General features: G+C 62.2%; 58 protein-coding genes (1 of these 58 cut by a window edge). 26 read left to right on the top strand and 32 right to left on the bottom strand.

The features are described from left to right. The 9 genes from miaB to RWJ89_RS31240 form a co-directional block, all read right to left on the bottom strand. A protein-coding gene (miaB, locus tag RWJ89_RS31280; RefSeq protein ID WP_168283938.1) for a tRNA (N6-isopentenyl adenosine(37)-C2)-methylthiotransferase MiaB crosses the window boundary here: on the bottom strand, positions 1-86 show its beginning. It extends 1336 nt beyond the left edge of the window; the window shows 86 of its 1422 coding nt (coding positions 1-86); the start codon lies at positions 84-86; the stop codon falls past the left edge of the window. Positions 87-406: 320 nt separating this feature from the next. Then, positions 407-1204 (bottom strand): lysophospholipid acyltransferase family protein, encoded by a 798-nt coding sequence (locus RWJ89_RS31275; RefSeq protein WP_168283937.1) that lies wholly within the window; start codon positions 1202-1204, stop codon positions 407-409. Positions 1205-1231: 27 nt separating this feature from the next. Then, entirely contained in the window at positions 1232-1660 is a 429-nt protein-coding gene (locus RWJ89_RS31270) for a Fur family transcriptional regulator (protein WP_003544875.1), read from the bottom strand. Between the two features lie 83 nt (positions 1661-1743). After that, complete coding sequence (locus tag RWJ89_RS31265) at positions 1744-2244, bottom strand: GNAT family N-acetyltransferase (protein ID WP_206116856.1); 501 nt, start codon at positions 2242-2244, stop codon at positions 1744-1746. After that, entirely contained in the window at positions 2241-2903 is a 663-nt protein-coding gene (gene tsaB, locus RWJ89_RS31260; protein WP_221988262.1) for a tRNA (adenosine(37)-N6)-threonylcarbamoyltransferase complex dimerization subunit type 1 TsaB, read from the bottom strand. Before tsaB ends, RWJ89_RS31265 begins: the two co-directional genes overlap by 4 nt. An 88-nt stretch (positions 2904-2991) precedes the next feature. Further along, on the bottom strand, positions 2992-3558 hold the full coding sequence (locus tag RWJ89_RS31255; protein ID WP_012755783.1) for a NifU family protein: 567 nt from the start codon (positions 3556-3558) through the stop codon (positions 2992-2994). 217 nt (positions 3559-3775) lie between these two features. Next, positions 3776-4267, bottom strand: a complete 492-nt coding sequence (locus tag RWJ89_RS31250) for a universal stress protein (RefSeq protein WP_003544884.1) — start codon at positions 4265-4267, stop codon at positions 3776-3778. A 108-nt stretch (positions 4268-4375) separates the two neighbouring features. Continuing rightward, positions 4376-5440 (bottom strand): tryptophan--tRNA ligase, encoded by a 1065-nt coding sequence (gene trpS / locus RWJ89_RS31245; protein WP_222060449.1) that lies wholly within the window; start codon positions 5438-5440, stop codon positions 4376-4378. Positions 5441-5569: 129 nt separating this feature from the next. After that, positions 5570-5968 (bottom strand): VOC family protein, encoded by a 399-nt coding sequence (locus RWJ89_RS31240; protein WP_221944552.1) that lies wholly within the window; start codon positions 5966-5968, stop codon positions 5570-5572. Between the two features lie 186 nt (positions 5969-6154). Here RWJ89_RS31240 and RWJ89_RS31235 point away from each other — a divergent pair, with 186 nt between their 5' ends. Beyond that, positions 6155-6583, top strand: coding sequence for a YcbK family protein (locus RWJ89_RS31235; RefSeq protein WP_222060448.1), 429 nt, complete (start codon positions 6155-6157; stop codon positions 6581-6583). Between the two features lie 81 nt (positions 6584-6664). Here the strand turns inward: RWJ89_RS31235 and RWJ89_RS31230 are convergent, their stop codons facing one another. Then, positions 6665-7258 (bottom strand): TetR/AcrR family transcriptional regulator, encoded by a 594-nt coding sequence (locus tag RWJ89_RS31230; protein ID WP_246621778.1) that lies wholly within the window; start codon positions 7256-7258, stop codon positions 6665-6667. Between the two features lie 107 nt (positions 7259-7365). Between RWJ89_RS31230 and RWJ89_RS31225 the strand changes: the two genes are divergently transcribed. Both RWJ89_RS31225 and RWJ89_RS31220 read left to right on the top strand, forming a co-directional pair. Beyond that, positions 7366-8448, top strand: a complete 1083-nt coding sequence (locus RWJ89_RS31225; RefSeq protein WP_222060446.1) for an SDR family oxidoreductase — start codon at positions 7366-7368, stop codon at positions 8446-8448. Between the two features lie 155 nt (positions 8449-8603). Next, positions 8604-9008 (top strand): nuclear transport factor 2 family protein, encoded by a 405-nt coding sequence (locus RWJ89_RS31220; protein WP_131662971.1) that lies wholly within the window; start codon positions 8604-8606, stop codon positions 9006-9008. Positions 9009-9034: 26 nt separating this feature from the next. Here the strand turns inward: RWJ89_RS31220 and murJ are convergent, their stop codons facing one another. The 4 genes from murJ to mutS all read right to left on the bottom strand — a co-directional run bounded on the left by murJ (position 9035) and on the right by mutS (position 16695). After that, a complete protein-coding gene (murJ, locus tag RWJ89_RS31215; RefSeq protein ID WP_131662972.1) occupies positions 9035-10615 on the bottom strand; it encodes a murein biosynthesis integral membrane protein MurJ in 1581 nt (526 codons plus the stop codon). Between the two features lie 24 nt (positions 10616-10639). Beyond that, positions 10640-13546, bottom strand: coding sequence for a [protein-PII] uridylyltransferase (locus RWJ89_RS31210; protein WP_168283933.1), 2907 nt, complete (start codon positions 13544-13546; stop codon positions 10640-10642). 134 nt (positions 13547-13680) lie between these two features. Next, positions 13681-13956, bottom strand: coding sequence for a hypothetical protein (locus tag RWJ89_RS31205; protein WP_131662974.1), 276 nt, complete (start codon positions 13954-13956; stop codon positions 13681-13683). 12 nt (positions 13957-13968) lie between these two features. Beyond that, positions 13969-16695, bottom strand: a complete 2727-nt coding sequence (gene mutS, locus RWJ89_RS31200; RefSeq protein ID WP_168283932.1) for a DNA mismatch repair protein MutS — start codon at positions 16693-16695, stop codon at positions 13969-13971. Between the two features lie 114 nt (positions 16696-16809). Here mutS and RWJ89_RS31195 point away from each other — a divergent pair, with 114 nt between their 5' ends. Both RWJ89_RS31195 and RWJ89_RS31190 read left to right on the top strand, forming a co-directional pair. Further along, the gene (locus tag RWJ89_RS31195; protein ID WP_168283931.1) at positions 16810-19092 is read left to right on the top strand and encodes an NADP-dependent malic enzyme; all 2283 of its coding nucleotides are present in this window, start codon (positions 16810-16812) and stop codon (positions 19090-19092) included. A 224-nt stretch (positions 19093-19316) separates the two neighbouring features. After that, on the top strand, positions 19317-19856 hold the full coding sequence (locus RWJ89_RS31190; RefSeq protein ID WP_026264832.1) for a L,D-transpeptidase family protein: 540 nt from the start codon (positions 19317-19319) through the stop codon (positions 19854-19856). Positions 19857-19893: 37 nt separating this feature from the next. Here RWJ89_RS31190 and RWJ89_RS31185 read toward each other — a convergent pair whose 3' ends face one another. From RWJ89_RS31185 to RWJ89_RS31160, 6 genes are all read right to left on the bottom strand, one after another. Further along, entirely contained in the window at positions 19894-20772 is an 879-nt protein-coding gene (locus RWJ89_RS31185; RefSeq protein WP_131662977.1) for a GNAT family N-acetyltransferase, read from the bottom strand. A gap of 108 nt (positions 20773-20880) precedes the next feature. Continuing rightward, a complete protein-coding gene (locus RWJ89_RS31180; RefSeq protein ID WP_168283930.1) occupies positions 20881-23163 on the bottom strand; it encodes a hybrid sensor histidine kinase/response regulator in 2283 nt (760 codons plus the stop codon). 55 nt (positions 23164-23218) lie between these two features. Continuing rightward, the gene (gene lspA / locus RWJ89_RS31175) at positions 23219-23722 is read right to left on the bottom strand and encodes a signal peptidase II (RefSeq protein WP_003556066.1); all 504 of its coding nucleotides are present in this window, start codon (positions 23720-23722) and stop codon (positions 23219-23221) included. Further along, on the bottom strand, positions 23719-24579 hold the full coding sequence (locus RWJ89_RS31170) for a TrmH family RNA methyltransferase (protein ID WP_164046407.1): 861 nt from the start codon (positions 24577-24579) through the stop codon (positions 23719-23721). Before RWJ89_RS31170 ends, lspA begins: the two co-directional genes overlap by 4 nt. Then, entirely contained in the window at positions 24576-25673 is a 1098-nt protein-coding gene (locus RWJ89_RS31165) for a class I SAM-dependent methyltransferase (protein WP_316031944.1), read from the bottom strand. The genes RWJ89_RS31170 and RWJ89_RS31165 overlap by 4 nt, the downstream gene beginning before the upstream one ends. A 186-nt stretch (positions 25674-25859) precedes the next feature. Beyond that, complete coding sequence (locus tag RWJ89_RS31160) at positions 25860-26450, bottom strand: NUDIX hydrolase (RefSeq protein WP_316031943.1); 591 nt, start codon at positions 26448-26450, stop codon at positions 25860-25862. Between the two features lie 123 nt (positions 26451-26573). Between RWJ89_RS31160 and RWJ89_RS31155 the strand changes: the two genes are divergently transcribed. Then, positions 26574-27029, top strand: a complete 456-nt coding sequence (locus tag RWJ89_RS31155; protein WP_017958726.1) for an SRPBCC family protein — start codon at positions 26574-26576, stop codon at positions 27027-27029. 37 nt (positions 27030-27066) lie between these two features. Further along, positions 27067-27501, top strand: coding sequence for a GNAT family N-acetyltransferase (locus RWJ89_RS31150; RefSeq protein WP_168283927.1), 435 nt, complete (start codon positions 27067-27069; stop codon positions 27499-27501). A 38-nt stretch (positions 27502-27539) separates the two neighbouring features. On the opposite strand, the gene RWJ89_RS31145 is transcribed toward RWJ89_RS31150, so the two are convergent. The 3 genes from RWJ89_RS31145 to sppA form a co-directional block, all read right to left on the bottom strand. Then, a complete protein-coding gene (locus tag RWJ89_RS31145; protein WP_017958728.1) occupies positions 27540-27872 on the bottom strand; it encodes a LapA family protein in 333 nt (110 codons plus the stop codon). Positions 27873-28032: 160 nt separating this feature from the next. Next, positions 28033-28332, bottom strand: coding sequence for an integration host factor subunit beta (locus RWJ89_RS31140; RefSeq protein ID WP_003544934.1), 300 nt, complete (start codon positions 28330-28332; stop codon positions 28033-28035). A 29-nt stretch (positions 28333-28361) separates the two neighbouring features. Beyond that, positions 28362-29312 carry a signal peptide peptidase SppA gene (gene sppA, locus RWJ89_RS31135; protein ID WP_026158480.1) on the bottom strand — a complete coding sequence of 317 codons (951 nt, stop codon included), beginning with the start codon at positions 29310-29312 and terminating at the stop codon, positions 28362-28364. Positions 29313-29537: 225 nt separating this feature from the next. Here sppA and lptC point away from each other — a divergent pair, with 225 nt between their 5' ends. From lptC to ptsN, 7 genes are all read left to right on the top strand, one after another. After that, positions 29538-30203 (top strand): LPS export ABC transporter periplasmic protein LptC, encoded by a 666-nt coding sequence (lptC, locus tag RWJ89_RS31130; RefSeq protein WP_316031942.1) that lies wholly within the window; start codon positions 29538-29540, stop codon positions 30201-30203. A 15-nt stretch (positions 30204-30218) separates the two neighbouring features. Then, on the top strand, positions 30219-30857 hold the full coding sequence (locus tag RWJ89_RS31125; protein ID WP_017958731.1) for an LptA/OstA family protein: 639 nt from the start codon (positions 30219-30221) through the stop codon (positions 30855-30857). Between the two features lie 40 nt (positions 30858-30897). Next, a complete protein-coding gene (lptB, locus tag RWJ89_RS31120) occupies positions 30898-31674 on the top strand; it encodes an LPS export ABC transporter ATP-binding protein (protein WP_003556077.1) in 777 nt (258 codons plus the stop codon). Between the two features lie 173 nt (positions 31675-31847). Continuing rightward, on the top strand, positions 31848-33407 hold the full coding sequence (rpoN, locus tag RWJ89_RS31115; RefSeq protein ID WP_316031941.1) for an RNA polymerase factor sigma-54: 1560 nt from the start codon (positions 31848-31850) through the stop codon (positions 33405-33407). A gap of 127 nt (positions 33408-33534) precedes the next feature. Next, complete coding sequence (locus tag RWJ89_RS31110) at positions 33535-34458, top strand: DMT family transporter (protein ID WP_316031940.1); 924 nt, start codon at positions 33535-33537, stop codon at positions 34456-34458. A gap of 292 nt (positions 34459-34750) precedes the next feature. Continuing rightward, positions 34751-35326, top strand: coding sequence for a ribosome hibernation-promoting factor, HPF/YfiA family (hpf, locus tag RWJ89_RS31105; protein WP_020048217.1), 576 nt, complete (start codon positions 34751-34753; stop codon positions 35324-35326). Positions 35327-35396: 70 nt separating this feature from the next. Beyond that, positions 35397-35861 (top strand): PTS IIA-like nitrogen regulatory protein PtsN, encoded by a 465-nt coding sequence (gene ptsN, locus RWJ89_RS31100; protein ID WP_221944537.1) that lies wholly within the window; start codon positions 35397-35399, stop codon positions 35859-35861. Positions 35862-36088: 227 nt separating this feature from the next. Here the strand turns inward: ptsN and RWJ89_RS31095 are convergent, their stop codons facing one another. Both RWJ89_RS31095 and RWJ89_RS31090 read right to left on the bottom strand, forming a co-directional pair. Continuing rightward, a complete protein-coding gene (locus RWJ89_RS31095) occupies positions 36089-36988 on the bottom strand; it encodes a ribokinase (RefSeq protein ID WP_221944536.1) in 900 nt (299 codons plus the stop codon). A 104-nt stretch (positions 36989-37092) separates the two neighbouring features. Beyond that, positions 37093-38319, bottom strand: coding sequence for a DNA recombination protein RmuC (locus RWJ89_RS31090; protein WP_316029107.1), 1227 nt, complete (start codon positions 38317-38319; stop codon positions 37093-37095). A gap of 206 nt (positions 38320-38525) precedes the next feature. On the opposite strand from RWJ89_RS31090, the gene RWJ89_RS31085 reads away from it, so the two are divergent. From RWJ89_RS31085 to truA, 6 genes are all read left to right on the top strand, one after another. Further along, positions 38526-40022, top strand: coding sequence for a globin-coupled sensor protein (locus tag RWJ89_RS31085; RefSeq protein WP_221944531.1), 1497 nt, complete (start codon positions 38526-38528; stop codon positions 40020-40022). Between the two features lie 97 nt (positions 40023-40119). Next, positions 40120-40635 carry a peptide deformylase gene (def, locus tag RWJ89_RS31080; RefSeq protein WP_221944529.1) on the top strand — a complete coding sequence of 172 codons (516 nt, stop codon included), beginning with the start codon at positions 40120-40122 and terminating at the stop codon, positions 40633-40635. A gap of 65 nt (positions 40636-40700) precedes the next feature. Then, entirely contained in the window at positions 40701-40961 is a 261-nt protein-coding gene (locus RWJ89_RS31075; protein WP_020048222.1) for a FitA-like ribbon-helix-helix domain-containing protein, read from the top strand. Continuing rightward, the gene (locus tag RWJ89_RS31070) at positions 40958-41377 is read left to right on the top strand and encodes a type II toxin-antitoxin system VapC family toxin (RefSeq protein ID WP_221944527.1); all 420 of its coding nucleotides are present in this window, start codon (positions 40958-40960) and stop codon (positions 41375-41377) included. The genes RWJ89_RS31075 and RWJ89_RS31070 overlap by 4 nt, the downstream gene beginning before the upstream one ends. A gap of 20 nt (positions 41378-41397) precedes the next feature. Further along, entirely contained in the window at positions 41398-42333 is a 936-nt protein-coding gene (fmt, locus tag RWJ89_RS31065) for a methionyl-tRNA formyltransferase (protein ID WP_131662993.1), read from the top strand. Continuing rightward, positions 42333-43151, top strand: coding sequence for a tRNA pseudouridine(38-40) synthase TruA (truA, locus tag RWJ89_RS31060; RefSeq protein WP_020048225.1), 819 nt, complete (start codon positions 42333-42335; stop codon positions 43149-43151). Before fmt ends, truA begins: the two co-directional genes overlap by 1 nt. Positions 43152-43157: 6 nt before the next feature. Here truA and RWJ89_RS31055 read toward each other — a convergent pair whose 3' ends face one another. From RWJ89_RS31055 to dapD, 3 genes are all read right to left on the bottom strand, one after another. Further along, complete coding sequence (locus RWJ89_RS31055) at positions 43158-43754, bottom strand: hypothetical protein (protein WP_020048226.1); 597 nt, start codon at positions 43752-43754, stop codon at positions 43158-43160. Continuing rightward, on the bottom strand, positions 43741-44934 hold the full coding sequence (gene dapE, locus RWJ89_RS31050) for a succinyl-diaminopimelate desuccinylase (RefSeq protein ID WP_131662994.1): 1194 nt from the start codon (positions 44932-44934) through the stop codon (positions 43741-43743). Before dapE ends, RWJ89_RS31055 begins: the two co-directional genes overlap by 14 nt. A 100-nt stretch (positions 44935-45034) precedes the next feature. Next, complete coding sequence (gene dapD / locus RWJ89_RS31045; protein WP_316031939.1) at positions 45035-45895, bottom strand: 2,3,4,5-tetrahydropyridine-2,6-dicarboxylate N-succinyltransferase; 861 nt, start codon at positions 45893-45895, stop codon at positions 45035-45037. A 193-nt stretch (positions 45896-46088) separates the two neighbouring features. Here dapD and RWJ89_RS31040 point away from each other — a divergent pair, with 193 nt between their 5' ends. Then, entirely contained in the window at positions 46089-46955 is an 867-nt protein-coding gene (locus tag RWJ89_RS31040) for an LOG family protein (RefSeq protein ID WP_077977714.1), read from the top strand. Positions 46956-47055: 100 nt separating this feature from the next. On the opposite strand, the gene RWJ89_RS31035 is transcribed toward RWJ89_RS31040, so the two are convergent. Together RWJ89_RS31035 and RWJ89_RS31030 are read right to left on the bottom strand one after the other, a co-directional pair. After that, positions 47056-47697: an EF-hand domain-containing protein gene (locus RWJ89_RS31035; protein ID WP_131662996.1), complete on the bottom strand. Its 642-nt coding sequence runs from the start codon at positions 47695-47697 to the stop codon at positions 47056-47058. Between the two features lie 104 nt (positions 47698-47801). After that, entirely contained in the window at positions 47802-48509 is a 708-nt protein-coding gene (locus RWJ89_RS31030) for a pyrimidine 5'-nucleotidase (RefSeq protein ID WP_020048231.1), read from the bottom strand. Between the two features lie 102 nt (positions 48510-48611). Between RWJ89_RS31030 and RWJ89_RS31025 the strand changes: the two genes are divergently transcribed. Both RWJ89_RS31025 and RWJ89_RS31020 read left to right on the top strand, forming a co-directional pair. Then, positions 48612-49688, top strand: coding sequence for a bifunctional transcriptional activator/DNA repair enzyme AdaA (locus tag RWJ89_RS31025; RefSeq protein WP_316031938.1), 1077 nt, complete (start codon positions 48612-48614; stop codon positions 49686-49688). Further along, positions 49685-50455, top strand: coding sequence for an isocitrate lyase/PEP mutase family protein (locus RWJ89_RS31020; protein WP_316031937.1), 771 nt, complete (start codon positions 49685-49687; stop codon positions 50453-50455). Before RWJ89_RS31025 ends, RWJ89_RS31020 begins: the two co-directional genes overlap by 4 nt. Positions 50456-50625: 170 nt before the next feature. Here the strand turns inward: RWJ89_RS31020 and RWJ89_RS31015 are convergent, their stop codons facing one another. Together RWJ89_RS31015 and argB are read right to left on the bottom strand one after the other, a co-directional pair. Then, positions 50626-51774: an alpha-hydroxy acid oxidase gene (locus RWJ89_RS31015; protein WP_077977395.1), complete on the bottom strand. Its 1149-nt coding sequence runs from the start codon at positions 51772-51774 to the stop codon at positions 50626-50628. Between the two features lie 69 nt (positions 51775-51843). Continuing rightward, a complete protein-coding gene (argB, locus tag RWJ89_RS31010; protein ID WP_003556104.1) occupies positions 51844-52731 on the bottom strand; it encodes an acetylglutamate kinase in 888 nt (295 codons plus the stop codon). Positions 52732-52874: 143 nt separating this feature from the next. On the opposite strand from argB, the gene RWJ89_RS31005 reads away from it, so the two are divergent. From RWJ89_RS31005 to RWJ89_RS30995, 3 genes are all read left to right on the top strand, one after another. Continuing rightward, positions 52875-53414 carry a sigma-70 family RNA polymerase sigma factor gene (locus tag RWJ89_RS31005; RefSeq protein WP_131639887.1) on the top strand — a complete coding sequence of 180 codons (540 nt, stop codon included), beginning with the start codon at positions 52875-52877 and terminating at the stop codon, positions 53412-53414. Beyond that, complete coding sequence (locus tag RWJ89_RS31000) at positions 53411-54130, top strand: anti-sigma factor (protein WP_131639886.1); 720 nt, start codon at positions 53411-53413, stop codon at positions 54128-54130. The genes RWJ89_RS31005 and RWJ89_RS31000 overlap by 4 nt, the downstream gene beginning before the upstream one ends. Positions 54131-54251: 121 nt before the next feature. Further along, on the top strand, positions 54252-54806 hold the full coding sequence (locus RWJ89_RS30995; protein WP_316031936.1) for a fasciclin domain-containing protein: 555 nt from the start codon (positions 54252-54254) through the stop codon (positions 54804-54806). Positions 54807-54874: the final 68 nt, after the last annotated feature.

Below are 54874 nucleotides of genomic sequence, written 5' to 3'. Positions count from 1 at the left end.
AAGACCTTGCGGCTGTTGCTGCCGTCGCGGAGGCTCTCGCTGGGAATTGCCTCGGGGGCATGGAGAAGGGCGCTGTCCTGTGTCATGGCGCGCTATTTAGTGGTTTTTGCCGCCGGAGAAAATCGAAATCTTCTTCTAGAGTCTTTCCTGGTCAGATTGCAGCATTCTGTTGGCTCAAACGGAGTCGAATGCTCGACCGGCCGGCGCGCGTCGTAGCCAAGCTCTACGGCCAAGCCGGCCGATCGAGCAGGCGGCCCGTTTCAGCCAACCCGAAGGGCCGGGCATCTTTCCGCCAGGATCAGAGGCGATCGGCTCGGACGTACCTTGGGGTATGCCCTTCGCCAATCGCCTCTGCCCTGACGAAAACCTGCTCCGGCAGAATGCTGCAATCTGACCAGGAAAGGCTCTAAGAGATTTCCCGCCCGCGCAGGCGGCTGTTCAGGAGGTTGCGGATGCGCAGGGCGATCGTCGCGCTCACCTCCTTGCGGCTGGTCTCGGCGCGGTAATCCACCGCCTCGCCGAAGGAAACTTCGGCGTCGATGGCGCCGCAGCGGACGATATCGATGAGATGCGGCAGCAGCTCGATATCACCCGGCCAGGCGGCGAGCGGCCGATGATAGCGCCCCATGGCGATGCCGTGCACCCGGGTATAGGCAACCGCCACCGGCTGCACCACGACCGTTCCCGTCGGCGAATAAGGCACGGCCATCGCGGCAGCGCCGAACAGCGAGGACTTGACCTCCAGCAGCCGGTTGCCGTCCGAGGTCGTGCCTTCGGGGAAGAGCACGACGATCTCGCCGTCGGCCATGCGCCCGGCGATCTCGTTTGCCTGATGGCCGGTCTTGCGCCGCTCCTCGCGCACCACGAAGACGCTCTTCTGCAGCTTGGCGAGCGTGCCGAAGATCGGCCAGTCGCGCACCTCGATCTTGGCGATGAAGACGACGTCGGCAACGGCCGACAGCACCATGATATCCAGCCAGGAGGAATGGTTGGAACAGAGCATCAGCGGCCGGCGATCTTCCAGCTTGCCCATGACGCGGACGCGGATGCCGAGGCAATAGCAGACGAGCCGGTGCCAGGCGCGCGGAAGCCGGCGGCGCAGCCGCCAGTCGAACCGCAGCGCCAGGACCTGCAGCGGCATGAGCACGATGCTGACGGCAAGGATGACGACCGCGGCGAAGGCGATGCGCAGCCAGGCGATCAAATGCTGGTCTCCCGGGCTGCCATTGCTTCAGAGATCTTCTTTCTTCAGCGGAACGCCGTAGAGCTCCAGCCGGTGGTCGACCAGCCGGAAGCCGTGCTCGCGGGCGATGCGCTCCTGCAGCGCCTCGATCTCCGGCGAGCGGAATTCGATGACCGTGCCGGTCTTCAGGTCGATGAGATGGTCGTGATGTTCTTCCGGCACCGTTTCGTAGCGCGAGCGCCCGTCGCGGAAGTCGTGGCGGGCGATAATGCCGGCATCCTCGAACAGTTTCACGGTGCGATAGACGGTCGAGATCGAGATCTTCGCATCAACTTTCACCGAGCGGCGGTAGAGTTCTTCGACGTCGGGATGGTCTTCCGAATCTTCCAGGATGCGCGCGATCACGCGGCGCTGCTCGGTCATGCGCATGCCGCGTTCGGTGCAAAGCTCCTCAAGGGTCTTGGCTACATCAGTCATCGCCGGCCTATAGAGATATTCGTGTTTCGACAACGCCGCTGGGGCATTTGCGCCGGCCTGCATGTTATCTCGCTGCCAGGGAACTACCGAAGAACGCGCTTCATGACAAGCGCCGTGGAGAGGGCGCCGTTTTCTTGTCTGTAGTAACCCTGACGTTCGCCGACCTTTTCGAAGCCGAGCTTGCGGTAGAGGCCAAGCGCTGCCGTATTGCCGTTGTCGACCTCGAGAAACATGCTCTCGCCGCCGCGCGACCGCGCTTCCCGCATCGCCGCCTGCATCAGTCGCCAGCCAAGTCCGGCACGGGAGACCTTCGCCTGCACGGCAATCGTCAGGATCTCCGCCTCGCCGGCGACATGGCGGGCGAGAATGAACCCCGGAAGCGGCTTTTTCAGGATGGCATTGGTCTGGCGCGCGACGAAGCCGAAGACGGTATCCTGCATCAGCAGCCCGTGAAATTCACCGTCGCCCCAGGGCCGGGCGAACCGCTCGCCGTGCAGGGCGGCAACATCGCGGCAATCCTCGCGCTCCATGGCGATGATCTCGAATTCCGGTTTCAGCGTCAGATAGCTTTCCAGCATCGTCATACTCGTCGCGCAATCGCGTACCCGGCCTGCGGCTTGGCATCGGGTCCGCGCAGATAAAGGGGCTTCGGCTTTCCGGCATCGGGGGAGGCGGCAGCGCCCAGGCGCGCCACGACGGAGATCGGGAACCTGTTGGTGTGATCGCCGAAGGCGTCGGCCTTGAGGAGCGGCGTCGCCGAACCGGTAATCTCGCCGTCAAAACCGGCGGCAAAAACCTGCGCTTCCGCAACGCTGACTGCCCGTGGCGCGTCGAGGGGCGAACCGTCGGCGGCGAAGGACTGGAGATAGATTTCGTCCCGCTTGGCATCCATCGCCGCCAGCACGGCGCGATGAGGCGTCTTGTCGCGCTGGGCTGATGCCATGACTTCGAGCGTGGTGACGCCGACGGCCGGCACATTGAGGGAAAGCGCAAAACCGCGGGCTGCGGCAACGCCGACGCGGATACCGGTAAAGGAGCCGGGACCGATGGTGACGGCAAGGCGGTCGACATCCGAAAGGGCCAGTCCCGCCTGATCGAGTGCGCGATCGACGATACCAATCAGATGTTCAGCATGCCCCTTGCCGATCATGTCCGATGCCTCCCCCAGCACCGTATCCCTGCCGCTGTCATAGACGGCGGCAGCGCAGTCCACACCTGCCGTGTCGAGCGCCAGAATGATCATGCCATCAATTTCCGAATAAACCAGTGTCGCCTATCGATAAACCCGTTCGGCCGAACCTGAGATGAACGGCTGGACGAATTCAAGATTTTTAAGCGGCAATCACTTCCTGCACTTCCGGAACGAAATGGCGCAGCAGGTTCTGGACGCCGTGCTTCAGCGTTGCCGTCGAAGACGGGCAGCCGGCGCAGGAACCCTTCATGTTCAGATAGACCTTGCCATCCTTGAAGCCGCGGAAGGTGATGTCGCCGCCATCCTGGGCAACGGCCGGGCGTACGCGGGTCTCCAGAAGCTCCTTGATGGTCAGCACGATCGATTCATCGCCTTCGTCGAAGAATTCGTCGCCGGCATCGGCGTCTTCGGAAAGGATGGAGGCATCGCCCATGACCGGCTTGCCGGACATGAAGTGCTCCATGATCGAGCCTAATATAGCCGGCTTAAGATGCTGCCAGTCGGCATTATCCTTGGAGACGGAAATGAAATCATAGCCGAAATAGACGCCGGTGACGCCGGATATTTCGAACAGGCGGGCAGCGAGCGGCGAAGCTTGAGCCTCCTCAGTGCTGCGGAACTCTGCCGTGCCGTTTTCCATCACCACCTTGCCCGGCAGGAACTTCTGCGTGGCGGGGTTCGGCGTGGCTTCGGTCTGAATGAACATCTGGTTCTCCATGCGGTCGGCCAGGGCCTCGGCCGTCTTTAGAATTCTTCAAAAGAAGATAAGCCGATTGACGGCTCTAATCAAGAGACTTGTACTCAAGAAATGCCAGAACAGGATGATTTTAGGCCCGTTGGCCTAAAATCTGAATCCTGTTCTACATTATATAGTTAGAGCATGGTGTCGTCCGAAAACCGCTCATACTTTTCGGCATCATGCTCTAGCAAAGGGCGTCGATTTCCTCGTTGGTCAGCGTATCCGGCAGCACGGTGACCGGGATCGGAAACGCCGCCGCGCGACCGGCAACCGAGGAAACCAGCGGCCCTGGACCTTCCTTTGCCGAACCGGCGGCCAGAACCAGGATCGCCACATCGCGGTCTTCCTCGATCACGGCGTTGATCTGTTCGGCAGCGCCGCCCTCGCGAATGACGACCTCGGGCTCGATGCCGATGGTCTCGCGCACGATCTGGGCGATCTTGGCAACCACCGCCTCGGCCTCCTCGCGCGCTTCGGCCCGCATGATCTCTTCGACGCCGAGCCATTGCTGGAAATCCCCGTCGGGGATTACGTAGAGCAGCACCAGCCCGCCATTGGAATTCTTCGCGCGCCGGCCGGCATAATGAACGGCGCGTTGGCATTCGGGTGTACCGTCGATCACCGCCATGAATTTGCGGCGATGACCTTCGAGCCGTGAGAGTCGCTTCGATACCATGGCGCGGACTCTGACACCCGAAGCGGAAAATTTGCAAGCCCAGTTTTTGCCCCTTCTCCCCAGGGGAAGGTCCCCTTCTCCCCTGGCGGTAAAAAGGGGAGATCTATCTCAATAGAGGAAGCCGATGACGTCGCGCACCTGGCGCATGGTCACTTCGGCGCGTGCCCTTGCGCGTTCGCCGCCCTTGCGCAGGATCGCGTCGATATGGCTGGTATCGTCCATCAGCCGGCGCATTTCGCCGGTGATCGGCGCGAGCACGTTGATTGCCAGGTCGACCAGCGCCGGCTTGAAGACGGAGAATTGCTGGCCGCCGAATTCGGCAAGCACGTCCGCCTTCGGCTTGTCGGCGAGTGCGGCATAGATCGCCACCAGATTGTCGGCTTCCGGACGGCCCTGCAGCCCGTCGATCTCGCTCGGCAAACCGTCCGGATCGGTCTTGGCCTTGCGGATCTTCTTCGAGATCGCGTCCTCGTCGTCCATCAGGTTGATGCGTGAGAGATCGGAGGGGTCCGACTTCGACATTTTCTTGGTGCCGTCGCGCAGCGACATGACACGCGGCGCCGGCCCGCCGATCAACGGCTCGACCATCGGGAAATAGGCATGCACCGGCTCGTTGCCGACGGTGATGTCGACGCCGTAGCCGGTCCTGCTGATATGCTCGGCATAGTCGAGGTTGAACTTCATCGCGATGTCGCGGGCAAGCTCCAGATGCTGCTTCTGGTCCTCACCAACAGGCACATGGGTGGCGCGATAGATGAGAATGTCGGCGGCCATCAGGCTCGGATAGGCGTAGAGCCCGAGCGAGGCCTGTTCGCGGTCCTTGCCGGCCTTGTCCTTGAACTGCGTCATCCGGTTCATCCAGCCGATGCGGGCGACGCAGTTGAAGATCCAGGCGAGTTCGGCATGCTGCGGCACGGCCGACTGATTGAAGACGATATGTTTTTCCGGATCGATGCCGGCGGCGATGAAGGCGGCGGCGATCGAGCGCGTCTGGCTCGGCATGTCCTCATGCACGAGCTGGGCGGTGAGCGCATGCATGTCGACGACGCAGTAGATGCAGTCATTGCCTTCCTGCAGCGCCACGAACCGGCGGATCGCGCCGAGATAATTGCCGAGATGCAGATTGCCGGTCGGCTGCACGCCGGAGAATACGAGTTTCTTGAATTCGCTCATGTCGTCCTCAATAGGCTGGTGGAGGGCCCACGCTGTCACAGTTTAATTGCTGCAGAATGCAGCAGGGCTTTTCGCCCATGTTGTTAACGCCGCGGCTTATGCACGGGCAACCGGTCGCAATCAAGGGGTTCAGGCGGCAGTGTGCTGGATCAGATCGAAAGTGTTGCCGTAGGGATCCGCAAACACCGCCACCGTGCCGTAAACCTCGTGACGCGGCTCTTCCAGAAAGCGCACGCCGGCCGCCAGCATCGCGGCATGGTCGCGGGCGAAATCGTCGGTCTTCAGAAAGAAGCCGACACGCCCGCCGGTCTGATTGCCGATGGCCGCGCGTTGCGTCTCGTCTGCCGCCTGCGCCAGCAGAAAGGCGGCTCCATCCCCACCCCTCGGCTTCACCACCACCCAGCGCTTGCCCTCCGGCTGCAGCTCGTCCTGAAGGCAATCGAAACCGAGACCATCGCAGTAAAAAGCCTTGGCGCGGTCGTAATCGTCGACCACGAGGGTGACGAGAAAAAGAGACTGGATCGTCATGTACTGCCTCGCGTTTGAGATGTTTATTCCAGTTGTGAGCGCAATTCCCTGGACTTTAAGCCGAATTGATCAGCCGCCTTACTCATAATTGAGTATAAAATTTCACAAAAAAGCTTTTTTTGAACCGAAAATCCTGCGCCTGGTGCCGGCGCCGTTGGGGTCGCTGGGTAGCTGATCGGAGCGACCATGCAGAACGCAATTTTGCTCGCCATGGCAGGCCTTTTCGCCTTTCAATCAGCAACGGGTGCCGTCGGTCAAGACATGAAAAGGCACGCCGCTCATCTTCCAAAACCTCAGGCACGTCTCGCCTACACGGTCCAGACCGTCAGCGTTCGTGCCAGCTGCTTTCCCGGGCGCCTGCGAGCGGTACTGTCGCATATTGCTGCGAAGACCGGCCGACGCCCGGTGATAACTTCGGGCCACAGGCCGCATCCCCGCCGCCATGGGTCCCTGCACGGGAAGTGTCTGGCGGCCGATATCAGGATACCCGGCCTGTCGGAGCGCACGATCATTGCTGCCGCAAGAAGCGCGCCGGGCATCGGCGGCATCGGCAGCTATTGCAACGGCATCATTCATGTCGACGTCGGACCGCAGCGACGATGGGTGGATTGCTGAGGAACCATGCGGTCCACCTTTTCCCATTCCGGTTTAAGGATCGCGATTCAGTGACGGCGAAAAGACCTGCCGCGACCAACTCTATTGGCCGCTTCGCGGCGTCACCGCCACTCGCAAGAGGCGCATGAATAGTTTTGTATCGTCATCGAGGCTGGAACCATTCCATTGCGCGTGTTTGATCCCATCCATTGCAGCCATCATGATATTGGCCAGTTGATGAGGCGAGGCCTGCAGTGGTTCGAGATCGATTTCCTTGGCTTCCGCAGCGGCATTCAGCGTCTGTGTCAGCATAGTCAATAGCCGTGTCCGCGCGTCGAGCGTGATATCCGCAGCCAAGGCCATATTGGCGGCAAACAGTTCTTCTGCATCGGAACTGCCGCCAAAAGGGGCGATTAACTCCCGCTGAAACACTGCTATGGCCCTTTCCATGCGGTCAAACGCGTTCCACTGTCCCGCGAGGGCCGCTCCTACCTCATCCAATGCGCGAGTATGCGCTCGCATGGAGCCGGCTCGGAAAAGCTCTTCCTTGCTGTTGAAGCTCAGATAGAGCGATGCTCGCGAAATTCCTGCGGCACGCGCAATGTCGGCCATGGAAGTCTTGCGAAAGCCGAAACGCACGAACACCGGCAGGGCAGCATCGAGAATTTGGGCGATTTTTCGATCATTCTGCGTCATTTGGACAGACTGCCATTTTGTGACCATTCTGTCAAAACACGAGTAGACAGATAATGTATTTCTGTCTAAGTCGATGAAGGCGCATCGGTGCGCAGTCAGGAGATGCCATGAGTATCACGTCAGATAATTCTAATGGCGCCATCGTATTGGTGACCGGCATTGGCGGATTTCTCGCAGGCCACATTGCCTTGCAGTTGCTCAAGCAGGGGTATCGGGTCAGAGGAAGCCTGCGCAGCATCGGTACAAGCGCTGCGACGGTCGGTCAGCTTGGAGCGCACACAGACGGGCAACTGCAAAACCTCAGTCTGGTGCAGGCCGATCTTGATAGCGATGGCGGTTGGGCAGCGGCAGTCGAAGGATGTGACTATGTCATTCACACCGCATCGCCTTTCCCTCCGGGATATCCCGAAAATGAGAAAGCACTGATCCAGACAGCTCGCGATGGTGCGTTGCGCGTGCTTCGCGAGGCGCATCGGGCACGGGTCAAACGTGTGGTTCTGACATCCTCCATAGCTGCCACCAACCATGGCGACGGGCAGGCGCCTTTTACCGAAGAGAATTGGACCGACCCGGAAAGCCCGCGGGCGACGCCCTATTATAAATCCAAGACGCTGACCGAACGGGCTGCCTGGAGCTTTGCTCATGACGTCGGGCTCGATCTGGCAGTGATCAATCCGAGTATGATCCTCGGGCCGTTGCTCGGGCCGAATTTCGGGACGTCTGTTGGATTGATCCACCATTTGATGACGGGACGATTCAACGGTATCCCGCGCTTTGGCTTCTCCGTCGTGGATGTGCGCGATACCGCCGATGCCCACATTCGAGCGATGACCACTCCTGCTGCCGGCGGCCAGCGGTTCATCATCGGTGGACGGTTTTTCTGGCTCAAGGACCTTGTGGCCATTCTTGCCCATTCCTTTCCCGACCATGCCTCCCGCCTGCCGTCAGGCGTAGTCTCTGACGAGATCGTCAGGGTCATGGCGCAATCCGACCCCGATGCACGAACCATTGTTCATGAGCTCAATCGCGATCTTAGTGTCAGTGCAGCAAAAGCCCACCGCGTCCTCGGGTGGCGCTCACGTCCCGAAGAGCAATGCATCCGCGCCAGCGCCCAAAGCCTCATCGACTTGGGATTGGTGCCGGCGTCCAGTGGAGAATCGGCAACGCGACGGCCAGTGACTGCATCATGATCGCCGCCACAGAGAAATTGAACGATCCTGGACCAGGATGATTTTGGGCGGTCGGCCTAAGATGAGAATTTTATTTCAATTACATAGTTAGACACGATGCTCCGAAAACCGCTCACACTTTTCGGCATCGGGCTTAGCTCAATCGGAGAACGGACATGACAATCCCGACCGTCAACGCATCCCAATCGGCCAGTGAGGCCAACCTTCTTCGCGAAACGGAGCGCGCGAGGCTGCGTGCCCTGGTCAGCGCCGATATGGTTCGGGCACGACAGCTTCACGCTCCGGACTTCCAGCTGATAACGCCAATCGGTGCCGCCCTTTCAAAGGAAGAATATCTGGGTGCGATCGCCTCCGGGCAGATCAAATACCTGACCTGGCAGCCTGCTGACATTGCCGTGCGGCTTTATGACGGTGTCGCCGTTCTTCGGTATCGCGCTCAGCTGGAGGTCGTCTTCGGCGGCCACAAAGTCGCCCTCAACGACTACTGGCACACCGACACGTATGAGCGGCATGACGAACGATGGATGGTTGTCTGGTCGCAAGCCACAGCCATCAAGTAGCCAGAGACACGGTGGTGCGACTGGCCTCACCCGTCCTTTGCCGGCGCCGCCTTGCGGTTCAGATTGCGTCGGATCATGCCGAGATTTGCCCCGCCGACCAGGAAGGCGGCGGCGAAATAGATCAGCATGGCGATCGCAATCAGCAGCCCGAGGGTGCCGATCTTGGTGAGAAGCGGCGCGCCGGAAGCAAGCCATGGCGCCCAATATTGCTTGAGGAAGACGATGGCCGCACCCATGACGGCCGCAGCGACGATCAGCAGGGCGGTGCGCTTTGCCAGCGCCCATTCCCATGTCAGGTGGCCACGGCGCAAAAGCGTGGCAAACAGCAGCACGGTGCTGATCCAGCCGGCCGTGGCTTCGGCAACGGCGATGCCGGGCGCGCCCATATAGGGAAAGAGGGTCAGCGCCGTGGCGCAGTTGGTCGCCACCGCGATGGCCGAAAAGCGCATCGGCGTCTTTGTGTCTTCGCGGGCATAGAAGCCGGGCTGCAGCGCCTTGATCAGTACGAAGGCCGGCAGGCCGATGCCGTAAATCGCCAGGATCGAGCCGACGACGGCGGTGTTTTCCTGATGAAAGGCGCCGCGCTCATAGAGCACGCGGATGATCTCGTCGGAGAGGATCCAGAGCGCGAAAGCGGCGGGGATCGTCAGGAACAGCACGAATTCGATCGAGCGGTTCTGCAGGTTTCCGGCCTCGCGCAGGTTGCCGCCCTTCAGCGCCCGGGCAAGCTCCGGCAGCAGCACGACGCCGACGGCGACGCCGACGACGCCGAGCGGCAGCTGATAGATGCGATCGGCATATTGCAGTGCTGCGATCGCGCCGTCGCGGGACGACGCAATCGCCTGGCCGATCAGCTGGTTGATCTGGGTGATGCCGCCCGTCACCGCCGCCGGCACCGCCAGGATCAGCAGCCGCTTGACATTCGCAGTCATCTTCGGGAAGCGGAAGCCGATGCTCATGCCGGCCGCAAGCACGCCGACATAGACGACGGCAAGCTGCAGGACGCCGGCGGCAAGCACGCCCCAGGAGAGATACCAGGCCGTCGCCAGCGGATCGGCGCCGGTATAGAGCGCATAAAGCAGCGCCCCGATCATCACCACGTTGAGGAAGACGGGAGCGATGGCGGCGGCGAAGAAATGATGCAACGAATTCAGCATGCCGCTCATCATCGCCGTCAGCGACATGCACATCAGATAGGGAAACATCACGGACGCCATGCGGATCGTGATCGAGAACTTTTCGGGATCGTCGGCAAAGCCCGGCGCGATGACGAAGCGCACCAAGAGCGGCATGGCAAGCTCCATCACGATGGTGATGAGAAGCAGCACCGAAAACAAGACGCCGAACACTTCTTCCGAAAAGCGCTTGGCGCCATCCGTGCCGTTCGCCTCGATCTCCTTGGCAAAGAGCGGCACGAAGGCGGCGTTGAAGGCGCCCTCGGCAAACAGCCGTCGGAAGAGATTCGGAAAGCGGAAGGCGGCGTAGAAGACGTCGGCCATTGGTCCGGTTCCGAGCGCCGCAGCCATCAGCGTTTCACGGGCGAAGCCGAAGATGCGGCTGCCGAGGGTGGCGCCGCCGACGGTCGCGAATTTCTTGACGAGGCTCATGCGTGGGGACTCATGCGTTCAAGCTCATATGGGGGAACCGGCCTTTTTTTCGCTGGCAGGCGGGGTCCGGGCGGTGGCGGCGGGTGCGATGATGCCGGAGGGCATGCGCTCGCGCAGCTCGTCTTCTTCCTCGGCCATGACGGCCTTCATCCGGGCGGTGATGTTGGCGCGCTTGCTGTCGCCTGATATTTTCTGGCCGACCAGATCGGTGACGTAGAAGGTGTCGATCACCTTCTCGCCGAAGGTGGTGATGCGGGCCGACTGGATGTCGAGCGACAGATCGGAAAGGACGGCGGTGATCTCCGACAGCAGCCCCGGCCGGTCGAGGCATTCGACTTCGATGACGGTGAACTTGTTCGACAGGCTGTTGGTGATGTTGACAGACGGCGGAATGACGAAGGCCTTGCTCTTCTTGCGGTTGCGCGCGCGCGTGGCGATTACCTCGGGCAGGCGCTTGCGGCCGGACAGCACGTCCTCGATCATCCGTCCGATCGTCGCCGCCCGCCGCAGCTCGTCGGCATCGTCGGTGAATTCACGGCTGACATGGATCGTGTCGAGCGCCCGCCCGTCCGATGTGGTGAAGATCTGGGCGTCGACGATGTTGGCGCCGGCCGCAGCACAGGCGCCGGCAATGACGGCGAGCAGCCGCGGATGGTCGGGCGACAGCACGGTGATCTCGGTGATCGCGTGGAAACTGTCGGTGCGCACCGTGGTGGCGAGCGCCTGGCCCGCTCTATCCGTCTGGCGGATGAAATGGGCGTGGCGGATCTGGTCTTCCAGCGGCACGGAGAGCAGATAGGGCTGGTAGTGCAGCTTGGTATAGGTATTGCGGTTCTTCTGGCTCCAGTCGGCGAGCGCCGAATGCAGCGCCTCGGCAGCGGCATTGGCCCGCTCCTTGCGGGAGACCTCCGAAAAGCCGCCGGCGAGCAGCAGCTCGGTTTCATAATAGAGCGTGCGCAGCAGCTGTCCCTTCCAGCCGTTCCACACACCCGGACCGACGGCGCGGATATCGCAGATCGTCAGGATCAACAGCATCTTCAGCCGGTCGAGCGACTGCACGCGGTCGGCGAAATCGGTGATCGTTTTGCGGTCGGTGAGGTCGCGGGTCTGCGCCACCATCGACATGGTCAGATGTTCCTCGATCAGCCAGACGACGATTTCCGTCTGCTTCTGCGACAGGCCGAAGCGCGTGCAGAGCTTGCGGGCGACGCGGGCGCCGGCGATCGAATGATCCTCCTGGCGGCCCTTGGCGATGTCGTGGAGGAGCACGGCGACATAAAGCGCCTCGCGATCCTCTATGCCGGGCATCAGCTTGTTGGCGAGCGGATGCAGATCCTCGGCGCGCCCCTTGTCGATCTCGGAGAGAATGTCGACCGTGCGGATCAGATGTTCGTCGACCGTATAGTGGTGATACATGTTGAACTGCATCATCGCGACGATCTTGCCGAATTCGGGGATGAAGCGGCCGAGCACGCCGGCCTCGTTCATCCGGCGCAGGATGAGCGCCGGATCCCGCTTCGACGTCAGGATCGACATGAATAGCCGGTTGGCCTCGTCGTTTTCCCGCAAGGCATTGTCGATCAAAGCGAGGGAACGGGTAACGCGTTTCAGCGCGTCCGGATGGAATTCCAGCCCGTTGATGTCGGCGACGTGGAAGAGCCGGATGATGTTGATCGGATCGCGCTTGAAGACTTCGGGGTCGGCCAGCGCAATGCGGCCGCGGTCTTCGACGAATTCGACGCTGCCGGCGATCTTGCGGTTACGATGGGTGAAGCGGCTGATGACGCCGGTGAGGCCCGGGATCGACTTCGCCTGCTGGTCTTCGAGCGCGGCGCAGAGGATGCGCGTGAGATCGCCGACATCCTTGGCGACGAGGAAATAGTGTTTCATGAATCGCTCGACGGCCGAAAGGCCCGGGCGGGTGTGATAGCCGAAGGCTTCGGCGATCTCGCGCTGGATATCGAAGGACAGGCGCTCCTCCGCCTTGCCGGTCAGGAAGTGCATATGGCAGCGCACCGCCCAGAGGAAATCGTCGGCTTTTTCAAGCAGGCGGTATTCGTGCTTGGAGAGCACCCCGAGCTTGACCAGCTCCGCCTGGTCGCGCACGTGATAATAATATTTCGAGATCCAGAATAGCGTGTGCAGGTCGCGAAGCCCGCCCTTGCCTTCCTTGACGTTCGGTTCGACGAGATAACGCGTGTCGCCCGCCTTGCGGTGGCGCTCGTCGCGCTCGGCAAGCTTGGCGGCGATGAATTCGGGACCGGTTCCGGTGACGATTTCCTTATCGAAGCGGGTCTCGAGCTCGGTTTCCAGCCGCTGCAGGCCGCAGATATAGCGCATCTCCAGGATGGCGGTGCGGATCGTCATGTCGGACTTGGAAAGCGCGATGCATTCCTCCACCGTGCGGGTGGCGTGACCGACCTTGAAGCCCATGTCCCAGAGCACGTAGAGCATGAATTCGACCGCCTTGTGCGTCTCTTCCGCCGGTCTCGGCAGGAAGAGGAACAGCAGGTCGATATCGGAGCCGGGCGCCAGCGTGTCGCGGCCGTAGCCGCCGACGGCGGTGACCGCGAACTTGTCCTTCTGCTGCGGAAAGATATGGGCGGTGGCGAAATTGTAGAGGACGGTGGTGATCTGGTCCTGCAGCCAGGAAATCCGGTAGGCGCAATTGAGCCCGCCGCCGTCGGCCATCAGTGCCTCGCGCGCCTTCTGCCGGCCCTCGGTGCTCGCCTTCTTCAGCACCGCCAAAAGATCGGCGCGCAGCACGTCGGGCCGGTTGCGGTTGGCCTCGGCAACGGCGTCACACTGCTTCTGCAAGAGCTCGACGTCGAGGATATTGGAGAAATCGAGGTCGCGCATCGCTGTCGCCGGGGTGGTTTCCTGTTCATGCCGGACTGCCGGTTCACGGCCTGCCGCTTGTTTCGTCTGCATGCGCTATAGCCCCTTTGCCCGGCGATTGACACGGGCCTTCATACTGCAAGAACCTTTAAATTTGGCGAAATGGTGTTGGTTCGCCGCAAGAGGCGACGGCGCTTTGACGCAAGGCGCCGGCTTTCCCGGAATCCTCAGCCGGCGGCCCGCGCATTCAGCAAATGCAGCACCTGCCGTGTCTCGCGCATGATCTCCTCGAGCGCCTGCCTGTCGCATTCGCGATAACCCGCCTTGGCAATCGAGGTTCCGAGCTCTGAGATCACAGCGCAGCAGCGGGTGATTTTCAGCATGCCGATCGGCGACGTCCAGCCGCGGGCATTGCGGTCCCTATCGGCGCGCCGCATCGTATCGAGCATGGAGCAGATGAGCTGGAGGCGCTCGGTTTCGCGAACCAGTTTTTCCATGAACATGGCGCGCCGCTCCTATTTCAGCTTCTTCTTGAGGTCGTAAAGCGCATCCATTGCCTCGCGCGGCGTCATGTCGTCAAGGCTCATCGCCTTCAGCGCCTCCTCGACCTTGGAGGAGCCGCGGGCCGTTTCCTCGCGGCGCACCGCCACCTGGAAAAGCGGCAGGTCGTCGATCAACTGGCTCGCCGGGTTCTTGCGGTCGGCATCTTCCAGACGGGTAAGCACGTCGCGGGCCCGCGCCACGACCGAGGCCGGAAGTCCGGCAAGGCGCGCGACCTGGATGCCGTAGGAGCGGTCCGCCGCACCCGGCCCGACCTCGTGCAGGAAAATGACGTCGCCGTCCCATTCCTTGACGCGCATCGTAGCGTTCGATAGCCGGCCAAGCTTTTCCGAAAGCACGGTCAACTCATGGAAATGCGTGGCGAACAGCCCGCGGCAGCGATTGGCCTCATGCAGGTGCTCGACGGCGGCCCAGGCGATCGACAGACCGTCGAACGTAGCGGTGCCGCGGCCGATCTCATCGAGGATGACGAGGGAACGGTCGCTTGCCTGGTTGAGGATCGCCGCCGTTTCCACCATCTCGACCATGAAGGTCGAGCGCCCGCGCGCCAGATCGTCGGAGGCGCCGACGCGCGAAAAAAGCCGGTCGACGATGCCGATATGGGCCGATGTCGCCGGCACGAAGGAGCCCATCTGCGCCAGGATCGATATCAGCGCGTTCTGGCGCAGGAAGGTCGACTTACCGCCCATGTTGGGGCCGGTCAGCAGCCAGATCGCCCCGTCCCGGTCGCCGGTCTTGGGCGAGAGATCGCAATGGTTGGCGACGAAGGGGCCGCCGGCCTGCCGCCGCAGCGCCTGCTCGACGACCGGATGGCGCCCGCCTTCGATGGCAAACATCTTCGAGCCGTCGACCTGCGGGCGGCAATAGGCCTGCTCCTCGGCGAGAAGCGCCAGGCCTGCGGCGACGTCGATGACGGCAAGCGCCCGGGCACCCGATTTGATCGCCTCGGCTTCCGCAACGACGGCCGCCGTCATCCTGTCGAAGGCGTCGAGTTCGATCGTCAGCGCCTGGTCGGCGGCATTGGCGATGCGGCTTTCGAGGTCGGCAAGTTCGGTCGTGGTGAAGCGCATTGCGTTCGCCATCGTCTGGCGGTGGATGAAGCGGGCCTTCGCATCCGCCGTCTCCGTCATCGGCGAGGCATTGCCGGCGGTCACTTCGATAAAATAGCCGAGGACGTTGTTGTGCTTGATCTTCAGCGACCGGATGCCGGTCTCCTCGGCATATTGCAATTGCAGGCCGGCGATGACGCGACGCGACTGGTCGCGCAGTGCCCGGACCTCGTCGAGCTCGGCGCTGGCGCCGTCGCGCAGGAAGCCGCCATCGCGTTTCAGCAGCGGCAATTCGTCGGCGAGCATCTCGGCAAGCAGCTTCTCCAGGGCCGCGGGAAGCGCCTGCAGCCCGGATAGCGCTTGGCCGAGCTCTTCGGGCAGCATCGCCTCGCCGAGCATCGCCGCAACTCCGCTCGCCGCGTCAAGACCCTGGCGTATCGCTGAGAGATCGCGCGGGCCGCCGCGGTCGAGCGCCAGGCGCGACAGGGCGCGCGGCATGTCGGGCACATGTTTCAGCGTGTCGCGCAGATTGCCGCAGAGCAGGGGTTCGTCGATCAGGAAACCGATCGAATCGAGCCGCGCATTGATGCGGGCGGGGTCGGTCAGCGGCGACATCAGCCGCTCGGCAAGAAGCCTGGCGCCGCCGCCGGTGACGGTGCGGTCGATCGCCTTCAAAAGCGAACCGTTGCGATCGCCGGAAAGCGTGCGGGCAAGTTCGAGATTGGCGCGGGTGGCGGGATCTATGAACAGCGTCGAGGCCGCACTTTCCCGTTCCGGCTTTCCAAGCGGCGGACGCTCGGCAATCTGCGTCTTCTCGACATAGGCGACGGCTGCTGCTGCTGCCGCCAGCTCGGCGCGTGAGAAGGCGCCGAAGCCGTCGAGCGTCGCGACGCCGAAATACCGCGCGATCCGGCCTTCGGCGCTGGCGCTGTCAAAGAGCACGGAAGGCTGCGGCACGGCTGTCCGGCCGAGCAGGTCGAAGACCGGCTTGAGTTCGGGATCGTGGAAGATCGTGTCGGGCAGGATGAGTTCGCGTGGATCGATGCGCAGGATATCGGCAAGGAGGCGCGAGGCTTCGGTCTCGGCAAGCCGGAAGACGCCTGTGGAAATATCGATCCAGGCAAGCGCCAGCAAGGCCTCGCCGCTGGCGCGAATGCGGGTCAGCGCCATCAGATAGTTGGATTCCGAGGGCGAAAGCAGCTTTTCTTCGGTGATCGTGCCTGGAGTGACGAGGCGCACGACGTCACGCTTGACGACGGATTTCGCGCCGCGTTTCTTCGCTTCGGCCGGATCTTCGATCTGCTCGCAGACGGCGACGCGGAATCCGAGCGAAATCAGCTTCTGCAGATAATCGTCGGCCGCATGCACCGGAACGCCGCACATCGGGATATCCTGGCCCATGTGCTGGCCGCGTTTCGTCAGCGTGATGCCGAGCGCGCGTGAGGCTTCCAGCGCATCCTCGAAGAACAGCTCGTAGAAATCGCCCATGCGATAGAACAGAAGCGAATCCGGATTGTTCGCCTTGATCTCGATATATTGCTCCATCATCGGCGTCGCCGAGGCACGGCTTTCCGCCGTGGCGAGCTCGGCCGCCGAAAAGGCTTCATTCCCTGTGTCTATTCGTGCGTTCACGGAGGTGCAGTTTTTCCCAAAAAAAACAGGTGCCAACCCTATCCGCGCGCCGCTATAGATGACAACAGCATTTGAGGAAGAGCAAAGCGTCGCCCACAGGACGTTGGAGGATTTATGCCCGATATCGATAAGAAGGACCGGCCGGTGACCTCAGTTACCGACCAGGAGGCGCTCGATTTTCACGCAATGGGCCGGCCCGGCAAGCTGGAGATCAACCCGACCAAGCCGATGGCGACGCAGCGTGACCTCTCGCTTGCCTATTCGCCGGGTGTTGCCGTGCCCGTCAAGGCGATCGCCGCCGATCCGCAGACAGCCTACGACTATACGGCGCGCGGCAACATGGTCGCTGTCATTTCCAACGGCACGGCGATCCTCGGCCTCGGCAATCTCGGCGCGCTGGCATCCAAGCCCGTCATGGAAGGCAAGGCGGTGCTGTTCAAGCGCTTTGCCGATGTCGATTCCATCGACCTCGAGATCGATACCGAAAATGTCGACGAGTTCATCAACTGCGTGCGCTTCCTCGGCCCTTCCTTCGGTGGCATCAACCTCGAGGATATCAAGGCGCCGGATTGTTTCGTGATCGAAAGCCGGCTGCGCGAGCTGATGGACATTCCGGTGTTCCATGACGACCAGCATGGAACCGCGATCATCGCCGCCGCCGGCCTGATCAATGCGCTGGAACTGACCGGCCGCGACCTGAAGACGACGAAGCTCGTCTGCAACGGTGCGGGTGCTGCGGCGATCGCCTGCGTCGAACTCATCAAGGCGATGGGTTTTGCGCCTGAGAACGTCATCCTCTGCGATACCAAGGGCGTCATCTACCAGGGCCGCACCGAGGGCATGAACCAGTGGAAGTCGGCGCACGCGGCAAAGACCGACACGCGCACGCTGGAAGAGGCGATGAAAGGCGCGGACGTCGTTCTCGGCCTGTCGCAGAAGGGCGCGTTTTCGGCCAAGATGATCCGCTCGATGGCGGAGCGGCCGATCATCTTCGCCATGGCCAATCCCGATCCCGAGATCACCCCGGAAGAGGTGGCCCGCATCCGCGACGACGCCATCATGGCGACCGGCCGTTCGGACTATCCGAACCAGGTCAACAATGTCCTCGGCTTTCCCTATATCTTCCGCGGCGCTCTCGATGTCCGGGCCTCGACCATCAACGACGCGATGAAGATTGCCGCCGTCAACGCGCTGGCAAACCTTGCCCGCGAGGACGTGCCCGATGACGTCGTTGCCGCCTATCAGGGCAATCGGCCGCGTTTCGGGTCGCAATACATTATCCCCGTTCCCTTCGATCCCAGGCTGATCTCGGCGATCCCTGTGGCGGTCGCGCAGGCCGCGATCGAAAGCGGCGTCGCCCGCAAGGTCATCACCGACATGGCCGGTTATGCCCGCGAGCTTTCGGCGCGCCGCGATCCGATCGCTTCGACCCTCGCCAGCCTTTACGAGCGCGTCCGCCGCCGTCCGAAGCGCATCGTCTTTGCCGAGGCCGAGGAAGAACAGGTCCTGCGTGCGGCGATGTCCTACGCCAACCAGCAGCTCGGCACTGCCATCCTGCTCGGCCGCGAGGACCTGATCCGGGCGACGGCGGAACGTGCCGGCATCGATCTCAACCGGCCGGGCCTCGAAATCGTCAATGCCCGGCTTTCGACCCGGGTCGAGGCCTATATCGACTATCTCTATGCCCGGCTGCAGCGGCACGGTTATCTCCACCGCGACGCCCAGCGGCTGATCCATAACGACCGCAACCACTTCGCCGCCACCATGGTGGCGCTCGGCGATGCCGACGGCATGGTGACGGGCATCACCCGTAACTATTCGACGGCCCTCGAAGATGTGCGCCGCTGCATCGACGAGAAACCGGGCCACCGCGTCATCGGCGTGTCGCTGGCGCTCTGCCGCGGTCGCACGGTCTTCGTTGCCGATACGGCGGTGCACGACATGCCGACGGCCGAAGAGCTTGCCGATATCGCCGAAGAGGCCGCAGGTCTCGCGCGGCGCATGGGTTATCCGCCGCGTGTCGCCATGCTCGCCTATTCCACCTTCGGCCATCCCTCGGGCGAGCGCTCCGAGCGGGTGCGCGAGGCGGTGAAGATCCTCGACAAGCGCCGCGTCGATTTCGAATATGACGGCGAGATGGCGGCCGACGTCGCTCTGAACCGCAAGGTGATGGAGCAATATCCCTTCTGCCGCCTCTCCGGTCCGGCCAACGTGCTTGTCATGCCGGCGTTCCACTCGGCCTCGATCTCCACCAAGATGCTGCAGGAGCTCGGCGGCTCCACGGTGATCGGCCCGATCCTCGTCGGTCTCGACAAGCCGGTGCAGATCACCTCGATGGGCGCCAAGGACAGCGACATCGTCAATATGGCGGCGATCGCCGCCTACGGGGGGTCGTAAACGCGCCCGCGCATGTGAGGCGCCTATTGGTGCCTGGCCGACAGCGCGTCGGCTGGGCACTTATCCGGCTTTAGACTGGCGCAGAGGGGTGAAGGCATCATGATTACCCGGCCGGTAGATCAGGATGTCGCCCGAAACGCGCGCACACTTTTCGGCATCATGTTCTGGCCGTTGCCGGCCGATCGTGCATAGCCTCGAGCGCAGCTCCTGAAGATGAGATCATGTTGAGAAACAAGCTTGTTGTTCTAGCCATCGTGGTCGCCAGCTGTTTGGCTTATACGAAATTGATGGCGAGGGTCGGCTCAGGCTCGCCGCCTCCAGATGCGCCATCGGAACAACGGGCTGACCTCATCCGCGTCTATAAATCCGAACGCCGCATGGTCCTTCTCAGAGGCGACGCTCCCATCTCTACATACCGGATTTCTCTCGGCACGGCTGCCGATGCCGGGCCCAAGCAACGAGAAGGTGACGAGAAAACACCTGAAGGGCGTTATGAAATAGACTGGCGAAATCCAAAGTCTATGGCCTATCTGAGCCTGCACATTTCCTATCCAAGCCCGGATGATCGGCGCAACGCTGAAGCCGGAGGCTTTCCAGTCGGGGGCGATATCATGATCCACGGGCTTCCCAATGGCTGGGGCCTGTTCGGAAACGTCCACCACCTTTGGGATTGGACCGATGGGTGTGTTGCAGTAACCAACTCGGAGATGCGCGAAATCTGGGCCCGCGTCCCCACTCATACCCCGATAGAGATCATGCCCTGAAGCATTGCCGGCGCCCGGAAAGGCTCTAGGAAAGGTTCTAGCTCGCGAAGCGGCCGGCGTCGGCGCCGTAATAATTCAGATAACGGTCCGAAATGCTGGAGATTGGCAGCACTATCAGCACGTCGGTCGTGTTGAAGGCATGATCGACGACCGCGTGGGAGCCGACCATCGCACCGAGGCGCAGATAGCCCTTGATCAGCGGCGGCAGGGCCATCAGTGCCCTCTTCGGGTTGATGGCCTCGACCGGCATCAGGTCCATGTTGCGGGCCAGATGCGGCAGGGCGCCGACGGCCCATTCGTTCTTCGCCAGCACATTGTGGTAGAGGAAGGACAGCGCCAGCGCGTGGCTTTCGAGATAGACGCCGGGGAAAGAGGCGCAGCCGAACATGGCGCTGACGCCGTGCTTCAGCGCGTAGGCCCAGTTGCCCTGCCACAGGAGCTCGACGGTGCGCTTGGTACGGTATTCCGGCAGCACGCAGGAGCGGCCGAGTTCCATGAAGCGCTTGTCCGGATGTTTGGCGACAAGGCCCTCGATTTCGAATTCGGAAGCCGAGTAAAAACCGCCATTGGCGATAGCGACATCCTGACGCAGCAGCCGGTAGGTGCCCACGATCTGGTCTTCCGGGTCGCCCTCGATCGAGCGGTCGAGCACGAGAAGATGATCGCAGACAGCGTCATAGGCATCAACATCGCGCTGGCGGCGCATGGCGTCCACCGGCAGCTGCGCCTTCATTTCGTCGACGAAGACGCGGTAGCGCACGGCCTGGGCGGCATCGATCTCGCGTGCTGTGCGGGCAAGGCGGGTCTCCAGATTGCCGATGCGGCCGAGGATATCACCGTCCTTCTGCACGGCAGCCGTCGAGGGCCGTGCAGCCTCCGCCGTGGTGTCACGATTCAGGATGTCGATGGCGGACATGACGATTCTCCCGTTACCGGCTTATCGACGCCATAAAACACTTCTCTACGACAGGAAAGTGACATTTTGAATTTCCAAGCGCAAGAAGCGTGCCGGTTTCTGAGGCGCTCACCGCGCCTCTGCTCGGCGGGCGGAAAGGGCGGCAACCGCCTGAACTTCGGTCAGCAGCCGCACCGGATCGACCGGCTTTATCATGACGCGATTGGCGCCGTTGAGCAAGACTTGGCGGCGTGATTCGTCGCTCTTGTCGGCAGTCAGTACGATCACCGGCACCGGCGCGAGATCGAGCCGCCGCTCGTGGCCACGCAGGCGTCCCAGCATGTCGATACCGTTGCCGCCAGGCATCGAGAGATCGCTGATGATGATATCGGGCCGGGCATTGGCCTCGCAGAGCGCACAGTCGAGCAGTGTCTCGAAATCCTCGACATGGCGCACCTTGTGCCCGCCCTTTTCCAGAACGACACGCACCAGCATGGCATTGATCGGATCGTCTTCGCCGAGCAGGATGCTGAGCCCGCTGGCGGCAACCAGCGTCTCCGCCACCGAAAGCCCGAAACCCGGCTGGTTGTCGTTCAGCGCGTCGCGCTTCTCCATGCCGCGCATGCGCCCGCGCAGCACGTCGATCAGCGACTGTTCGCGCAGCGGCCGGATCAGCCAGGCATCGAAGAGGTCGAGCGGGTGGGCGCTGCGCTCTTCCGGATTGACGAGCAGGACCTTGCGCAGGCCAAGTGCGGCGATGTCGGCGCGATCGGCAAGATGAGCGGAAAATTCCGCCGACATGCGATGGTCGATGATGATGTCGGTCGGCCGCCGTCCGCCCTTCGCCAGTTCGAGCAGCGTTGCCCGCGCCGTCTCGCCGTCGCCGACGAGATGGCAGAGACCGCCGAGCGCAGTGATCGTTTCGGCGATGGCAGTGCGCGCCGCACCTGCCGGTGCCAGCAGCACGACACTGTTGCCGGCAAGCAGCGTGTTTCGCCGGTCGGGGCGCTCGCTGCCGATATCGACAGGGAAGCGGATGGTGAATTCGCTGCCTCTGCCCATTTCGCTGGCAACCGTCAGCGCGCCGTTGAATTCGCGCATGATGCGGGCGGAGATGGCAAGGCCGAGCCCGGTGCCGCTGCTCTTGTCGGCAACGCTCCCGCCCTGCTCGAACTCGCCGAAGACGCGCGCCTGCTCCTCCGCCGTCATGCCGGGACCGCTATCGGTGACGGTGATCAGCAAGTCGCCGGCGTCGAGCGACACGCGGATGAAGACGCCGCCGACCTGGGTGAACTTCACGGCATTGCCGATAACGTTGAACAGAACCTGGCGCAGCCGCGCCGGATCGAAGCTCATATTTTCGGGCACGTCGGATGACACGGTGGCGCCGATCTCGATGCCCTTTTCATGCGCCCGATGGGCGAGCATCTCGACGACGCTTTCCAGCAGTTTGCGCAGCGATTCCGAGCGCGGGTGCAGCGCGAAGCGGCCGACTTCGATGGTGGAGAAGTCGAGCAGATCCTCGACGAGCTGCGTCAAGGCGTGGCCGGACTGGCGGATGTTTGCGAGATAGTTCTGCTGCTCCTGCGTCAGCCGCGTCTCGGCGATCAGATGCGTCATGCCGAGGATGCCGGAAAGCGGCGTGCGCACCTCGTGGCTGACGGTGGCAAGCAGCCTCGATTTGGCGGCGCTGTTATACTCGGCCTTCTGGCGAGCCTCCTCGCGGCCCTGTGCGATCAGCCGCTCGTCGGTCACGTCGCGGGCAACGCTCTGCAGCAGCAGGCGGCCGTTTGCCGGGTCGCGGGTGACGACATCGCGCCAGAGGAAGATGCGCTGGCCCTCCGGCGTCGAAATCTCGACGTCGTAGCAATGCGGTACCGGCCCGGGGCGGAAGGCAAGCCCGATCTCCTCGCAGGTGCGTCCTTCCGGACGCAGCCGTCCAGTCAGGCGGCGAAAAGTATCGTTGGCGGCGATGATGCGCCGGTCCATGGTGCGGCTGACCGTGATGTCGCCGAGCACGTCGTGCACGTCGGCGAAAAGCTTTACGCCGGCGTCCCAATCCGGCATGGGTTGACCGGAGCGCTGCCCGGCCCTGCGCGAGCGAACCATCAACAGGGCATAACTGGCGATGACGGCAAGGCCAAGGATGACGAGACCACCCGAAAGCAGCAGCGGATCGCCGGCGTGGGCAAGCAGCATCAGGATCGTTGCGGCAAGAAGGCCGGCGCCGCCAAGCCAGTAGAACAGCAGGCGCCGTGTCGGTGCAGGCCCGCTCTGGCGGTCATCGGCGCCCCGGGGTGCCGCTACGTTCGGCCGCGGGGAAAGGACCTCCATCCGCTTCTCATGCGGCTTGGCGGCGGGTCCACCGAAGGCGGCGGACAATCTTTCCTGCAACTGTCCCAGGTTCTGCATGCTATCTGACTAACATGAGGCCCGTTCCGAATGCCTTCAGGATTTCGATAAGATTTTAGCGGCTGGCCTTTTTCGGCAGCAGCAACTCGTCGAGAATGACGCAGCCGGCCCCGATGGTGATGAAACTGTCGGCGAGATTGAAGACCGCGAAGGACCAGCTCTCGGTGTAGAAAAGAATGTAATCGATCACATGCCCATAGGCGAAGCGGTCGACGAGATTGCCGATTGCGCCGGCGATGATCAGCGCATAACCGAGATGAGCGATCCAGCGATCCTTCGCCGTGCGGTACCATAGCCAGATGACGAAGGCGACGATGACGAGCCGCATGCCGACGATGAACCAGCCGTCCATGCCTGATAGCATCGAAAAGGCGACGCCGAGATTATAGGTGCGGTAGAGCGCCAGCATCGGAACGACGGGCACCGCCTCCTGCAGCGGCAGGTAATGATCAACGGCGATCTTGACGGCCTGGTCGATCAGAACGGCGACGACGATGAAGAAGAGGATCGGTGCCGGGCGCGAAAACAGCGCCGGGCGTGCATGCGTCTGTTCGGTCATTTGCCCTCGGCAAGTGAGAGGAGATGGCGGCGTGCCTCGAAAAGCATGACGGCGGTGGCGACGGCGAGGTTCAAGGAATCGGCGCGGCCCTGCTGCGGAATGCGGGCAAGCGCGTCGGCCTCCCTGGCCAACTGCTCGGGCAGGCCGGATTGCTCGTTGCCCATCAACAGCACGACGGGCTTTTTCCGGTAGTCGATCGTCCGGTAATCGACCGCCCCGGCAAGATGCGTCGCGACGACGGAAACGCCGGCCGATTTCCGCCAGGCAATGAATTCCTCAGGCGTCGCCCGCGCGACCGGAACGGCAAAGACCGAGCCCATGGTGGCCCGCACCGTTTCAAGCGAGAAGGGATCGGTCGTTTCTCCGAGAAGTATGATGCCGGAAGCACCTGCCGCATCGGCCGTGCGGATGATGGTGCCGAGATTGCCGGGGTCGCGTACTCGGTCGAGCGCAACCCATGTCTCGCCCTCGCTCAGTCGGATACCCTTCAGCGGCGTCCAGCGCTGCTCGAAGATGCCGACGACCATCTGCGGATTGTCGCGGCGGGTGATCGAGGCGATCACCTTTTCGCTGACCTCGAGCACCAGCCCGCCCGAGGCGACGGTCTTTGCCGCCATCTGCTCGACCAGCGGCTTGCCCTTGGCGGCCTTGGCATAGACCAGCGTGCGGATCGCCCAGCCGAGTTCGATCGCATCGATGACGAGCTTCAGCCCTTCGGCGAGGAACGTGCCGCTTTCCTCGCGAGACTTCTTGTTCGTCAGCGCCTTGATATCCTTGATGATCGGATTGGCGAGCGAAGTGACTTCCTTCACCTGTCCGACCCTGCGCGGTCCCTGATCGTGGAAGTCCTTGCTCATTTCGGCACCCAGCGGGAAAAGAGGGAGGTGGAAAGCGCGCGGCCCTGCGTCTTGCCGTCGGTGCCGGCTTCGCGAATCACCAACTCGCCGGATTCGACCACACCGCCGGCGCCCCGCATCGTCTCGCGCATCAGCTCGTGGATCGAATAGAAGCTGGCGCGGATCGAATAGGCCGTCAGCACCAGGCCCACCGCCTTCGGCGACAGGATCTCGCGGCAGACATCGAGCATCAACGGCAGATGCTCGAAGAGATGCCAGACTTCGCCATTGGGGCCACGGCCGAATTTCGGCGGATCGGTGAGGATGATATCGTACTGGCTGCCGCGGCGTTCCTCGCGCAGGATGAATTTCATCGCATCCTCGCAGATCCAGCGGATCGGCAGCTTCTCCATGCGCCCGAGCGCTTGGTTTTCCCGCGCCCAGCCAATCGCCTTCTTCGAGGCGTCGACATGGGTGACCTCGGCGCCGGCTGCGGCGGCAACCAGCGAGGCGACGCCGGTATAACCGAAGAGGTTCAGCACTTTCAGCGGCCGGCCGGCCTTTTCGACCTGATCCTTCATCCAGCTCCAGTGGACGATCTGTTCGGGGAAGACGCCGACATGGCGGAAGGAGGTGAAGCGACCGAGGAAATCGACGCCGAGCAGGTTGAGCGGCCAGGTCTCGCCGAGTGCCTCCTTCGGGAAGCGCCAGCGGCCGGTGCCTTCCTCGTCGGTGTCGCCGGTGAAGGCGGCATCGACCTTTTCCCAGACTTGGGGCGCCAGAGAAGGCCGCCACAGCGCCTGGGCTTCCGGACGGATGATGCGATAGGGGCCGTATTGCTCGAGTTTTTCGCGGTTGCCGCTGTCGATCAGATGGAAGTCACCGGCCCCGAGCGATTCGAGGATGACCGGCACGCGCTCGGTCGGGCGCTCGCCGCTGCGTGTCATCAGGGGACGCACGACGGCGGCAGGCACAGCAGCCTCGCGCACCGCCTCACGGCTCGCCGCGGGCCGCGAGACCGGCTTCGGCGGCCGGCCTGCCCGATCGTCCCTGCGGTTTTCACCGGAAGGACCCGATGTTTTCTTCTGGCCCGGCCGGCCTTCTCTCTGTTTCAACGTGCTCTTCCGCGTCTCTGTCGGGGTGTCTTATCGGCTTTGTGTCGGCTGCAGGCCTGGGCGTCTTTTGAAACGCGCAAAGCGCGCTGCGGCACTTTGAATATGCAGTAGCCCAGAAAAGCGGGGCGGATCAACTGCGCTGCCGGCCGGCCCGGGCAAGCGGACAGGGTTTTCCCGGCGCGGCGCCTATTTCAAGCCCTCGGAGGCCTGTCTGCGAAGCCAGCTTTCCGCCGCATAAAGGGCCGCGACATGCATCGACTGCATGATGACCGCGCCGGACTGCAGCTCGCCGAGGATGGCAGCAAGATCCGCAAACAGCAGCTCAACCTTCTCTCCGGGGTCAAAAGACGGTTCGCCGACTCGGCTGAGGCCGAGCGCCAGCCAGCTCGTCACCACGTTGCTGTGGTTGGCGGCATTCGGATAGGAGGTGAGCAGCTTGACGAAGGTCGAGGCTTCATAGCCGGTCTCCTCCCGGAGTTCGCGCTCGGCCGCCGCCATCGCCGCATCGCCGATCTTGCTGTCGCCGGGTTCGAGGCTGCCGGCGACCAGACCGAGCACGATTTCGCCGCGGCCATGCCGATATTCCCGCGTCAGCAGCACGCGTCCGTCGGGCATCACAGGTATGACGTTGATCCAGTCGGGATAATCGAGCACATGGAAGGGCGCGACGACGATTCCATCGGCGGTGATGCAATCGTCGCTCCGGACACGGATCCAGCGATCCTCGTAGGTGATGCGGCTTGCCGTCACGCTCCAGGGCTTCAGTTCGTCGTTCATCGGCCCGTCCCTTGTGTGTCAGGTGCGTGTCAGATCGCAACCCGGCAGATAACATTCCGTGCCGCCCTGGCAAAGCGCTTTCCCGCTGGGATAAGATGAGCGAATCGAAGATGGGGCCATCGAATGGATTTCACCGGCGAAGAACGCATCGCCGCGCCGCGGGACATCGTCTGGGCAGCACTCAACGATCCCGAGATCATGCGCGGCTGCATTCCGGGCTGCCAGAGCATCGAGCGACTGTCGCCTGATGTCTTCGAGGCAACGATCAAGGTCAAGTTCAGCCTGCTGTCTGCCACCTTCCACGGGCTGCTGACGCTTTCCAATGTCGATGCGCCGAAGAGCTATACGCTGTCGGCCGAAGGCAAGGGCGGCCTTGCCGGCTTCGCCAGGGGCAGCGCCGATATCGTGCTTGAGGAAAGGGGCACCGAGACGATCCTGCACTACCGGTCGAAGGCCGAACTCGGCGGCAGGCTCGCCCAGCTCGGCGCCCGCCTGCTCGATTCGACCTCGCAGAAGCTCGCCGAAGGGTTCTTTTCGGATTTCAATGCCGCCGTCGTCGCGAAGATGGCAGCCAGTTAGGCTTGGCGCGGGCGGAGGGTTTGTTTAAATCGGCATGATGACGTGGACCATCAGGCCGCCGCGGGCGGAAGATCAGGACGTGCTTGCGGAGATCTATCTTTCCGTGCGCCGTGAAACATTCGTCTGGGTCGATCCGGGCAAATTCCATCGCGAGGATTTCGCCGCCCATACCAATGGCGAGACGGTCTTCGTCTGCGCGCATGAAAGCGGCAGCGTCGCCGGTTTCCTGTCGCTTTGGCCGGAGGACGATTTCATCCACATGCTCTACCTAAAACCGGAATTCCAGGGTCAGGGCGCAGGCACGGCGCTGCTGCACGCCCTGCCGGAATGGCCGCAGCACCGGTATCGGCTGAAGTGCCTGGTGAAGAACCGGCGGGCAAAGGCGTTCTACCTCGCCCACGGTTTCCGCGTGACCGGCAACGGTGCGTCGCCGGAGGGCGACTATGAGGAACTGAGCTTTTTTCCGGTTTGACGGCCGCCGAACCCGAGCCAATCGAATATTGACCAGTTTTACCGCGCCGGCAGCTGCCCGGCAATTTCTTCTGCGCGGTTCTTGTGGCGGTCGGCCTCGCTTTGCCAGCGGATGGCTTCCTTGGCCTCGGTGCGGGCGCGCTTGCGGTGTTTGCCCTGGCTGAACCAGGTGGCGGCCGCCCCGATCAGCATGCCCGTGATCAGCGCGACGACGAGGAAGACGAAGAAGGGCGCGGAAACTGCAAGCACCTGGTCTTCCGGCCGGAACGGATTGAAGGCGAGCGTGACGCTCTGCCGGTTGGCGACGCAGAAGACGATGAGAATGACGCCGAGCGGCAGCAAAATCAACAGGTTGACGATCTTCTTGGCCATTTGAGGTCTCCACGCGGCAGATTGCGCCGGTCTTTTTGAAGGGCGCGTTTCATGCTTGCAGCGCTATGTGTCCTTGTAGGACACGTAAAGCACGATGCGTTACCAGAATAGGAAAACGGCCCTCGAGTTCAAGTGCGGTTTCGCCGCAGGCAGCGACGGCTCAATCCTCTTCGTCGGCCTGGCCGGGATTAAGCCGCTCGCGCAGCTCCTTGCCGGTCTTGAAGAAGGGAACCCACTTCTCCTCGACGAAGACGGTATCGCCGGTCCGCGGGTTGCGGCCGGAGCGCGAAGGGCGGTTCTTGACCGAAAAGGCGCCAAAGCCGCGCAATTCGACTCGGTTACCCGCAGCCAGTGCATCCGTGATCTCGTCGAGAACCGCGTTGACGATATTCTCGACGTCGCGATGATAGAGATGCGGGTTGCGTGCCGCAACAATCTGCACCAATTCAGACTTGATCACTTTCGCCCCCTTAAATTATTGATTTCTTATCAATCGTGGCCAACCTGCCAAACTGAAAGCAGCCCGTCAAGAAGCAACTTTGGGGGCAGGATTCCATTGATATCCTGGGTTTTCATGAGATCACCATAACCGAAGATCGTAATCAACCGCGAAACAGCCCCAGCGAGCAGAAAGGGCGTATTGCTCTTCTTGTCCCAGTCTACCATCGGCAGATCGCTGTCGACGCCGCGTGACGTCAGATAGGCGCGGATCTCAGCCTCGCCGCCGATTGTATCGACGAGTTTCGCCTTCAGCGCCTGGCGCCCGGTATAGATCGTGCCGTCGGCCAGTTTCAGCACCTCGTCGCGCGGCAGTTTGCGCCGGTCGGCGACCAGGTCGACGAACCAGTTATAGCTGTCGACCACCATGTTGCGGATCATCGCCTTGGCTTCCTCGCTCGCCTCGTGGAAGGGCGAGGGCTCGGCCTTCAGCGGCGAGGACTTGATCTCCTGCAGCGAGACGCCGATTTTGTCGAGCAGCGGCTGGATCTGTGGATACTGGAAGATGACGCCGATCGAACCGGTGATCGAGCTATCACCGGCAATGATCGTATCGCCGGCGGTGGCGATCATGTAGCCGGCGGAGGCGGCGAGCGTGCGCACGTCGGAGACGACGGGCTTCTTGGCCGATATCGCACGGATCGCCTTGAAGACTTTTTCGCCGCCATAGGTCGTGCCGCCGGGCGAGGAGATCGAAATCACCGCTGCCTTCACCTGGTCGCTGGTCTCGACCTTCTTCAGCCGCTCGAGAAGCTCGTCGTCGTCGACGATCAGCCCGGATATCGTCACATGGGCGATGTGCGGGCGCTGCGTCCCGGCATCGCCGAGAGCAAAGCGGTAGAAGGCGAAACCAAGTGCCACGATGAGGGCCACTGCGACGAGGCGCCAGAAGCCGAGCTTGCGGCGCAGCCGCCGGCGATCGGCGATCATCGAACTGTCCATAGAAACCTCCAGCGCTGGCACCGGCTTCGGCTTGCCGCCGATCGATCCGGTGAAATAGGGTGGCAGCGGCCCGTACGAATGCCACTTTTCAATGTTTTTCCATTTTGTTGCTTGTTGCAGAAAAAATTCCATATTGGCAAGCCAATGTAATAATGCGAAACGAACTGTGATTGGCGGCCGGCTTTGTTATCGAAGCGCGGCGATCACCGCACATGGACGAGGCCTATGCTCGATACCCTGAAGAACAACGGACATGCCGCCTATTCAGGGTCCGGCAGGAGCGCCTATGGCGATGCGTTGTTCCATTCCGCCCGCGTGCGGCGGCTGAAGATCTTGCTGCCGGTGGCGGCCCTCATCGTCGCGGCGAGCCTTACCGCGGTGGCGTTGGTCAGCATCTATCTGCCCGAGAACATCACGATGGAAGGTGCCAAGATCGAGAACGGCAAGGTCGTGATGGAAAAGCCGGCGATATCGGGTCGCAATTCCGACGGCATCAATTATTCGATGCTGGCCGAAAGGGCGCTGCAGGATATCCGCAATCCCGATCTCATCACCCTCGAAACCATCAAGGCCGCCGTGCCGATGAATGACGGTCTGATCGCCCGCGTCGTCGCCTCGACCGCCGACTACAACCGCGCCACCGACAATCTGCATATGACGGCTCCCTTCACTCTGGTGCTGAGCAGCGGCCTCAATGCGAATTTCCAGTCCGCGCAGCTCGACATCAAGGGCGGAAACATGCGGAGCGACGACCCCGTCACCATCACCAAGGACAATGCCTCCATTGTTGCGAAGACGCTTCAGATAACAGATAAGGGGCGGGTGATCACATTCGAGGGGAATGTTCGCATGAATGTCGATCCATCCACCATCCATAAACAGGGCACTTAACCAGCCGGGTCATCCATGACAAAAGATTGTCGCATTTCCACTTGCAAGACAGGTATGGCATTCATTGCCGGCGCATTTGCCCTTATTCTGACGGCCACCGGCGCCGGCGCGCAGGCGACGGCGACGATGCCGGGCATGAAGCTGTCCAACGACCAGCCGATCCAGATCGAAAGCGACAAGCTGGAGATCCACGACCAGGAACACACCGCGCTCTTCACCGGCAACGTCAAGGTCGTCCAGGGGACGACGACGATGCAGTCCGGCAAGATGACCGTCTATTACAAGGACAAGGCGGCAAAGCCGGCTGCTGACGGCGCGCAGCCGGCAGCGCAGCCGGAGCAGTCGGCCTCGCTTGCATCGGGAAGTGCTGATATCGACAAGATCCTGGTGACGGACAAGGTCTTTTTGAGCTCGGGCACGCAGACGGCGACCGCCGATGACGGCAATTTCGACATGGCCTCGCAGACCTTCATCCTCACGGCGGATGAGGGGAATAAAGTTATTCTGTCGGACGGGCCGAACGTCTTTACCGGCTGCAAACTGACGGTTCACATGCAGACCGGTCAGGCGCAGCTTGAAAGCTGCGGCGGGCGTGTCCAGATTCAGCTCGATCCGAAATCGCAGCCGAATGCGCAGCAGCAGAAGCAGAACTGAGAAGCCGGCCTCCCACGTGAAATTATCATCGCTATCCACCATGTTCGGCAAGCCCGGGCCACAAGCTGCGGGTGCCGCCGACAAGAGCCGCTATCAGGGAACGCTGATCGCACGAGGTCTGACGAAGACCTATGCGACGCGGCGCGTCGTCAACGGCGTCTCGCTGGTGGTGCGCCGTGGCGAGGCCGTCGGCCTGCTCGGCCCGAACGGCGCCGGCAAGACCACCTGTTTTTACATGATCACCGGCCTCGTGCCGGTCGATGAAGGCACGATCGAGATCGACGGCAACGACGTCACGACCATGCCGATGTACCGCCGCTCGCGTCTCGGCGTCGGTTATCTGCCGCAGGAAGCCTCGATCTTCCGCGGATTGACGGTGGAAGAGAATATCCGCGCCGTCCTCGAAGTGCATGTGAAGGACAAGGCTGAGCGCGAGCAGAAGCTGAACGAGCTGCTGGAAGAATTCCATATCCAGAAGCTGCGCAAAAGTGCCGCCGTCGCCCTGTCCGGCGGTGAGCGCCGTCGCCTCGAAATCGCACGTGCGCTTGCGACCGACCCGACCTTCATGCTGCTCGACGAGCCCTTTGCCGGCGTCGACCCGATTTCGGTCGCCGACATTCAGAATCTCGTTCACCACCTGACGGCACGCGGCATCGGCGTCCTCATCACCGACCACAATGTGCGCGAGACGCTGGGCCTTATCGACCGCGCCTACATCATCCATGCCGGTGAGGTGCTGACCCATGGCCGGGCGAACGACATCGTCAACAATCCGGAAGTGCGCCGGCTCTACCTTGGCGACAATTTCAGCCTCTGACGCCGGATCCGGATGATTTTAGGCCGGATCGGCAGAAATTCACCGTGCCGTCATAGTTCCGCTTGACCAAATACAATAAAAAAGCAATTTTTGGGCCAACTTGGATTTCCGTGGCCTGAAGCCTTGATCGGACGCGGTTTCCCGGAGGAATCGAGGGGAGTTTCGCGTCCGTCATGGCACTGTCCGCCAATCTTTTCCTGCGCCAGACCCAGTCTTTGGTGATGACACCGCAACTGATGCAATCCATCCAGTTGCTGCAGATGACTCATTTCGAACTCAACCAGTTCATCGCCCTTGAAGTGGAGAAGAACCCGCTGCTCGAATTTCCGTCGAATGACGGCGAGGCGGGCGGCGAACGCGGCGATGCCGAAGATGGAGAGTATGCTCATCAGCCCGAGGATGCCGGCTCCGACGATGGCTACGACAACCGCGCCGAGGCGCTCTCCAGCGACTGGTATGACAATGGCGGCAGCGCCAGCACCAGCCGGCTGACCGACGAACTCGACGCCAATTACACCAATGTCTTTCCTGATGACGGTGCCCCGCAGCGCCTCGATGCGCCGGAGCTCGTCAGCCAGTGGAAGTCGATGCCGGGCAGTGGCGAGGGCGCCGACTACGATCTCGACGATTTCGTCGCCGGCCAGGTGTCGCTGCGCGATCATCTCGCCCAGCAGATCCCCTTCGTCCTGCCTGACATGGCCGACCGGCTGATCGCGCAGAATTTCGTCGACCAGCTCGACGACTGCGGTTATCTGCAGGCCGATATCGTCGAGGCGGGCGAGGGGCTGGGCACGAGTCTCGCACAGGCCGAGCGCGTGCTCGCCACCCTCCAGAGCCTTGATCCGCCGGGTGTTTTTGCCCGCAGCCTCGCCGAATGCCTGGCAATCCAGCTCAGGCAGATGGACCGATACGACCCGGCCATGCAGGCTCTGGTCGAAAACCTCGAACTGCTGGCCCGGCGCGATTTTGCCACGCTGAAGCGGCTCTGCGGCGTCGACGAGGAAGATCTTCTCGACATGCTCGGCGAGATCCGTCAGCTCAATCCGAAGCCCGGCAGCGGCTTCGAAGCGGGTGTTTCCGAAGCGATCACGCCGGATGTAGTCGTCAGGTCCGCCACGGACGGCAGCTGGCTGGTCGAGCTCAATCCGGATACGCTGCCGCGCGTGCTGGTCAACCAGTCCTATTTTTCCCGTGTGACGAAGAACGGCGAGGACCACGCCTTCCTCTCCGATTGTCTGCAGAGCGCCAACTGGCTGACGCGAAGCCTCGACCAGCGGGCAAAAACCATCATGAAGGTGGCAAGCGAAATCGTCCGCCAGCAGGACGCCTTCCTGCTGCACGGCGTCGATCACCTGCGCCCGCTGAACCTGAAAACGGTCGCCGAGGCGATCAAGATGCATGAATCCACCGTCAGCCGCGTCACGTCGAACAAATATATGCTGACGCCGCGCGGCCTCTTCGAACTCAAATATTTCTTCACCGTCTCGATCAGCGCCGTTGCCGGCGGCGACAGCCATTCGGCCGAGGCCGTGCGTCACAAGATCCGTGCGCTGATCCTGCAGGAGAGCCCGGAGGCGGTGCTTTCCGATGACGATATCGTCGACATGCTGAAGAAGGGCGGCGTCGATCTCGCCCGCCGCACCGTTGCGAAATACCGGGAGGCAATGAACATCGCCTCTTCGGTCCAGCGCCGCCGCGAGAAGCGGGCGCTCGCCAAGGTCGCAGGCTTCTGACGCAGCAATGCTTCGACCTGGATCGAAGCATCCGGCCCGCAAATCCCGTTATTCCTCTCCAGCGCCACGCGTCTTTTCAGACGCGCAACGGCTGCAACCCTTTGAATTGTCTTCAACGAACATCGAAATGCCGACCATGACGCCGCATAATTCCAACCTTGCCAGGGAGCTTTTCCTGCTGCTGGTGCTGGCGACCCTCTGGGGTTCCTCCTACAGCTTCATCAAGATCGGCGTGGAAACGATCCCGCCGATAACGTTGATCGCCGCCCGCACGCTGATTGCCGGTGGCATTCTGCTGGCCGTCCTGCGCCACCGGCGTGTCCGTCTGCCGCGCGATCGTACTATCTGGCGGCGGTTTTTCGTTCAGGCCTGCCTGAACAGTGTCGTCCCTTTCACGCTGATCGCCTGGGCGGAACAGTCCGTCGACGCCGGATTGGCAGTGATCCTGAATTCGGCAACGCCGATCTTCACCTTCCTCCTGGCCGTGCTGATCACCCGCCATGAGCAGGTGACGCTGCGAAGGCTTTTCGGCGTCATGGCCGGGCTTGCCGGTATCTGCCTCGTCATCGGCGTCGAAGCGCTCGGCGGTCTCGGTGAAAACCTGATGGCGCAGCTTGCCATCATCCTGGCGACCATTTGTTATGCAGGTGCCGCGATTTTCAGCAAGAACTTCAAGGGGCTCGATCCCGCAGTGCCGGCGGCCGGCTCGTTGATTTCAGGCGCGGTCATTCTCTTGCCGACGAGCCTCGTCGTCGATCGGCCGTGGGAACTCGATCCTTCGGCGGCATCGCTGCTGGCGCTGCTGGCCCTCTCCGCCTTTTCGACGGCGCTTGCCTTTGTGATCTATTTCCGCCTCGTCCAGACGCTGGGTTCGGTTGGAACCACCGCGCAAGCCTATCTCAGAGTGCCGATCGGTGTTGCGATCGGCATCGTCTTTCTCGGCGAAAGGCTGAGCCCGACGGCCTGGATCGGACTCGTCTGCGTCATATCGGGTGTCGCCGCCATGACGATCCCCGCAGGAAGGGGCGCAACGCAAGCGCGAAACGCGTAAAGTGGATGGGGTGACGATCGGCGGTATGCCCTGGCCGATAAGGTATCCGCCACACGTTTACCGAGCGCTACCGATGGTGATTCTGCGCCCTATTGACTTTTCGGCAAGCTCTGGCTAGAAGCCCGCCGCAATCGACGCCGTGAACGGCGTCTGGAGTTATCCCCAGCATCAGAAGGGCACCAAGGACCCGCAGGCCTAAGCCGATCTTGCTTGAGATTGTGCGAAGTGCTTGGATGAACCTGAGGCTTGGCGTAAACTGATACCCGCAAACGACCATAAGAAGGGAAACTCCATGAGTGTGCGTGTATCCGGGAAACATATGGAAATTGGTGAATCCTTCCGTCAAAAGATCGAGGACCAAATTGGTATGGCCATCACGAAATACTTCGACGGGGGATATTCCGGCCAGGTGACCGTGGAAAAGGCGAGTTCTCGTTACTCGGCGGATTGCAAGCTGCATCTCGACAGCGGGGTAGTGCTGCATGCAGCCGGCGAGGCGACCGACCCGCAATTGGCTTTCGACGCCGCCTCCCAGCGGATCGAAAAACGGCTGCGGCGATACAAACGCAAGCTGAAGGACCATCACGCCGGAAGCCATCTGAATGGTTTTGCAGAGGTCTCCTACACGGTCATGGATTCCGTTCCTGATCACGATGATGAAATCGCCGACGATTTCTCTCCGGCGATCGTCGCTGAAAGCACGAAGCAGCTGAAGACCATGTCGGTTGCGACCGCCGTGATGGCGCTCGATATGACCGACGAGCCGCTTCTCCTGTTCCGCAGCCCCGGCAAGGAACATCTGAACATCGTTTACCGTCGGCACGACGGAAATATTGGCTGGATCGATTCAGCCAGTATCAAAGGCTGAGATCAGGGTGGTGAGCGGCGGTATTGCCGCCGCTCCTTGGATTTGATCCCGGCGACAGAAGGAAAAAGAAATGGCATTGGCAGATTTGCTCCATCAGGATGCGATCATTCCCGCCCTCAGAGTAAATTCCAAGAAACAGTTGCTTCAGGAATTGGCTGCAAGAGCCTCCAGGATCACCGGGCTTTCCGAACGGGAGATTTTCGACGTCATCCTGCAGCGCGAACGCCTGGGCTCGACCGGAGTCGGCAACGGCATCGCCATTCCTCACGGCAAGCTGGGAAACATCCATTCGATCGTCGGCATCTTCGCCCGGCTGGAGCAGCCGGTCGATTTCGAGGCGCTGGACGACCAGCCTGTCGATCTCGTGTTCCTGCTGCTTGCGCCGGAGGGCGCGGGCGCTGATCATCTCAAGGCTCTGTCGCGTATCGCCCGCGTGCTGCGCGATCACGATCTGGTGGCCAAGCTGCGCGCCACCGATTCCGCCTCGGCGATCTATGCCTTCCTTAACGAACAGCAGACGTCGAACGCTGCCTGACGCGCGTCGCGCGATTACGCATTAATTCTCGAATGCAAAAGGCGCCGGGTCTCCCAGGCGCCTTTTGCATTGAAGAGACTGAGCGGAACTTGTCGAGCTAACCCGGTGCAGGCAGGCGGATGAGGGGCTGCCGGCACCGCGTTGACCCATCGGGCCACAGTCTCCGGGGTCCCATCACTATACGAAACAGCCCATCGGCGCCTGTCGCCGTCCATCCGTTCAAGATTTCATATCCTGTCTGCGACTTCTTCACACAAGGGGATCGAAGGTTGCGCTCCGGCCTTGAGGCAGGCGAGCGAACCGGCGACTGCCGCACGGCGCAGCGCCGAGACAAAATCGAGGCCGTCGTCGAGGCTGGCGGCGAAATAGCCGCAGAAGGTGTCTCCGGCGCCGACCGTATCGATAGGTTCGATCTTGAGACCCTGCGCCCTTGAAATCGCCCCGTCACGAATGGCGATGACCCCGTCGGCGCCGAGCGTCACGATCAGCGTCTGGCCCGTCTCCGCATGCAGATGCACAAGGGCTGCCTCCCGCGCTTGCGCGTCCATGCCCTCCTGCCCGGCGAGCCGCTCGAACTCGGTCTCGTTGGCAATGACGATATCGGCAAGCCGGCCGAGACGCGGCGCATCGGGGATCAGCGGCGCAAGGTTGAGGATGCTGGTGACGCCCTTGGCGCGGGCCGCCGACAGCGCGCCTTCGACGGCAGCAGCCGGCACTTCAAGCTGCAGCATCAGGATATCTCCTTCGTTCATGCGGCCGATCGCCGTCTCGGCATTGGCAGGCGTGACGAGGCCGTTGGCGCCGGGAACGACGGCAATCATGTTTTCGCCGTCGCCGCCGACAAGGATCAGCGCCGTGCCGGTGGGACCGTCGACATGGTTGACGAGAGAAAGATCGGTGCCTGCATCATCGAGCAGGGCCAGCGTATCCGCAGCAAAGGCATCCTTGCCGACGGCGCCGGCCATATGCACATAGCGGCCGGCGCGCCGCGCTGCCAGCGCCTGGTTGGCGCCCTTGCCGCCGGCGGCCGTGGCAAAGCCGTTGCCCGCTACCGTCTCGCCGGGCTTCGGCAGGCGCTCGGTCGTGGCGATAAGATCCATGTTGATGGACCCGAAAACTGTGATCATGAATGTGTCCCGTCTTCTGGAGCATGATGCCGAAAAGTGTGAGCGGTTTTCGGACGACATCATGCTCCTACTGTTTCATGCGGGCGAGACACTGCCCGAAGCGGTCACTCCTCGTCAACCACCCGCAGCTTCAGAAGACCGGTGCGGCTTTCCACCGTTTTGGCCGCGGCTTCGCCGTCGCGGGCGGGCTTAGCATCGCCGCCGCCGGCCTCGAATTCCAGCGCTTCGATCCTGGCGCCGCGTTTGGTGAGCTTGTCGGCTGACGTGACCACCATGTCGATATCCTTCTGCGCCATGGCGAAATGGCCTTGCAGTTTGCGCACCCGCTCATCGAGGCGGCTGAGGTCGTCCATCAGGATCGCCACCTCGCCCTGGATCAGATGCGCCTGCGCCCGCATGCGCTGGTCTTTGAGCACGGCCTGGATGACCTGAATCGACAGCATCAGCAGCGACGGTGAGACGATGACGATGCGTGCGCGGTGCGCCTTCTGCACCACCGGCTCGAAATGCTCGTGGATCTCGGCGAAGATCGATTCGGACGGCACGAAGAGAAAGGCCGTATCCTGGGTTTCCCCCTGGATCAGATATTTCTCGGAAATGTCCCTTATATGAACCTCCATGTCGCGGCGGAACTGCTGGCCGGCGATCTTGCCGGCCTCGGGGCTGCCGGCGTCGCGGATCGCATTCCAGGCTTCGAGCGGAAATTTCGCGTCGATCACCAGCGGCGGCGCGCCGTTCGGCATGCGGATCGTGCAGTCCGGCCGCGAACCGTTGGATAGCGTCTGCTGAAAGGCGTAGGCGCCCATCGGCAGGCCGTCGGCGACGATCGTTTCCATCCTGGACTGGCCGAAGGCGCCGCGCGTCTGCTTGTTGGACAGAATGGCCTGCAGCCCGACGACATCCTTGGCAAGCGTCTGGATATTGTTCTGCGCGGCATCGATGACCGCCAGCCGCTCCTGCAGCCGCTGGAGGTTCTCATGCGTCGATTTGGTCTGCTCCGTGATCGTCGAGCTGACGCGCTGCGACATGCCGTCGAGGCGTTGGCTGATCGTCTGGTTGAGTTCGCTCTGCCGCGCGCCGAAGACCTCGGTCATCGCCGCGATGCGGCCCTGCATCTCCGCCTGGATCTTCAAAAGCTCGGCCATGCGCGCTTCGTTTTCCTGAGCACGAAAGCTCGCTTCCTCCGCCTGCTCGCGGCGAAGGCTGGCGCCGCGCAGCAGAAGCACGATTACCAGCAGGGCGAGGGCGGCGAGAACGCCGCCGACAAGCGCCAGCATGGCCGGGTTGATCGAGGCAAGGGCAAGGGCGAGCGATTCGGAATGGACGGTCATGTCGCAAGCATAACAGAAGAAATGGCGATATATAGATCAAAACGTGAACGGAATGAGCCGCCCTCAATATCCTCGCAAGCGACCGCTCTTCCTCGCTCGGGGAGAAGAAATCGCCCTCCGATTTAACGATTGCTCAACCATATTGGCCAAAACCTGCGGCGCAGAAATTCCTTCCCGCGTGCGTCGCGCCAAGTACAGAGATCTCCATGACCGCCCAGCAGAACGACAGTGCCCTCAGGCAGCGCCTCGATTTCATCGAACTGGATGAGGCGGCGCGCAAGTCGATGCGGGATCTGCGCCCTGTCATATCAGAGCTGATCGGCGGCGCCCTCGATAAATTCTACGCCAAGATCGCCAAGACCCCGGCTGTCGCAGGCTTCTTCGCCGATAAGAACCATGTCGGCCATGCCAAGAAGCGCCAGCAGGATCATTGGGCCAATCTTGCCGGCGGCGCGTTCGACGAGAGCTATGTCGACGGCGTGACCGCGGTCGGCCGCACCCATGCCCGCATCGGGCTGGAGCCGCGCTGGTATATTGGCGGTTACGCCATCGTCATGTCCGAGCTCGTCAAGGGCATCATGGAGAAGCAGTGGCCGTCGATCTTCGCGCGCCGAGAGGGCAAGGCATTGGCCGAGAAACTGTCGGCCGTCATCAAGGCTGGCATGCTCGACATGGATTATTCCATCTCGGTCTATCTCGAGACGCTCGAAGCCAAGCGCCGTGCCTTGGAAGAGGAGCGTGCTCAGGCCGAATCCGATCAGGCGATCGCGCTGGAGCAGCTGCGCCGCGGTCTCGAAGCGCTGTCGAACGGCGATCTCGAAGCCACCCTGCCGTCCGACCTGCCTGGCAATTTCCGGCAGATGGCCGAGGACTACAACCGCGCCGTCAGCGCCCTTCGCCAGTCCTTTGCCTCCGTGCGCGAGACCTCCGGCCATATCATGAGCGGTGCCGACGTCATTTCCAATGCGACCAACGATCTGGCGCTGCGCACTGCCCAGCAGGCGGCAGGCGTCGAGGAGAGCTCGGCCGCTCTGCAGCAGCTGTCCGTCAGCGTCGGCCAGACGGCCGCCAATGCAGAAAAGGCGTCGGACGCCGTGCGCGAGACGCAGCAGAAGGCGAAGAACTCCGGCGAACTCGTCACCAGCGCCGTCTCGGCGATGGCCGGCATCGAGAAATCCTCGACCGGGATCTCCAAGATCATCGGCGTCATCGATGAGATCGCCTTCCAGACCAATCTGCTGGCGCTGAACGCCGGCGTCGAGGCGGCCCGTGCCGGCGATGCCGGCAAGGGTTTTGCCGTCGTCGCCCAGGAAGTCCGCCAGCTCGCCCAGCGCACCGCGGAAGCGGCCAAGGAGATCAAGAACCTGATCTCGCAGAGCTCGACCCAGGTCAATCAGGGCGTCGGCATCGTCTCCAGCACCGGCGAGGCGCTGAACGACATGATCAGCCGCATCGACATCATCAACCGGTTCGTCGCCGATATCGCCGCCGCTGCCCGCGATCAGGCGACAGGCGTCAACGAGGTCAGTATCGCCGTCCGCAACATGGGTGCGATCACCCAGCAGAATTCGGACATGGTCGAGCACTCCTCGGCGGAAACCCGCCGCCTGAAGGACGAGGTGGAGACCCTGATCGAGCTGCTGCGGCGTTTCCGCGCCCGGCCGGAGGGCCGCTCTGCCGGTGCCGCTCGACAGGCTGCCTGAGGCCAATATGGCGAAATTCCAGGCGGGGACGCAAAAAAGCGTATTCCCCGCCTACCGGATAATTCCATAGTCGGAAAAGATGGGTTATGGGAACGCCATGACCATCAAGCCACTCATCATTCTTCCCGATCCCGTTCTCCGCCAGCTGTCCAAGCCGGTCGAGCGGGTGGATTCCGACCTGCAGCGTCTTGCCGACGATATGCTGGAAACCATGTACGACGCGCCAGGCATCGGCCTTGCCGCCATCCAGGTCGGCGTGCCGCGCCGCATGCTCGTCATCGACATCTCGCGCGAAGGCGAGGAAAAGCAGCCGCAGGTCTTCATCAATCCTGAGATCCTCACATCCTCCGACGAGCGCTCCGTCTATGAGGAAGGCTGCCTTTCGATTCCGGATTATTATGCCGAGGTCGAGCGCCCGGCCACCGTCTCGGTCAAGTATCTCGACCGGAACGGCAAGGAACAGACCGTGGAAGCCGACGGCCTGCTCGCCACCTGCCTGCAGCACGAGATCGACCACCTGAACGGCGTGCTGTTCATCGATTACATCTCGCGGCTGAAGCGGGAGATGGTGATCAAGAAATTCACCAAGGCGGCGAAGTCCAAGGCGCTCTGACGCTGCGTTGAAAATTCACCGTCGAGGCACTATGATATCACTGATATCATAGTGGAGGTGCCGAAATGGGCGACCTGCTTATTCGAGACGTTCCGGATGCGATGAAGCGGCAACTTCAGGAAAGCGCGCAGCGCAATGGCCGCAGCCTTTCGGAAGAGGCGATCGAAATCATGCGCCGACAGATTGCGGCGCAGCGCTCAGGAGCTTCCGCCGGCCAGCGCCTGCGCTCGCTGATGGGTGACGAAAGATTGAGCGAAGATGAAGTGGAGGCCATAGCCGCATCTCGGCACGAACGCGACCGCGAACCGCCGCGCTTCGACCCATGATCGTTCTCGATACGAATGTGATTTCCGAAATGCAGGGGAGGACCCACAGCGATCGGATATTGAACTGGCTGGACGCCTACGACGTCGAGGCGCTTTTCCTGACGACGATTGCCGTCGCGGAAATGCGTTACGGTCTTGAACTCCTTGATGATGGCAGGCGAAAGACAGCGCTGGTGTCCGACTTCAATCGAATCGAGTCGGAATTTGCCGGCCGCACACTCGGTTTTTCCCTGAGTGCTGCACATCGCTACGGCCTGTTGGCCGCCGAACGCAGAAAGGCGGGGCGGCCGATGGAAACGAAGGATGCTATGATTGCCGCCATCTGCCTTGCAAACGGCGCGACGCTTGCGACCCGCAATAGCCGAGATTTCGAAGGGCTTGATCTCAAGCTCGCAAACCCGTTTGAAGACGGTTGATCCTCAGTTGGCGAGATAAAATGTCTCTTCGCATCATCTTCATGGGAACCCCGGAGTTCTCGGTTCCGACCCTGCGCCTGCTCGTCGATGCCGGCCACAGGATTGTTGCGGTTTATACGCAGCCGCCGCGGCCGGGTGGGCGGCGCGGCCTCGATCTGCAGAAATCGCCGGTGCATCAGGCGGCCGAACTGCTCGGCCTGCCGGTCTTCACCCCGGTCAATTTCAAGGACCCCGAAGAGCGCGAGAGGTTTCGTGGCTTCAATGCCGATGTCGGCGTCGTCGTTGCCTACGGGCTGTTGCTGCCGGAAGCGATTTTGAACGGCACCCGCGATGGCTGTTACAACGGCCATGCTTCGTTGCTGCCGCGTTGGCGGGGTGCGGCGCCGATCCAGCGGGCGATCATGGCCGGCGACGCAAAGACCGGCATGATGGTGATGAAGATGGACAAGGGTCTGGATACCGGCGCCGTCGCACTAACTCGCGAGGTCGAGATCGGCCCAAACATGACAGCTGGCGAGCTGCACGATCGGCTGATGCTCGTCGGCGCAAAGGCAATGGCGGAGGCCATGGTGAAACTCGAAATGAACGACCTGCCGCTGACGCCGCAGCCGGGAGAGGGCGTGCTTTACGCCGCCAAGATCGACAAGGCCGAGACCCGCATCGATTTCGCCCGCGATGCGCGGGAGGTGCACAATCACATCCGCGGCCTCGCGCCATTCCCGGGGGCCTGGTTCGAGCTTGAGATTGGTGGCAAGCCGGAGCGGGTAAAGGTGCTCGGGTCCGAACTGGCTGAAGGTCAGGGTGCAGCCGGGCAATTGCTGACGGATGATCTCGTGGTCGCTTGCGGCTCGGGCGCTGTGCGGCTCACCAGGCTGCAGAAGGCCGGCGGCAAGCCGCTGGCGGCGGCCGATTTCCTCAGGGGCACGCCGCTTGCGGCGGGCACGAGGCTTTCCTGATGCCGCGTTTCCGCATGACCGTCGAATATGACGGCGGCCCCTATGTCGGCTGGCAGCGGCAGGAGAACGGTCCCTCGGTGCAGGGAGCGATCGAGGCCGCGGTGCTGTCGCTGACCGGCGAGACGGTGTCGGTCCGCGGCGCCGGACGCACCGATTCCGGCGTCCACGCCATGGGGCAGGTGATCCATGCCGATCTTTCGAAGGACTGGTCGCCCTACCAGCTGCAGAATGCCTTGAACGCGCATCTGAGGCTTGCCGGCGAGCGCGTCTCCATTCTCGACGTCGAGGCGGCTGCCGAATTCTTCGATGCCCGCTTTTCGGCGCTGCGGCGCCATTACCTCTATCGCATCGTCAGCCGCCGGGCGCCGCTGGCGCTCGAAGCCGGCAAGGCCTGGTGGGTGCCGAAGGTGCTCGATCACGAGGTCATGCATACCGCTGCCCAGAGGCTGGTCGGCCGGCACGATTTTTCCACCTTCCGCGCCGCCCATTGCCAGGCAAACAGCCCGGTGCGCACGCTCGACCGGCTGGATGTGACGCGCAACGGCGAGCTGATCGAGATCCGCGCCACGGCGCAGAGTTTTCTTCACAACCAGATCCGTTCCTTCGCCGGCACGCTGAAGCTCGCCGGCGAAGGCAAATGGACGCCTGATGATGTTGAGGCCGCGCTTGAAGCGCGCGACCGCAAGGCCTGCGGCCCCGTGGCGCCGCCGGACGGGCTCTATTTCATGCAGGTGGATTATCCCGACGTCATCCCCGATCGCCGAAGACTGGTCGCCGATACCGATGCCAATGACGGGAATGCTGACGATCCCTCGTAAACCTGCTCAGACGGGATAGATGCCGAGGAAGTGCTGCAGATATTCCGAAAGGATCATCGATGGCACGAGCAGCACCAGTGTCAGCGCCCCGGTCATGAGCGCATGACCATGGCAGATCATCCGGAGAATGCGCGCCAGCACGAAGACCTGCGCCAGCATGAAGGCGAGCAGCAGCAGCGAGACGAGGCCGACGGATCCCGGCAGGAAGAACACCAGCGCCAGCAGCAGCCCGTTGATATAGGAAAGCGGCACGCCGAGCCAGTTGATGCTGACGACGACGGGCGCGAAACGCTCGCCCATGCGGAAGGCAAGCAGCAGCAGCCCGGCAAAGATCAGCGGCACGAACCAATTGGCGACCTCGACGAGGCCGAGCCTGAAATAGAAGGCAAAATCGACATCGGCTTTCGGCGGCATCGATCGCAGGAAGGCCTGTCGCCACCAGAGCCAGGAAATACCCATCGGCGGCAGGCACCAGAGCATCGCCCAGAACGAGCGGTTGACGCCGCGCTCCGACATGTCGAGGTAGCGGAAGCCGCGCGGATCCAGCCGGATCAGCAGCCAGAGGCCGGCCAGATAATATTGAACTTCCCTAAAGCCCGGCATTGGCGAACCAGCGGGCGATGAAGGTTTCGTAGATCGCCGTCAGCGTCTCCAGATCGGCGACAGCGACCCGCTCGTCGACCATGTGCATCGTCTGGCCGACGAGGCCGAACTCGACGACCGGGCAATAATCCTTGATGAAGCGCGCATCCGACGTGCCGCCGGTGGTCGACAATTTAGGCGACTGGCCGGCAACGCTTTCGACGGCCGATGACAGCGAGGCGATCAGCGCATTGTTGCGCGTCAGGAAGACATGGCTCGGCCGGTCGGCCCAGGTGATATCGTAGGCCACCGGTTCGCGGCCCGGCCGCAACGCGCCGTTGCCTGCGGCGGCTTCCAGACGGCGCAGGATTTCGGCACGCAGCGTTTCGACGGTCCAGCTGTCGTTGAAGCGGATGTTGAAGCTTGCCGATGCTTTGGCCGGAATGACGTTGGTCGCCGGATTGCCGACGTCAACCGTGGTCACTTCGAGGTTCGACGGCTGGAAATCGTCGGTGCCGCCGTCAAACGGCGGGTCCATCAGCGCCTGCGTCAGCTGCAGCATGCCGCGCACCGGATTGTCGGCAAGATGCGGATAGGCGGCATGGCCCTGCACGCCGCGAACGGTGATTTTACCCGACAGCGAGCCGCGCCGGCCGATCTTGATCATGTCGCCGAGCCTGTCCGGATTGGTCGGCTCGCCGACAAGGCAGGCATCCCAGCGCTCGCCGCGCTCGGCCGCCCATTGCAGCAACTTGATCGTGCCGTTGATCGCCGGGCCTTCTTCGTCGCCGGTGATAAGAAAGGAGATCGAGCCCTTGGGCGGCCCGTTTTTCTCGATATGGCGGGCGACGGCGGCGACGAAACAGGCGATGCCGCCCTTCATGTCGACGGCGCCGCGGCCGAAAAGCTCGCCCTTCGAAATCTGGGCCTCAAAGGGCGGATGCGTCCAAGCGGCTTCGTCGCCGACCGGCACGACATCGGTATGGCCGGCAAACATCAGATGCGGACCGTCCTTGCCGAGGCGGGCATAGAGGTTTTCGATGTCGGGTGTTCCCTCTTCGCTCGCCTTCACCCTGTCGACCGTAAAGCCGAGCGGCGCAAGCATCGCCTCCAGCGCCGTGAGCGCGCCGCCTTCGGCGGGCGTCACGGACGGGCAGCGAATCAGCGTCTGGAGATTGGCGACGGGGTCGGTAGCGGTCATGGCGGTCGAACTATCCGGCGGGAATGGCAAAGACATGGCAAGGCGGGGCCGCCTCGCGTAAAAGACGCCGTCTGTTTACCGGATCAACGTCCCGGTGTCATCAATCTCTGAGCAGCTCGTTGATGCCGGTCTTCGAGCGGGTCTTTTCATCGACGCGCTTGACGATGACGGCGCAGTAGAGATGCGGCGCCGGCTGGCCGTTGCCCATCGTCGCATTGCCCGACGGCATCGAGCCGGCGACGACGACGGAATAGGGCGGCACTTCGCCATAGGTCACCTCGCCGGTGGCGCGGTCGACGATCTTGGTCGACTTGCCGATAAAGACGCCCATGCCGAGCACCGAGCCTTCGCGGATGATGCAGCCTTCGACCACCTCGGAACGGGCGCCGATGAAGCAATTGTCCTCGATGATCGTCGGGCCCGCCTGCATCGGCTCCAACACGCCGCCAATGCCGACGCCGCCGGAGAGATGCACATGTTTGCCGATCTGCGCGCAGGAGCCGACCGTTGCCCAGGTATCGACCATCGTGCCTTCGCCGACATAGGCGCCGAGATTGACGAAGGAAGGCATCAGGATCGCGTTCGGGGCGATGTAAGCCGAGCGGCGCACGACGCAGTTCGGCACGGCGCGGAAGCCGGCGGCGCGGAAGTGGTTCTCGCCCCAGTTTTCGAACTTTGAAGGAACCTTGTCCCACCAGGTCGAGTTGCCCGAGCCGCCCTTCACCACGTCCATGTCGTTGAGCCGGAAGGACAGCAGCACGGCCTTCTTCAGCCACTGATTGACCGTCCAGGCACCGTCTGAGCTACGTTCGGCGACACGGGCCTTGCCGGCATCGAGCAGATCGAGCGCTGCTTCGACGGCATCGCGAATCTCGCCCTTCGTCGACGTGTTCACATTGTCGCGATTGTCGAAGGCGGCTTCGATGATCTTTTCGAGGGATGCGAGGTCGGTGGCGCTCATGAGAATTCCTTAAACTTCGATCTTTATCGTGGAGACGGCGGGGTCTCCGGAATGCGGTTGGCGGGGATGTATCCTGCTCTACAGCATGAACCCGTAGAACGGAATGATTTTTCCGACAAGATCATATCTGGATTCAAGGCGTTATAGCGACATATCCGGCTTCGTAGCCGGCAATACTGAAAGGCATTTCGACATGGCGAAGGGACGAAACGGCGGTTCGCGGCGCAAGGATGGCGTATGGGACCCGCTGAAGAGCAGCTCGACCGACAGGCAGCGCGCCGAAGCCGTGCCGAAGACGCCGCAGACGATGTCGCCTGCCTATCGCCTTGCCTATGTCGACGAGGATTTCCTCTGCCGCGAGGAATTGCGGCCGATCCGCCTGCAGCTGGAGCTGTTGAAGACGGAGATGATGCTGACCGAACGCGGCATCAAGTCGACCGTCGTCATGTTCGGCGGCGCCCGCATTCCCGCTCCCGGCCAGAGCGCCTGGGCAGCCCGCAACGATATCCAGCGCATCAACCTGGAGGCGGCGTCGGTCTATTATGACGAGGCGCGCAAATTCGCCCGGCTCTGCTCGAAATATTCGGCCACCTTGAATTTCCACGAATATGTCATCGTCACCGGCGGCGGCCCCGGTGTGATGGAGGCGGGCAATCGCGGCGCGGCCGACGAGGGTGCGCCGTCGATCGGCCTCAACATCGTGCTGCCGCACGAGCAGGCGCCGAACGCCTATGTGACGCCGGAGCTCAGCTTCAACTTCCACTATTTCGCCATCCGCAAGATGCATTTCATGGTGCGCGCCAAGGCGATCGCGGTCTTTCCGGGCGGCTTCGGCACGCTCGACGAATTCTTCGAATGCCTGACGCTGATCCAGACCGGCCGCATGGAGCGCCTGCCGCTGATCCTCTTCGGAGAGACGTTCTGGCGGAGGATCATCAATTTCGAGGCATTGGCCGAATTCGGCACGATCGCGCCCGACGATGTCAAGCTGATCAGCTTCGTCGATACGGCAGAAGCGGCATGGAAGATCGTGCAGGATTTCTACGAACACCGCGAGTAGGGGCTCAGGCGGGCCCTTCGGCCGAACGACACGCATTCACAATTCCTCCCGCTCCTTCCACCGGTGCGGGAAGGGAGCGGGAGGAACAGTTCGTGCGGCCTTACAGAAGCGGTCGGTCCGGCATGTCGTCGATCGAGATGACGCCGTCCTTGTTGCGGTCCATCCGCGCAAACAGCTTGTCGAAGGCGGCTGTGGCTTCCTGTTTGGAAATCTGGCCGTTCTGGTCGGTATCGATCCGTTGCATCATCAGCGAGGCGCGCATGAAGTTGCCGCCATGGCGCATCCAGCGATGTCCGTCACGACCGTCGTGGCCGTTGCGCGGCGGCCGTCCCTGGTCATTGTTGTCGGCGGTTTCAGGTGCCGTGGGTGCGGCGTTCGCATCCTTGTTTTCGCCGGCCTCCTGCTTGCGCTGATCTCTCATCGCCTGCATCTGCGTTTGCCGGTACGTACGGATTTCACCCGGTGTCAGCGAACCGTCCTTGTTGGTGTCGATCGCAGCGAACATCTTGTCGATGCCTGCGGTCGCCTCGTCCTTGGAGATCTGTCCGTCCTTGTTCGTGTCGGATTGCTTGAGCATGCGGACATAGGTGATTTCGCGGAAGGCAGCGGCGCCCGGACCGGGCCGGCCCATGCCGGCATGCTGGCGCGGTCCGTCGCCCGGCGCGGCAAAGCCTGCCCCGGCGGCTGCGCCGAAGATGAGGGTGGAGGAAAGCGCTGCCAGTATCAGCTTGTTGCGGTACATCGTGTTTGCCTTTCGTAAGGTGTCCCTTCACGAAAGAAGATATGACCGCAGGCTCGCAAGACCCAGTTAAACATCGGTAAGCTGAGTGAAAACTTGGTAATGCTTTAGCCGGTAATCTTGCCGAGAAAAGCGGCGAGGTCGTCGGTGACGAAATCGATGTGATCCTCATCGCCGCTGGTCTTTTCCCACCATTCGACGACCGTCTCTTCCAGATTGCGCGGCACCAGCAGTACGGTCTGCATGCCGAGCGCCTTCGGCACCGTCAGGTTGCGCGGCAGATCCTCGAACATAGCCGCCTTCGTGGTTTCGACCCGCTTCAGCGCCGTGAATTTGTCGTAGGTCGCCTGCGCCGGCTTCGGCACGTAGTCGGCAGCGACGATATCGAAAATGTCGTCGAAATGCTCGAGGATGCCGAGCGCCTCCGCCGTCATTTCGGCATGCTTGACGCTGCCATTGGTGAAGATGAACTTGCGCCCCGGCAGCGCCTTGATCGCCTCGCCGAGTTCCGGCTGCGGCGTCAGCGCCGTGTAATCGATCGCATGCGCCTTTTCGAGGAAATCGTTCGGGTCGATGCCGTGATGGATCATCAGGCCCTGCAGCGTCGTGCCATGCTCGAGGTAATATTGCTTCTGCAGCTTGCGCGCCTCTTCCCGTTCCATCTGCAGGAGTGCCGCGACATAGGCGGTCATGTTCTTGTCGATCTGTGCGAAGAGATTGACATGATGCGGATAGAGCGTGTTGTCGAGGTCGAAGACCCAGTCGGTGATGTGCTGGAAATCGGCTCTATCAGGCGTGCGATCGATCTTGTTCATGGCGGTCTTATGGCACGGCTGATCCGCCAAGGAAATCGGCAAGAAGGAATAGACGCCCGATTTTCGGCGGACGGCGCAGGCACGGAATGCTAGAAAGCGGTCATGCTTTTCGAACGCCCCGATGACGATACGCTCTATGACGCCCTGATCGCACGCAGTGCCGATTATGAGGGCCAGGCCTATGTTTGCGTCAAGACGACAGGCATCTTCTGCCGCCTGACCTGCCCGGCGCGCAAGCCGAAGCGGGAAAATACGCTCTTCTTCGACACGATCGCCGCCTGCATGCATTCGGGCTTCCGCCCGTGCCAGCGCTGCAGACCGCTGGAGCAGCCGGGCAGGGAGCCGATCGTCGACGAGCTGCTTGCTGCACTCGACCGCGAGCCGCAGCTGCGCTGGACCGAGGATGAGCTTGTGCGCCGCGGCCACGATCCTTCGACCGTGCGCCGCGCCTTCAAACGCGGGCTCGGCATGACCTTCCACGATATAGTGCGATATCGCCGGCTGGGAGAGGCGGCCCGGCAACTGGCCGACGGCGCGCGCGTCATCGATGCGCAGCTCGATGCGGGATATGACTCCCCAAGCGGTTTCCGGGCGGCTTTCCAGCGGCTGGTCGGCAAGGCGCCGGCGCTGTCGCAGAACCGCGAACTGCTCTTTGCCGACTGGTTCGACACCCCGCTCGGTCCGATGGTGGCCGTTGCCGACAAGACGCATCTGCATCTTCTCGAATTCCACGACCGTAAGGCGCTGCCGACCGAGCTCGAGGCGCTGCAGAAGCGCGTCCGCTCGTCGGTCGCGATCGGCCGCACCCCGGCGATCGACCAGATCGCGGCGGAGATCCGGGATTATTTCGAAGGGCGGCTCACCGTCTTCAAGACGCCGTTGGCGCTCGGCGGCACGCCCTTCGAAAAACATGTCTGGGCAAAGCTCATGGAGATTCCTGTCGGCCAGACGCGCGCCTATGGCGATCTTGCCAGGGAGATGGAAAGGCCGGAGGTCGTGCGTGCCGTCGGTCGCGCCAATGGCGCCAACCAGCTTGCCATCATCGTGCCCTGCCATCGGGTCCTCGGGGCGGATGGTTCGTTGACCGGCTATGGCGGCGGGCTCTTGCGCAAGCAATGGCTGCTGCGGCATGAAGAGAAGATCAGAGCACAAGCACCCAACATGGAGGAGACTGCATGAACCAGAACGAAAAGGCCCAGGCATTCGGCGCACTGCACCGCAAGGGCGACCCGGTTGTTCTCTACAATATCTGGGATGCCGGCACGGCCAAGGCTGTCGCCGACGCCGGCGCCAAGGCGCTTGCGACGGGAAGCTGGTCGGTCGCCGCTGCCCATGGTTATGCCGACGGCGAGAAGCTGCCGATGTCGGTACTGGTGGAGACGGCGAAATCCATCATCGCTGCCGTCGACCTGCCGCTTTCGGTCGATTTTGAAGGCGCCTATTCGGCCGAGGCTGAGGGTGCCGCCGCCAATGTCGCCAAGCTGGTGGAGGCCGGCGCCGTCGGCATCAATTTCGAGGATCAGGTGGTCGGCGGCGATGGCCTCTATCCCATCGAGAGGCAGGCGGCCCGCATCAGCGCCATTCGCGCCATGGCCGAAGGGAAGGGCGTCCCCTTCTTCATCAACGCCCGCACCGATCTCTTCCTGGCCGAGAGCGATCTTTCCAAACATGCCGGTCTGGTGGAAGAGGCGATCGAGCGCGGCAAGGCCTATGCGGCCGCCGGCGGCAGCGGCTTCTTCGTCCCTGGTTTGATCGATCCCGCCTTGATCGAAAAGATCTGCGCGACATCGCCGCTGCCGGTCAACATCATGATGCGGACAGGCGCCCCGGACGTGAAGACGCTGGCAAAACTCGGTGTCGGCCGCGTCAGTTATGGTCCGGGGCCTTACCGGTCAATGATGGAAAAGTTGAAGCAGGAGGCTGCGGCGATTTATAGCCCGCTCTGACGTCGAAAGCCCGAGGGCCGCAGATCTAAAGCATGTCGGGCAAAAGTGTGCAGCGGTTTGCGACAACGGCACGCGTAAAAACAAAGAGCTAAAGCGCGACGAGCGAACCCGAAAGATCGCGACGCGCTTTAGTACGAAAGGCTGCGGCCTGAAATGAAATCCCGTTCCGCTCAGGAACGGAAGCGCAGATTCCGCCGGCTGAGCTGGCTGACCGAGGTGCAGCCCATCAGCTTCATGCCGCGCTCGATCTCGGTGCGCATCGTCTCCAGCGCCCGTTCGACGCCGGGCTGTCCGGCAGCGGCAAGCGGGAAGAGATAGTAGCGCCCGAGCCCGACGGCCTTCGCCCCCAGCGACAGCGCTTTAAGAACATGCGTTCCCCGCTGCACGCCGCCATCCATCATCACGTCGATCCGATCGCCCACGGCGTCGACGATCTCGGCCAGCTGGTCGAACGCGCTGCGCGAGCCGTCGAGCTGGCGCCCGCCATGATTGGAAAGCACGATGCCGCTGCAGCCGATCTCGGCCGCGCGCTTGGCGTCTTCCACCGACATGATGCCCTTAAGGCAGAATGGACCGCCCCATTCGCGCACCATCTCCGCCACGTCGTCCCACGACATCGAGGGGTCCAGCATCTCGGTGAAGTATCGGCTGATCGACAGCGCGCCGCCATCCATCTTGACGTGGTTTTCGAGCTGCGGCAGCCGGAAGCGCTCATGCGTCAGCCAGTCGATTGCCCAGGAAGGCTTGATCGCAAACTGGGTCATGCCGGCAAGATTGAGCTTGAAGGGAATGGCAAAGCCCGTGCGCTTGTCGCGCTCGCGGTTGCCGCCGGTGATGCTGTCGACCGTCAGCATCATCGCCTGCACGCCGGCATTTTTCGCTCGCGCCATCATCTCGCGGTTGAGGCCGCGGTCCTTGTGAAAATAGAACTGATAAACCTGCGGCCCGTTGCTGATCTGTCTCGCTTCCTCCAGGCTGATCGTGCCGAGCGAAGAGACGCCGAACATCGTGCCGTGTTTTGCCGCCGCTGCCGCGACCGCCCGCTCTCCCTGGTGGTGGAAAAGGCGCTGCAACGCCGTTGGTGAGCAATAGATCGGCATTGCGAGCTTCTGCCCCATGACGGTCACCGACATGTCGACATCGGCCACACCGCGCAAGACGTCGGGCACCAGATCGCAGGCCTCGAAGGCCGCTGTATTGCGCCGGTACGTCACCTCGTCATCGGCGCCGCCGTCTATGTAGTCGAATATCGGCCCGGGAAGACGCCGTTTGGCCATGCGCCGGAAATCGTGAAAATTATAGCAGTCTGTCAGGCGCATTTCGTTCCTCGATACCCTGTTTCCGTGCCAGGAAGATCCGCCCTTCACAAGTGAAGGGCGCAGCCTCGTTCAGGGAACGATCAGCGTTCCGACGCCGTGCTCGGTGAAGATCTCCAGCAGGACGGAATGGGCGGTCTTGCCGTTCAGGATGACGACACCCTGCACGCCGGCCTTGATCGCATCGATGCAGGTCTCGACCTTCGGGATCATGCCGCCGGAAATCGTGCCATCGGCGATCAGCGCATGTGCTTCGGCGACGGAAAGCTCCTTGATGAGCTGGCCGTTCTTGTCAAGCACGCCGGGCACATCGGTCAGGAACAGCAGCCGGGTGGCGTTCAGCGCGCCGGCAATAGCGCCGGCGAACGTGTCGGCATTGATATTGTAGGTGGCGCCGTCGCGGCCAGGCGCCACGGGGGCGATGACCGGGATCATTTCGGAGCGGGCAAGCAGATCGAGCAGCGTCCGGTCGACCTCGACCACTTCGCCGACGAAGCCGAGATCGAGCACGCGCTCGATGTTCGAATCCGGATCCTTGATGGTCTTGCGCGCCTTTTCGGCGAAGACCATGTTGCCGTCCTTGCCGCAAAGGCCGATCGCCCATTCGCCGGTCTGGTTGATGAGCGCGACGATTTCCTTGTTGATCGAGCCGGCGAGCACCATCTCGACGATCTCGACCGTTTTCTGGTCGGTGACGCGAAGGCCGCCCTCGAATTTTGATTCGATGCCCATCTTGCTCAGCATGGCGCCGATCTGCGGGCCGCCGCCATGAACGACGATCGGATTGACGCCCGATTGCTTCAAGAGCGCGATGTCGCTGGCAAAGGCCTTGCCGAGCTCGGGATTGCCCATGGCGTGGCCGCCATATTTCACGACAATCGTCTTGTTCTCGTAACGCTGCATGAAGGGCAGTGCCTTGGCCAGAAGCCGTGCCTGCATTTCGCTTTCGGTTTCGTTCATGGGAACCCCGCAGAATTGTTCGCGGCCTTTTATCGCAAGTTTCTGACAGAGGGAATAATCCAGAGGTCAATAGTTTTTCGTATCTGTCGCGGAGCCGGACGTCGTTACCGTCTGGCGCAGGCAAGCTTGAGATGAGGAACGGCATGCAAGGCGATGAGATCGCAGACCTGATCGGCCGCGTCGCACTCGGCGATCGCAGGGCTTTCGTGGCTCTCTACAGTCAGACCGGACCGAAACTTTTCTCGATCTGCCTGCGTATCTTGAAGGATCGCACGGAAGCCGAAGAAGCCCTGCAGGAAGTCTATATCAGCATCTGGCAACGCGCGCGCAGCTTCTCCGTCGCCTCGGGTTCGTCCTCGGCATGGTTGGCCGCGATTGCCCGCAACCGGTCGATCGATGCGCTGCGGGCGCGCAGGCCCGTCGCCGACGAATTGGACACGGTCTACGATCTTGCCGATGCCGGACCCGACCCGGAAATGCAGACGGTGACCAAGGATGAAGGAAGGCGGATTGACACCTGCATGGAAGAGTTGGAAGCTGATCGTGCGGTCGCGGTGAAACGGGCTTATGTCGAAGGGCTGAGCTATCAGGAACTGGCCGATCAGTTTGGTGTTCCGCTGAATACGATGCGGACCTGGCTCAGGCGCAGCCTCTTGAAACTGAGAGAGTGCATGGAACGATGACATCGCCCGACAAAAGCAAGGGAGACCGCTCCCGCGACGAGGTTCTCGCCGGCGAATATGTGCTTGGCGTCCTGTCGCTGCAGGATCGCCGGGTGGTGGAGGAGCGCATACGCCACGACCGGCCCTTCGCTGCGATCGTCAGCCGCTGGGAAACCAACCTCTCCGCCTTCAACGACGAGTATGAAGGCGTTGCTCCGAACCGGGAAACCTTCAAGCAGATCGAGGCGCGGCTTTTCGGCGATGGTCAAAAGCCTCCATCCTTTTCTCAAGGGCTCTGGAATTCCGCGGTTTTCTGGCGCTCGCTGAGCTTCGCCTGCATCGTCGTCGCCGTCAGCGCCGTCATCTTTGCCTCCGGCGTGGTGCCCGAGCCACAGGGGCCGGCACCGCTGGTGGCCTCGCTTTCGGGCCAGAACAGCACCATCAATCTTCTCGCCTCCTACGAGCTTCAGAGCGGCCGGCTGAAAATCGTTCCGATCGCCGCCGGCAAGCCGGAGGAGAAGTCGCTGGAACTCTGGCTGGTGCCGGGCAGCGGCATGACGAGATCGCTCGGCGTCTTCCAGCCGGGCGAAAGCGGTGAACTCGTCATTCCCACCGAACTGCGCAGCATGATAGCCGATGGCGCAACGCTTGCCGTCAGTCTCGAACCCTTTGGCGGTTCGCCCACCGGCCAGGCGACTGGTCCGGTGATCGCAAGCGGTCCCTTGCGCCGGCCATAATCGCGCCGGCCGTAAATTATGTCTCCTCTCTGAAACTCTTGGCGCCGCCTTCCGTAGTTCAAAATGTCCGGACGACGCTGAGGCATAAAGCCGGCGGACGGTTTCCGGTGAGGAGAAAATCATGCTCAAGTCCGTATTGCGCGGCTTCGCGCTTGCCACCGCCATGTCAGCCGTCGCCTTCGCCGCCGCGAAAAACCCGACGGTCGGCGGTGCGGCGATGTTTGATAGCAAGAACATCATCGAGAACGCCGTGAACTCCAAGGATCACACGACGTTGGTCGCAGCCGTCAAGGCAGCCGGCCTGGTCGGCACCCTCGAGGGTAAAGGCCCCTTCACCGTCTTCGCGCCGACCAACGAAGCTTTCGCCGCGCTACCGAAGGGCACCGTCGATACGCTGCTGAAACCGGAAAACAAGGCAACGCTGACCAAGGTTCTGACCTGCCACGTCGTTGCCGCCGATGCGATGGCCAAGACCGTTGCCAAGATGATCAAGGATGATGGCGGCGAGCACGACATCAAGACCGTCGGCGGCTGCGTGCTGAAAGCCAAGGAAAACATGGGCAAGATCACCCTGACCGACGAAAACGGCGGCGTCTCCCATGTGACAATCGCTGACGTCAAGCAGTCGAACGGCGTCATCCACGTCGTCGACAAGGTGCTGCTGCCGAAGATGTAAGCCCGTTCGTATCGGTAGACGCATCGGGGCGCCTTCCGGGCGCCCCAAACACATAATGATGAGGTGGC

Source organism: Rhizobium sp. 10PS4 (assembly GCF_032464805.1).
Classification (GTDB): Bacteria; Pseudomonadota; Alphaproteobacteria; order Rhizobiales; family Rhizobiaceae; genus Rhizobium; species Rhizobium laguerreae.
This window is presented reverse-complemented; position numbering and strand designations above follow the sequence as displayed.

Excerpts from the sequence above, each read along its gene's own strand:
- RWJ89_RS31270 (WP_003544875.1), bottom strand. The coding sequence starts at position 1,660 with ATGACTGATGTAGCCAAGACCCTTGAGGAGCTTTGCACCGAACGCGGC.
- RWJ89_RS31265 (WP_206116856.1), bottom strand. The coding sequence starts at position 2,244 with ATGACGATGCTGGAAAGCTATCTGACGCTGAAACCGGAATTCGAGATC.
- tsaB (WP_221988262.1), bottom strand. The coding sequence starts at position 2,903 with ATGATCATTCTGGCGCTCGACACGGCAGGTGTGGACTGCGCTGCCGCC.
- RWJ89_RS31255 (WP_012755783.1), bottom strand. The coding sequence starts at position 3,558 with ATGTTCATTCAGACCGAAGCCACGCCGAACCCCGCCACGCAGAAGTTC.
- RWJ89_RS31250 (WP_003544884.1), bottom strand. The coding sequence starts at position 4,267 with ATGGTATCGAAGCGACTCTCACGGCTCGAAGGTCATCGCCGCAAATTC.
- trpS (WP_222060449.1), bottom strand. The coding sequence starts at position 5,440 with ATGAGCGAATTCAAGAAACTCGTATTCTCCGGCGTGCAGCCGACCGGC.
- RWJ89_RS31240 (WP_221944552.1), bottom strand. The coding sequence starts at position 5,968 with ATGACGATCCAGTCTCTTTTTCTCGTCACCCTCGTGGTCGACGATTAC.
- RWJ89_RS31235 (WP_222060448.1), top strand. The coding sequence starts at position 6,155 with ATGCAGAACGCAATTTTGCTCGCCATGGCAGGCCTTTTCGCCTTTCAA.
- RWJ89_RS31230 (WP_246621778.1), bottom strand. The coding sequence starts at position 7,258 with ATGACGCAGAATGATCGAAAAATCGCCCAAATTCTCGATGCTGCCCTG.
- RWJ89_RS31225 (WP_222060446.1), top strand. The coding sequence starts at position 7,366 with ATGAGTATCACGTCAGATAATTCTAATGGCGCCATCGTATTGGTGACC.
- RWJ89_RS31220 (WP_131662971.1), top strand. The coding sequence starts at position 8,604 with ATGACAATCCCGACCGTCAACGCATCCCAATCGGCCAGTGAGGCCAAC.
- murJ (WP_131662972.1), bottom strand. The coding sequence starts at position 10,615 with ATGAGCCTCGTCAAGAAATTCGCGACCGTCGGCGGCGCCACCCTCGGC.
- RWJ89_RS31210 (WP_168283933.1), bottom strand. The coding sequence starts at position 13,546 with ATGCAGACGAAACAAGCGGCAGGCCGTGAACCGGCAGTCCGGCATGAA.
- RWJ89_RS31205 (WP_131662974.1), bottom strand. The coding sequence starts at position 13,956 with ATGTTCATGGAAAAACTGGTTCGCGAAACCGAGCGCCTCCAGCTCATC.
- RWJ89_RS31195 (WP_168283931.1), top strand. The coding sequence starts at position 16,810 with ATGCCCGATATCGATAAGAAGGACCGGCCGGTGACCTCAGTTACCGAC.
- RWJ89_RS31185 (WP_131662977.1), bottom strand. The coding sequence starts at position 20,772 with ATGTCCGCCATCGACATCCTGAATCGTGACACCACGGCGGAGGCTGCA.
- RWJ89_RS31180 (WP_168283930.1), bottom strand. The coding sequence starts at position 23,163 with ATGCAGAACCTGGGACAGTTGCAGGAAAGATTGTCCGCCGCCTTCGGT.
- lspA (WP_003556066.1), bottom strand. The coding sequence starts at position 23,722 with ATGACCGAACAGACGCATGCACGCCCGGCGCTGTTTTCGCGCCCGGCA.
- RWJ89_RS31170 (WP_164046407.1), bottom strand. The coding sequence starts at position 24,579 with ATGAGCAAGGACTTCCACGATCAGGGACCGCGCAGGGTCGGACAGGTG.
- RWJ89_RS31160 (WP_316031943.1), bottom strand. The coding sequence starts at position 26,450 with ATGAACGACGAACTGAAGCCCTGGAGCGTGACGGCAAGCCGCATCACC.
- RWJ89_RS31155 (WP_017958726.1), top strand. The coding sequence starts at position 26,574 with ATGGATTTCACCGGCGAAGAACGCATCGCCGCGCCGCGGGACATCGTC.
- RWJ89_RS31150 (WP_168283927.1), top strand. The coding sequence starts at position 27,067 with ATGACGTGGACCATCAGGCCGCCGCGGGCGGAAGATCAGGACGTGCTT.
- RWJ89_RS31145 (WP_017958728.1), bottom strand. The coding sequence starts at position 27,872 with ATGGCCAAGAAGATCGTCAACCTGTTGATTTTGCTGCCGCTCGGCGTC.
- sppA (WP_026158480.1), bottom strand. The coding sequence starts at position 29,312 with ATGGACAGTTCGATGATCGCCGATCGCCGGCGGCTGCGCCGCAAGCTC.
- lptC (WP_316031942.1), top strand. The coding sequence starts at position 29,538 with ATGCTCGATACCCTGAAGAACAACGGACATGCCGCCTATTCAGGGTCC.
- RWJ89_RS31125 (WP_017958731.1), top strand. The coding sequence starts at position 30,219 with ATGACAAAAGATTGTCGCATTTCCACTTGCAAGACAGGTATGGCATTC.
- lptB (WP_003556077.1), top strand. The coding sequence starts at position 30,898 with ATGTTCGGCAAGCCCGGGCCACAAGCTGCGGGTGCCGCCGACAAGAGC.
- rpoN (WP_316031941.1), top strand. The coding sequence starts at position 31,848 with ATGGCACTGTCCGCCAATCTTTTCCTGCGCCAGACCCAGTCTTTGGTG.
- RWJ89_RS31110 (WP_316031940.1), top strand. The coding sequence starts at position 33,535 with ATGCCGACCATGACGCCGCATAATTCCAACCTTGCCAGGGAGCTTTTC.
- hpf (WP_020048217.1), top strand. The coding sequence starts at position 34,751 with ATGAGTGTGCGTGTATCCGGGAAACATATGGAAATTGGTGAATCCTTC.
- ptsN (WP_221944537.1), top strand. The coding sequence starts at position 35,397 with ATGGCATTGGCAGATTTGCTCCATCAGGATGCGATCATTCCCGCCCTC.
- RWJ89_RS31095 (WP_221944536.1), bottom strand. The coding sequence starts at position 36,988 with ATGATCACAGTTTTCGGGTCCATCAACATGGATCTTATCGCCACGACC.
- RWJ89_RS31090 (WP_316029107.1), bottom strand. The coding sequence starts at position 38,319 with ATGACCGTCCATTCCGAATCGCTCGCCCTTGCCCTTGCCTCGATCAAC.
- RWJ89_RS31085 (WP_221944531.1), top strand. The coding sequence starts at position 38,526 with ATGACCGCCCAGCAGAACGACAGTGCCCTCAGGCAGCGCCTCGATTTC.
- def (WP_221944529.1), top strand. The coding sequence starts at position 40,120 with ATGACCATCAAGCCACTCATCATTCTTCCCGATCCCGTTCTCCGCCAG.
- RWJ89_RS31075 (WP_020048222.1), top strand. The coding sequence starts at position 40,701 with ATGGGCGACCTGCTTATTCGAGACGTTCCGGATGCGATGAAGCGGCAA.
- RWJ89_RS31070 (WP_221944527.1), top strand. The coding sequence starts at position 40,958 with ATGATCGTTCTCGATACGAATGTGATTTCCGAAATGCAGGGGAGGACC.
- fmt (WP_131662993.1), top strand. The coding sequence starts at position 41,398 with ATGTCTCTTCGCATCATCTTCATGGGAACCCCGGAGTTCTCGGTTCCG.
- truA (WP_020048225.1), top strand. The coding sequence starts at position 42,333 with ATGCCGCGTTTCCGCATGACCGTCGAATATGACGGCGGCCCCTATGTC.
- RWJ89_RS31055 (WP_020048226.1), bottom strand. The coding sequence starts at position 43,754 with ATGCCGGGCTTTAGGGAAGTTCAATATTATCTGGCCGGCCTCTGGCTG.
- dapE (WP_131662994.1), bottom strand. The coding sequence starts at position 44,934 with ATGACCGCTACCGACCCCGTCGCCAATCTCCAGACGCTGATTCGCTGC.
- dapD (WP_316031939.1), bottom strand. The coding sequence starts at position 45,895 with ATGAGCGCCACCGACCTCGCATCCCTCGAAAAGATCATCGAAGCCGCC.
- RWJ89_RS31040 (WP_077977714.1), top strand. The coding sequence starts at position 46,089 with ATGGCGAAGGGACGAAACGGCGGTTCGCGGCGCAAGGATGGCGTATGG.
- RWJ89_RS31035 (WP_131662996.1), bottom strand. The coding sequence starts at position 47,697 with ATGTACCGCAACAAGCTGATACTGGCAGCGCTTTCCTCCACCCTCATC.
- RWJ89_RS31030 (WP_020048231.1), bottom strand. The coding sequence starts at position 48,509 with ATGAACAAGATCGATCGCACGCCTGATAGAGCCGATTTCCAGCACATC.
- RWJ89_RS31025 (WP_316031938.1), top strand. The coding sequence starts at position 48,612 with ATGCTTTTCGAACGCCCCGATGACGATACGCTCTATGACGCCCTGATC.
- RWJ89_RS31020 (WP_316031937.1), top strand. The coding sequence starts at position 49,685 with ATGAACCAGAACGAAAAGGCCCAGGCATTCGGCGCACTGCACCGCAAG.
- RWJ89_RS31015 (WP_077977395.1), bottom strand. The coding sequence starts at position 51,774 with ATGCGCCTGACAGACTGCTATAATTTTCACGATTTCCGGCGCATGGCC.
- argB (WP_003556104.1), bottom strand. The coding sequence starts at position 52,731 with ATGAACGAAACCGAAAGCGAAATGCAGGCACGGCTTCTGGCCAAGGCA.
- RWJ89_RS31005 (WP_131639887.1), top strand. The coding sequence starts at position 52,875 with ATGCAAGGCGATGAGATCGCAGACCTGATCGGCCGCGTCGCACTCGGC.
- RWJ89_RS31000 (WP_131639886.1), top strand. The coding sequence starts at position 53,411 with ATGACATCGCCCGACAAAAGCAAGGGAGACCGCTCCCGCGACGAGGTT.
- RWJ89_RS30995 (WP_316031936.1), top strand. The coding sequence starts at position 54,252 with ATGCTCAAGTCCGTATTGCGCGGCTTCGCGCTTGCCACCGCCATGTCA.